General features: G+C 40.7%; 49 protein-coding genes (2 of these 49 cut by a window edge). 20 read left to right on the top strand and 29 right to left on the bottom strand.

Going from position 1 to position 57,671, the window contains the following annotated elements; genetic code table 11:
• The 3 genes from rpiA to QQK06_RS04520 all read right to left on the bottom strand — a co-directional run.
• Nucleotides 1–459 carry the 5' portion of a ribose-5-phosphate isomerase RpiA gene (rpiA, locus tag QQK06_RS04530; protein WP_284243429.1) on the bottom strand. It extends 198 nt beyond the left edge of the window, so only the first 459 of its 657 coding nucleotides appear in the window; the start codon lies at nt 457–459; its stop codon lies off the left edge, out of view.
• A 75-nt stretch (nt 460–534) separates the two neighbouring features.
• On the bottom strand, nt 535–1,146 hold the full coding sequence (locus QQK06_RS04525; protein ID WP_284243428.1) for a 5-formyltetrahydrofolate cyclo-ligase: 612 nt from the start codon (nt 1,144–1,146) through the stop codon (nt 535–537).
• A 45-nt stretch (nt 1,147–1,191) separates the two neighbouring features.
• The gene (locus QQK06_RS04520) at nt 1,192–2,727 is read right to left on the bottom strand and encodes a peptide MFS transporter (RefSeq protein ID WP_284243427.1); all 1,536 of its coding nucleotides are present in this window, start codon (nt 2,725–2,727) and stop codon (nt 1,192–1,194) included.
• A 337-nt stretch (nt 2,728–3,064) separates the two neighbouring features.
• Between QQK06_RS04520 and galU the strand changes: the two genes are divergently transcribed.
• The 8 genes from galU (at nt 3,065) to galE (ending at nt 12,614) form a co-directional block, all read left to right on the top strand.
• On the top strand, nt 3,065–3,958 hold the full coding sequence (gene galU, locus QQK06_RS04515) for a UTP--glucose-1-phosphate uridylyltransferase GalU (protein ID WP_284243426.1): 894 nt from the start codon (nt 3,065–3,067) through the stop codon (nt 3,956–3,958).
• A 54-nt stretch (nt 3,959–4,012) separates the two neighbouring features.
• Nucleotides 4,013–5,641: a glucose-6-phosphate isomerase gene (gene pgi / locus QQK06_RS04510; protein WP_284243425.1), complete on the top strand. Its 1,629-nt coding sequence runs from the start codon at nt 4,013–4,015 to the stop codon at nt 5,639–5,641.
• Nucleotides 5,642–5,772: 131 nt separating this feature from the next.
• A complete protein-coding gene (cysD, locus tag QQK06_RS04505; protein ID WP_284243424.1) occupies nt 5,773–6,672 on the top strand; it encodes a sulfate adenylyltransferase subunit CysD in 900 nt (299 codons plus the stop codon).
• A gap of 75 nt (nt 6,673–6,747) precedes the next feature.
• Entirely contained in the window at nt 6,748–8,157 is a 1,410-nt protein-coding gene (gene cysN, locus QQK06_RS04500) for a sulfate adenylyltransferase subunit CysN (protein WP_284243423.1), read from the top strand.
• Nucleotides 8,158–8,256: 99 nt separating this feature from the next.
• Complete coding sequence (locus QQK06_RS04495) at nt 8,257–9,987, top strand: SLC13 family permease (RefSeq protein WP_284243421.1); 1,731 nt, start codon at nt 8,257–8,259, stop codon at nt 9,985–9,987.
• 17 nt (nt 9,988–10,004) lie between these two features.
• Entirely contained in the window at nt 10,005–10,604 is a 600-nt protein-coding gene (cysC, locus tag QQK06_RS04490) for an adenylyl-sulfate kinase (protein WP_284243420.1), read from the top strand.
• 11 nt (nt 10,605–10,615) lie between these two features.
• Nucleotides 10,616–11,572: a DHHA1 domain-containing protein gene (locus QQK06_RS04485; protein ID WP_284243419.1), complete on the top strand. Its 957-nt coding sequence runs from the start codon at nt 10,616–10,618 to the stop codon at nt 11,570–11,572.
• A 31-nt stretch (nt 11,573–11,603) separates the two neighbouring features.
• The gene (gene galE / locus QQK06_RS04480) at nt 11,604–12,614 is read left to right on the top strand and encodes a UDP-glucose 4-epimerase GalE (RefSeq protein ID WP_284243418.1); all 1,011 of its coding nucleotides are present in this window, start codon (nt 11,604–11,606) and stop codon (nt 12,612–12,614) included.
• A 192-nt stretch (nt 12,615–12,806) separates the two neighbouring features.
• Here the strand turns inward: galE and QQK06_RS04475 are convergent, their stop codons facing one another.
• Complete coding sequence (locus QQK06_RS04475) at nt 12,807–14,027, bottom strand: EAL and HDOD domain-containing protein (protein ID WP_284243417.1); 1,221 nt, start codon at nt 14,025–14,027, stop codon at nt 12,807–12,809.
• A 254-nt stretch (nt 14,028–14,281) separates the two neighbouring features.
• On the opposite strand from QQK06_RS04475, the gene putP reads away from it, so the two are divergent.
• Nucleotides 14,282–15,766 carry a sodium/proline symporter PutP gene (putP, locus tag QQK06_RS04470; RefSeq protein ID WP_284243416.1) on the top strand — a complete coding sequence of 495 codons (1,485 nt, stop codon included), beginning with the start codon at nt 14,282–14,284 and terminating at the stop codon, nt 15,764–15,766.
• 344 nt (nt 15,767–16,110) lie between these two features.
• Nucleotides 16,111–16,344 (top strand): hypothetical protein, encoded by a 234-nt coding sequence (locus QQK06_RS04465; protein WP_284243415.1) that lies wholly within the window; start codon nt 16,111–16,113, stop codon nt 16,342–16,344.
• Nucleotides 16,345–16,598: 254 nt separating this feature from the next.
• On the opposite strand, the gene QQK06_RS04460 is transcribed toward QQK06_RS04465, so the two are convergent.
• The 8 genes from QQK06_RS04460 to QQK06_RS04425 all read right to left on the bottom strand — a co-directional run bounded on the left by QQK06_RS04460 (nt 16,599) and on the right by QQK06_RS04425 (nt 24,970).
• A complete protein-coding gene (locus tag QQK06_RS04460; protein WP_284243414.1) occupies nt 16,599–17,312 on the bottom strand; it encodes a DUF3379 family protein in 714 nt (237 codons plus the stop codon).
• Nucleotides 17,305–17,874, bottom strand: coding sequence for a sigma-70 family RNA polymerase sigma factor (locus QQK06_RS04455; protein WP_284243413.1), 570 nt, complete (start codon nt 17,872–17,874; stop codon nt 17,305–17,307). Before QQK06_RS04455 ends, QQK06_RS04460 begins: the two co-directional genes overlap by 8 nt.
• Nucleotides 17,875–17,989: 115 nt before the next feature.
• Nucleotides 17,990–19,582 carry a BatD family protein gene (locus tag QQK06_RS04450; RefSeq protein WP_284243411.1) on the bottom strand — a complete coding sequence of 531 codons (1,593 nt, stop codon included), beginning with the start codon at nt 19,580–19,582 and terminating at the stop codon, nt 17,990–17,992.
• Nucleotides 19,583–19,644: 62 nt separating this feature from the next.
• Nucleotides 19,645–21,486, bottom strand: coding sequence for a vWA domain-containing protein (locus tag QQK06_RS04445; RefSeq protein WP_284243410.1), 1,842 nt, complete (start codon nt 21,484–21,486; stop codon nt 19,645–19,647).
• On the bottom strand, nt 21,479–22,501 hold the full coding sequence (locus QQK06_RS04440) for a vWA domain-containing protein (RefSeq protein WP_284243409.1): 1,023 nt from the start codon (nt 22,499–22,501) through the stop codon (nt 21,479–21,481). Before QQK06_RS04440 ends, QQK06_RS04445 begins: the two co-directional genes overlap by 8 nt.
• On the bottom strand, nt 22,498–23,013 hold the full coding sequence (locus QQK06_RS04435) for a DUF4381 domain-containing protein (protein WP_284243408.1): 516 nt from the start codon (nt 23,011–23,013) through the stop codon (nt 22,498–22,500). Before QQK06_RS04435 ends, QQK06_RS04440 begins: the two co-directional genes overlap by 4 nt.
• Nucleotides 23,001–24,005 carry a DUF58 domain-containing protein gene (locus tag QQK06_RS04430; RefSeq protein WP_284243407.1) on the bottom strand — a complete coding sequence of 335 codons (1,005 nt, stop codon included), beginning with the start codon at nt 24,003–24,005 and terminating at the stop codon, nt 23,001–23,003. The genes QQK06_RS04435 and QQK06_RS04430 overlap by 13 nt, the downstream gene beginning before the upstream one ends.
• Before the next feature lie 8 nt (nt 24,006–24,013).
• On the bottom strand, nt 24,014–24,970 hold the full coding sequence (locus QQK06_RS04425) for an AAA family ATPase (RefSeq protein ID WP_284243406.1): 957 nt from the start codon (nt 24,968–24,970) through the stop codon (nt 24,014–24,016).
• 274 nt (nt 24,971–25,244) lie between these two features.
• Here QQK06_RS04425 and fadI point away from each other — a divergent pair, with 274 nt between their 5' ends.
• The 3 genes from fadI to QQK06_RS04410 all read left to right on the top strand — a co-directional run bounded on the left by fadI (nt 25,245) and on the right by QQK06_RS04410 (nt 29,102).
• Nucleotides 25,245–26,549, top strand: a complete 1,305-nt coding sequence (gene fadI, locus QQK06_RS04420) for an acetyl-CoA C-acyltransferase FadI (protein WP_284243404.1) — start codon at nt 25,245–25,247, stop codon at nt 26,547–26,549.
• Nucleotides 26,549–28,693: a fatty acid oxidation complex subunit alpha FadJ gene (fadJ, locus tag QQK06_RS04415; RefSeq protein ID WP_284243402.1), complete on the top strand. Its 2,145-nt coding sequence runs from the start codon at nt 26,549–26,551 to the stop codon at nt 28,691–28,693. The genes fadI and fadJ overlap by 1 nt, the downstream gene beginning before the upstream one ends.
• A gap of 208 nt (nt 28,694–28,901) precedes the next feature.
• Nucleotides 28,902–29,102 (top strand): hypothetical protein, encoded by a 201-nt coding sequence (locus QQK06_RS04410; protein ID WP_284243401.1) that lies wholly within the window; start codon nt 28,902–28,904, stop codon nt 29,100–29,102.
• 201 nt (nt 29,103–29,303) lie between these two features.
• Here the strand turns inward: QQK06_RS04410 and QQK06_RS04405 are convergent, their stop codons facing one another.
• The 3 genes from QQK06_RS04405 to QQK06_RS04395 form a co-directional block, all read right to left on the bottom strand.
• Entirely contained in the window at nt 29,304–29,606 is a 303-nt protein-coding gene (locus tag QQK06_RS04405; protein ID WP_284243400.1) for a hypothetical protein, read from the bottom strand.
• 144 nt (nt 29,607–29,750) lie between these two features.
• Nucleotides 29,751–34,274 (bottom strand): EAL domain-containing protein, encoded by a 4,524-nt coding sequence (locus QQK06_RS04400; RefSeq protein ID WP_284243399.1) that lies wholly within the window; start codon nt 34,272–34,274, stop codon nt 29,751–29,753.
• 140 nt (nt 34,275–34,414) lie between these two features.
• The gene (locus QQK06_RS04395) at nt 34,415–37,204 is read right to left on the bottom strand and encodes an insulinase family protein (protein ID WP_284243398.1); all 2,790 of its coding nucleotides are present in this window, start codon (nt 37,202–37,204) and stop codon (nt 34,415–34,417) included.
• 173 nt (nt 37,205–37,377) lie between these two features.
• Between QQK06_RS04395 and sixA the strand changes: the two genes are divergently transcribed.
• A complete protein-coding gene (gene sixA / locus QQK06_RS04390; protein ID WP_284243397.1) occupies nt 37,378–37,845 on the top strand; it encodes a phosphohistidine phosphatase SixA in 468 nt (155 codons plus the stop codon).
• 18 nt (nt 37,846–37,863) lie between these two features.
• On the opposite strand, the gene smrB is transcribed toward sixA, so the two are convergent.
• Entirely contained in the window at nt 37,864–38,409 is a 546-nt protein-coding gene (smrB, locus tag QQK06_RS04385; protein ID WP_284243396.1) for an endonuclease SmrB, read from the bottom strand.
• A gap of 79 nt (nt 38,410–38,488) precedes the next feature.
• Here smrB and prmB point away from each other — a divergent pair, with 79 nt between their 5' ends.
• The 4 genes from prmB (at nt 38,489) to QQK06_RS04365 (ending at nt 42,567) form a co-directional block, all read left to right on the top strand.
• A complete protein-coding gene (gene prmB / locus QQK06_RS04380; RefSeq protein WP_284243395.1) occupies nt 38,489–39,430 on the top strand; it encodes a 50S ribosomal protein L3 N(5)-glutamine methyltransferase in 942 nt (313 codons plus the stop codon).
• A 2-nt stretch (nt 39,431–39,432) separates the two neighbouring features.
• The gene (aroC, locus tag QQK06_RS04375; protein ID WP_284243394.1) at nt 39,433–40,524 is read left to right on the top strand and encodes a chorismate synthase; all 1,092 of its coding nucleotides are present in this window, start codon (nt 39,433–39,435) and stop codon (nt 40,522–40,524) included.
• A 72-nt stretch (nt 40,525–40,596) separates the two neighbouring features.
• Nucleotides 40,597–41,748: an MFS transporter gene (locus QQK06_RS04370; RefSeq protein WP_284243393.1), complete on the top strand. Its 1,152-nt coding sequence runs from the start codon at nt 40,597–40,599 to the stop codon at nt 41,746–41,748.
• A gap of 69 nt (nt 41,749–41,817) precedes the next feature.
• Complete coding sequence (locus tag QQK06_RS04365; protein ID WP_284243392.1) at nt 41,818–42,567, top strand: substrate-binding periplasmic protein; 750 nt, start codon at nt 41,818–41,820, stop codon at nt 42,565–42,567.
• Nucleotides 42,568–42,579: 12 nt separating this feature from the next.
• Here QQK06_RS04365 and lipA read toward each other — a convergent pair whose 3' ends face one another.
• The 13 genes from lipA to leuS form a co-directional block, all read right to left on the bottom strand.
• Entirely contained in the window at nt 42,580–43,548 is a 969-nt protein-coding gene (gene lipA, locus QQK06_RS04360) for a lipoyl synthase (RefSeq protein ID WP_284243391.1), read from the bottom strand.
• Nucleotides 43,538–44,134, bottom strand: a complete 597-nt coding sequence (gene lipB, locus QQK06_RS04355) for a lipoyl(octanoyl) transferase LipB (RefSeq protein WP_431313654.1) — start codon at nt 44,132–44,134, stop codon at nt 43,538–43,540. The genes lipA and lipB overlap by 11 nt, the downstream gene beginning before the upstream one ends.
• A gap of 124 nt (nt 44,135–44,258) precedes the next feature.
• On the bottom strand, nt 44,259–44,522 hold the full coding sequence (gene ybeD, locus QQK06_RS04350) for a DUF493 family protein YbeD (RefSeq protein ID WP_284243389.1): 264 nt from the start codon (nt 44,520–44,522) through the stop codon (nt 44,259–44,261).
• 196 nt (nt 44,523–44,718) lie between these two features.
• Complete coding sequence (locus QQK06_RS04345) at nt 44,719–45,915, bottom strand: serine hydrolase (RefSeq protein ID WP_284243388.1); 1,197 nt, start codon at nt 45,913–45,915, stop codon at nt 44,719–44,721.
• A 153-nt stretch (nt 45,916–46,068) separates the two neighbouring features.
• Nucleotides 46,069–46,866: a septal ring lytic transglycosylase RlpA family protein gene (locus tag QQK06_RS04340; protein ID WP_284243387.1), complete on the bottom strand. Its 798-nt coding sequence runs from the start codon at nt 46,864–46,866 to the stop codon at nt 46,069–46,071.
• Between the two features lie 27 nt (nt 46,867–46,893).
• Nucleotides 46,894–48,009, bottom strand: a complete 1,116-nt coding sequence (gene rodA, locus QQK06_RS04335) for a rod shape-determining protein RodA (protein WP_284243385.1) — start codon at nt 48,007–48,009, stop codon at nt 46,894–46,896.
• A complete protein-coding gene (gene mrdA / locus QQK06_RS04330; RefSeq protein ID WP_284243384.1) occupies nt 48,009–50,033 on the bottom strand; it encodes a penicillin-binding protein 2 in 2,025 nt (674 codons plus the stop codon). Before mrdA ends, rodA begins: the two co-directional genes overlap by 1 nt.
• Nucleotide 50,034: 1 nt before the next feature.
• Complete coding sequence (gene rlmH / locus QQK06_RS04325) at nt 50,035–50,505, bottom strand: 23S rRNA (pseudouridine(1915)-N(3))-methyltransferase RlmH (RefSeq protein ID WP_284243383.1); 471 nt, start codon at nt 50,503–50,505, stop codon at nt 50,035–50,037.
• A 9-nt stretch (nt 50,506–50,514) separates the two neighbouring features.
• On the bottom strand, nt 50,515–50,832 hold the full coding sequence (gene rsfS, locus QQK06_RS04320; protein ID WP_284243382.1) for a ribosome silencing factor: 318 nt from the start codon (nt 50,830–50,832) through the stop codon (nt 50,515–50,517).
• A gap of 93 nt (nt 50,833–50,925) precedes the next feature.
• Entirely contained in the window at nt 50,926–51,606 is a 681-nt protein-coding gene (nadD, locus tag QQK06_RS04315; RefSeq protein WP_284243381.1) for a nicotinate-nucleotide adenylyltransferase, read from the bottom strand.
• The gene (gene holA / locus QQK06_RS04310; RefSeq protein ID WP_284243380.1) at nt 51,593–52,636 is read right to left on the bottom strand and encodes a DNA polymerase III subunit delta; all 1,044 of its coding nucleotides are present in this window, start codon (nt 52,634–52,636) and stop codon (nt 51,593–51,595) included. The genes nadD and holA overlap by 14 nt, the downstream gene beginning before the upstream one ends.
• A gap of 17 nt (nt 52,637–52,653) precedes the next feature.
• Nucleotides 52,654–53,169 (bottom strand): LPS-assembly lipoprotein LptE, encoded by a 516-nt coding sequence (locus QQK06_RS04305; protein WP_284243379.1) that lies wholly within the window; start codon nt 53,167–53,169, stop codon nt 52,654–52,656.
• Nucleotides 53,170–53,206: 37 nt separating this feature from the next.
• Nucleotides 53,207–55,786: a leucine--tRNA ligase gene (leuS, locus tag QQK06_RS04300; protein WP_284243378.1), complete on the bottom strand. Its 2,580-nt coding sequence runs from the start codon at nt 55,784–55,786 to the stop codon at nt 53,207–53,209.
• Nucleotides 55,787–56,035: 249 nt separating this feature from the next.
• On the opposite strand from leuS, the gene QQK06_RS04295 reads away from it, so the two are divergent.
• Together QQK06_RS04295 and QQK06_RS04290 are read left to right on the top strand one after the other, a co-directional pair.
• A complete protein-coding gene (locus QQK06_RS04295; protein WP_284243377.1) occupies nt 56,036–56,515 on the top strand; it encodes a zinc ribbon-containing protein in 480 nt (159 codons plus the stop codon).
• Between the two features lie 195 nt (nt 56,516–56,710).
• On the top strand, nt 56,711–57,671 hold the 5' end (the start) of the coding sequence (locus tag QQK06_RS04290; RefSeq protein WP_284243376.1) for an ATP-binding protein. The gene runs 1,439 nt beyond the window's last position; 961 of the gene's 2,400 nt are visible here — the first part of the coding sequence; the start codon lies at nt 56,711–56,713; its stop codon lies beyond the right edge, outside the window.

Raw genomic sequence — 57,671 nt, 5'->3', positions numbered from 1 at the left:
ATCGCCACCTAATTTGACTAATTCACGGGCAACATAGCTACGTGCCATAGGGATCACTTCAACTGGTAATGGAAATTTACCGAGGATAGGTACTTGTTTCGTTTCATCACAAATACAGATAAAGGTTTTTGCCACAGCCGCGACAATTTTTTCTCGAGTTAATGCGGCGCCACCACCTTTGATCATCTGCATATGTTCAGTGATTTCATCAGCACCATCAATATAAACATCGATTTCATCGACGCTGTTTAAATCAAATACTTCAATGCCATAGGCTTTTAGGCGCTTAGTTGACTCTTCAGAACTTGAAACCGCACCCACAATTTTGTGCTTAATGGTCGCTAAGGCATCGATAAAGTGATTAACCGTCGAGCCGGTGCCGACACCAACTATTGTGTCTTCTTTTACAAATTCCAGCGCTTTACAGGCGGCGGCTTTTTTCATTTCGTCTTGAGTCATAAGGGATCCTAGGTGAGGTTTTGGGCTTTATTATAGCAGCCAAGTTTTCGCCTGTGTTACTAGATTTTTAATTAATCACAATTGAGGTTTATCAAACTGATAATGGTGTGTAGGGGTGACTATGTGCGGCACTGGCATGTCCCAGGCTTCTGTCGGTATTTCGTTAAGTTGTTGGCAATCGTGTGCAAGACCAATCACAATTGGTTTATCGCTTGATAAGTTCGCTAAAGTTCTGTCGTAGTAACCACCGCCCATCCCTAAACGGGCTCCGGTGTTATCGAAGGCAACTAATGGCGTAAAGATAATATCTAGCGCATCCGCGGGGCATACAGTATTAACATTTAATATTGGCTCTAGTATGCCATATTTATTTTCTTTCATGTGGCTTTGAGCATGATAGTGTAAAAATAATAAATGGCCGGGATTAAACGGGTGAAGCACCGGAATATAAGTAGCTATTGCGTGTTGCCAACACCAGTTAATAAATGGACTGGTATCTAGCTCGCCGTCGTTCGCAAGATAAATCGCAACTTTTTTGGCTGATGTTAACCATTTGAGCGTGGTTAATTGCTTAATTAATGATTGGGCGGATACTTGTTGAAAGTGAGCAGATAAGGCTTGGCGTTTTTCTCTGACTTCTTGCCGTAATGCTTGTCTTAATTGTTGCTGAGAGTTAGATGTTTTCATAAAAAAAAAGCGGTGGCATCTGCCACCGCTTATCATGTTATTTAATTATGCTGTAGTGGCCGCAGCCTTGTCGACAGCAGCAACTTCTTCTGTGTCATTTGATAGGTTTTCCCAAATGCGAGACTTAAAGCTCAACAATAAGATAACAATACCAATACCAATACTAAATAAACTAATCTGAATATATAAATTCGGTAGTTGGTCTACTCTATTTGGATCAAAGTTACCGGCTAGTAAACCGGAAATAATGTTACCAATAGAATAAGTTAGTACGAATACACCCATCATTTGACCGGCAAAGCGACGTGGTGATAACTTGCTGATCGCACTTAATGCTACCGGGCTTAAGCATAATTCACCGACTGTGTGAAGAAAGTAAGTAGCTACCAACCAATACGGCGCCACTTTTAATCCTGATGCTGCATATTGTGCTGCAAAGAACATCACGATAAAGCCACTGGCCATAACCATCAGGCCGATAGCGCATTTGATGCCGTAACCTGGGCTGACAAAACGCTTACCTAAGTTAATCCATAGGGCGGCAAAAAATGGAGATAGTAAAACGATAAACATTGCGTTTAATGATTGGAACCAGCCTGTTGGTATTTCAAAACTACCCACTAAACGATCGGTATAATCTCGGGCGAATAGGTTCATTGAAGAGCCTGCTTGTTCAAAACCAGACCAGAAACAGGCGGAGGCAATACAGACTAATAATAGTGCGCCCAAACGCTTCATTTCGTTAGGGGTTAGATTACCAAACATATAAATAGCAGCGTAATAGAGAACAAACATCACGGTAAAGCTGATAGCAACATATTCTGCAACAGAGACAGGGTCGATAATCAGTGCGCCATTTAGGGCAAGTGCTGTTATCGTTGCCAGAATGATTAACATCGCCCCAATTGCGGTCCAGCTCATTTGCTTACCTTTAGCGCTTAATGGTGCCGCAGGTTGTGCACCTACACCTTGTAACTTACCTAGCGTTTTACGGTATTGCAGTAAACCAACCGCCATACCAATGGCCGCTGCGCCGAATGCCCAGTGCCAGCCGAAGTTATCTTGATCTTCCATCAGGTAACCACAAATGGTGTAACCTAACACAGAGCCTAGGTTAATCCCCATATAATAGATGGCATAACCTGAATCGCGACGTTTATCTTCGTCTGAATACAACTGACCAACCATGGCGCCAATGTTAGGTTTTAATAGACCGGTACCTAAAATAACGACGATAAGGCCGATAAAGAAAGTTTTGTCGTTTGGTATCGCTAGAATGATGTGGCCACACATAATAATAAGTCCACCGTACCAAACTGCTTTTTGGCCACCAAGTAGTCTGTCTGAAATCCAGCCGCCGGGTAATCCCATAAAATAGACACTACCTGTGTATAAGCCGTATATGGCTGCCGCTGAAGCAACTGTTAAGCCAAGGCCGTTCTCTTGTAAGGTTGCGGTCATAAAAAGTACTAACAGCATGCGCATGCCGTAGTAACTCATGCGTTCCCACATTTCAGTGAAAAACAGAGTTTTAAGACCTTCTGGTTGACCAAAAAAGGTCTTAGTATTTTGCGTTGTCATAAATAATTTATCCTTCCTAAGCTGTGCCATTAGCTGTATGGGTATTTTTATTGTTATTGAATATTACATCAGGATATCGATGTATTATCGTGGCACAATTTACATTTTCAGCGCCCATTTATACCTGTGATACCGGGTGAGCGCAAGCAAAGAAGTATTTTAGCCAAATTAGGAGTGTAAAGTTGTAGGATAAATATTCTTTATTTGGCAATTGCGTAATGGCGAAAATATTCTCTTATTATGGTCTATTTAAATGTGACTCCTGCTGGTGTCTAACTGCTGTTTAATAGTATGATCTGCACTATTAATGATTATTAGTATTGGTGTGAACATAAAAATGACAAAGAAAATAACGAAAGCAGTGATCCCTGTTGCCGGATTAGGGACTCGTATGTTACCTGCAACTAAGGCAATACCAAAAGAAATGCTGCCTATTGTCGATAAACCTTTGATCCAGTATATCGTAAATGAATGTATTGATGCTGGCATTAAAGAGATTGTTTTAGTGACACATTCATCCAAAAATGCCATTGAAAACCATTTTGACAAATCGTTTGAATTAGAAACAACGCTAGAAAAGCGTGTTAAGCGCCAACTGTTGGATGAAGTGCAGGCGATATGCCCGAAAGGGGTCACTATCATGCATGTTCGTCAGGGGGAAGCCAAAGGTTTAGGCCATGCAGTATTAAAGGCGCGACCAATTGTGGGTAATGAACCGTTCGTTGTTGTTTTACCTGATGTGATATTAGATGAAGCAAGTGCTAACCCGAGAACGGAAAACCTTGCTGCCATGCTGCGTCGTTACGATGAAGTCGGTTATAGTCAAATCATGGTAGAGCCGGTACCGATGGAAAAAGTGAGTAGTTATGGCGTTGCTGATTGTGAAGGTCATCAATTAGCTGCTGGTGAGTCGAAAACCATGACCGCTGTGGTTGAAAAGCCAGCACTAGAAGAGGCACCTTCAAATTTAGCGGTAGTTGGCCGTTATGTTTTATCCGGTGCTATTTGGGATTTGCTAGAGTTTACCCCGCCTGGTGCTGGTGATGAAATTCAACTAACAGATGCTATTGCCAGCTTGATGAAAATGGAACCTGTGGAAGCGTTTCATATGACTGGTAAATCTCATGATTGTGGTTCAAAACTCGGTTATATGAAAGCTAATGTTGAATACGGATTACGTCACCCAGAGCTTGCTACTGAATTTAAACAGTATTTAGCTGAACTGATTTAAGCACTGAGCTTAGATACACAGTAATGTTAGACAGTTTAATCAGATAGTAAAAGGATGACGGTGGGTAATAGTATGACAGCGCTTTGTGCGTTAGCAAAAGATGCTAAAGCGCGAACAATTGAAACCCTGTTTGATGATAGCAAACGGGCTGTAAACTTTTCTGTCGATGCGGCAGGTATTTTCCTAGATTATGCAAAACAAAATCTAGTTCAAAGTGAACGGGATGATTTATGTCATTGGGCTAAGACTCAAGGGCTAGATCAATATATAGAAAAGATGTTTAGCGGTGAAAGAATAAACCAGACGGAAAATCGTGCTGTTTTGCATCCGCTATTAAGGGCTCCGGAAAAGGAGAAAAAAGCGGTTTTGGGAACACAAGCTGCTGAGGTTATTGCGACTGAGCAAAAGATGTCGCAATTGGTTAATGATATTAGTCATGGTCAATACTGTACTGTCAATGGGCAAAAGTTTACTGATGTGCTGGCAATCGGCATCGGGGGCTCCTATTATGGCATTAAACTTGGTATATCGGCGCTAAAGCCTTATCACACTACCGGGTTGAATGTACATGTATTAGCCAATGTTGATGGCGATGCAGTTGCTGAAAAACTGGCATTATTATCAGCTGAAACAACCTTAGTAGTTGTTATTTCGAAAACCTTTACTACACAAGAAACCATGCTAAATGCTGTAGCGGTAAAACAGTGGATGTTAACCCATGTAGCCCAGCCGAATATCATTGCCCGTCACTGGTTTGCTGTCAGTACTAATATTACAGCAGTGACTCAATTTGGTATCACCAAAGACAATATTCTGCCAATGTGGGATTGGGTGGGAGGCCGTTTTTCTTTATGGTCAGCTGTTGGTTTTCCATTAGCATTAGCGATTGGCGAGCAGGGATTTGCTCAATTAAAACGTGGTGCTTATTTGATGGATCAACATTTTAGACAAGCACCATTTGACCAGAATATGCCAATCGTTATGGCGTTAACAGGCCTATGGAATCGCAATGCACTTGGTTACTCCAGTCTGGCTATTCTACCATATAATCATGCTTTACGTGCTTTGCCGGGGTATTTACAGCAAACAGATATGGAAAGTAACGGTAAGTCGGTTTCGTTGCAAGGCGAAAAACTGGGCTGGCACACAGCACCTATTGTTTTTGGTCAGGAAGGTACTAACAGTCAGCATGCGTTCATGCAGTTAATGCATCAAAGTGAAGAGATCATCCCGACTGATTTTATTGTTTGTGCCCAAGGGCACCATGATTATTCAAAGCACCAACAAGTGTTAGTAGCAAACTGCTTAGCACAGAGCGAAGCGTTAATGCGAGGGAAAACTTTTGCACAAGCAAAAGCAGAGCTTATGGCTAATGGAAAGTCAGAGCAGCAGGCTGAAGCATTGGCTTTGCATAAAGTTATGAAAGGTAACACTCCCAGTAATACCTTAGTGCTGAAACAGTTAACGCCGAAAACGTTAGGGGCTTTACTGGCGTTATATGAACATAAAATTTTTGTACAAGGGGTCTTGTGGCAACTTAACTCTTTCGATCAATGGGGGGTTGAGCTAGGGAAAGAGCTGGGAGCACAAATATTGCGTGCGATGAATGACAATCTAAGTGATGACCTTTCAAGTTCCACTTTATCGTTAATAAAGCGTATCAAGCAGTTAAGTGATAAATAAGAAAAACTTTATTAGATAATATTTTTATATTCCATATAGGTCTATAAAAGTGTTTTCTTATATGGATGCTTTAGTGCCAATGTGGCAAAATGTTCTTATATATTTAGTATGGATTAAATTATAAGACAGCAATGAACTTAACTCATCTACAAAAGTTAGAAGCCGAATCTATTCACATTATGCGTGAAGTGGCTGCGGAATTTGATAAACCTGTGATGCTTTACTCAGTAGGTAAAGACTCTGCGGTGTTATTGCATTTAGCTCGTAAAGCTTTTGCGCCAGGAAAAATTCCATTTCCTTTATTGCATGTCGATACTACATGGAAGTTTAAAGAAATGATCGCCTTTCGTGATCAAATGGCAAAAGAATATGGCTTTGAGTTATTAGTGCACCAAAACCCAGAAGGCTTAAAAATGGGGATTAGTCCTTTTGTGCACGGTAGCGCAAAACATACCGATATCATGAAAACTCAAGGCTTAAAACAGGCGTTGGACCATTACGGTTTTGATGCAGCCTTTGGTGGTGCCAGACGTGATGAAGAAAAATCTCGCGCTAAAGAGCGTGTTTATTCTTTCCGTGATAAAAATCATCGTTGGGATCCAAAAAGTCAGCGTCCGGAATTATGGAATATCTATAATAGTAAAGTAGATAAAGGCGAAAGTATTCGTGTTTTTCCACTCTCTAACTGGACTGAATTAGATATCTGGCAATATATTTATTTAGAAAATATTAAGATAGTGCCTTTATATCTGGCAAAAGAACGTCCGGTTATTGAGCGTGACGGTACGTTGATCATGGTAGATGATGATCGTATGCCAATCGCAGATGATGAACAGGTGATGATGAAAAATGTTCGTTTTAGAACCTTAGGCTGTTATCCATTAACTGGGGCGGTTGAATCAAATGCCACTACCTTGCCTGAGATTATCCAAGAAATGTTATTAACAAAGACTTCAGAACGCCAGGGACGAGTGATTGACCATGATTCGGCTGGTTCGATGGAGAAAAAGAAAATGGAAGGCTACTTTTAGTCAGCACATTCAATTTGTAAACGTTAATAACCGCTGGCTCAGCTGGCACTGTAGACCCTATTTCAAGGAAATACTATGAGTCCGAATTCTGACTTACTTGCAACAGATATTGAAGCTTATTTAAAGCAGCATGAAAACAAAGAAATGCTACGTTTTTTCACTTGTGGTAGCGTTGATGATGGCAAAAGCACGCTTATTGGCCGCTTATTACATGACTCAAAAATGATCTTTGAAGATCAGTTAGCAGCAATTGAAAGTGACAGTAAAAAATCAGGCACCACAGGTGAAGCGGTTGATCTGGCACTGTTAGTTGATGGCTTACAGTCTGAGCGTGAACAAGGTATCACTATTGATGTTGCTTATCGTTATTTTGCTACTGATAAGCGTAAGTTTATTATTGCTGACACCCCGGGACATGAACAGTATACCCGTAATATGGCAACAGGGGCTTCAACTTGTGATTTAGCCGTAATATTAATTGATGCCCGCCATGGAGTGCAGGTACAAACTCGCCGCCATTCTTTTATCTGTTCATTGCTTGGTATTAAGCATGTTCTAGTCGCGGTTAATAAAATGGACCTGGTGGATTACAGTCAGGAGCGTTATCAGGAAATTAAGAAAGAATACCGAGACTTTGCTGACCAGTTAAGCTTTGATGATGTTCGTTTTGTGCCTATTTCGGCGTTAAAAGGTGACAATGTCGTTGACGAAAGTGCCAATATGCCTTGGTACCCTGGTGCGACCATGATGAAGTTGCTTAACACCATTAAAGTGGAAGGCAGCTCAGAATTTACCGAATTTCGCTTTCAAGTGCAGTATGTTAATCGTCCACATCTAAATTTCAGGGGCTTTGCCGGTACAGTCGGTTCTGGTCACATTCGGGTTGGGGATGAAATTGTCGCATTACCATCGGGTAAAGAAAGCATTGTTAAATCTATTGTTACCTTTGATGGAGAACTTGATCGTGCTGATAAAGGGCAGGCGGTAACTATCACTCTGGAAGATGAAATTGATATCAGCCGTGGTGAGATGATAGTGAAAAAAGGTGCGTTGCCGACATCTTCAAAAGAACTCAATGCTAATGTCGTCTGGATGCATGAAGATGAATTAGAAAGTGGTCGCGAATACTACATCAAACATGGCACTAAAATCACTACAGGTCATGTGTCGTCGATTGAATATAAAGTCAATGTCAATACCATGGAGCAGTCTGAAACTTCACAATTAGCATTGAATGAAATTGGCTCGGTTAATTTTGATCTGGCAGAGCCGTTACATTTTGACCCGTATCAAAATAATAAAGCTACCGGTGCTTTTATTATCATTGATCGCTTAAGCAACATTACCGTCGGCGCAGGGATGATTAATCGGGCGATTCAAAAAGGCGAGGAGCATGAGTTCAGTGCCTTTGAATTAGAATACAATGCGTTGATCCGCAAACATTTTCCTCACTGGGGTGCTCGAGACATCACAAAAATGAGCTAGTGAACTCAAGCGTTTGCTTATCGCTGACTGGCAGTTGTATTCTGCCAATTCAGCTGTTACAACATATCAGTAAATATTGCTGCTAAAAGGATAAGAATAGTGGTAGCAACTCAGTGGTGTTTAATTGCCATATTTTTTGTGACATTTATCGGACTGGTGAAGTTCCAGCGGGTGCCTGAAAGGGTGTTTGCTGGTGCTATGCTGGCCTGTTTAGCGGCTTCCTATGTTAGCACACAAGATGTGCTGAATAATGCGGTAAATCCTGGATTAGTGACACTGATTCTATTGGTGCTTGCCTCTTTTTCTTTTGAACGTACGTCCATTTTGCGCCGAATGTCCTCGGTGATGATCAATGGTTCGGCATTTTTTTCCACCGTTCGTACCTTAGTATATACTGCACTAGCATCTGCCTTTATGAATAATACTGCGGTTGTCGCAGCTTTGATCTCTACGGTACAAAGTAATAGGGTAATTAACCCTGGTAAGTTACTGCTACCGTTGTCATTCGCTGCGATTTTAGGCGGTACTTTAACCTTGGTAGGAACCTCGACTAACTTAATTGTCAATACCATGCTAATTGAGCGTGGTAATGACAGTTTAGGTTTTTTTGATTTTACTCCTATTGGTATTGTCGCGTTAGTGGCCTGTTTAGTTGTTGTGCTGGTCAGGCAATACAGCTTGCCAGAGCTAGACAAGGAAGTATTAACTAATCAAGACTATTTGCTTGAAGCCAGGGTCAGTAGCGATTCAAAAATGATCGGCTTAACGGTAGAAGAAAATGGCCTACGAAATTTGGATGCGTTGTTTTTGGTGGAAGTGATCCGTCAAGGGCGGCTAATTTCACCGGTTGCTCCTGATGAAGTGATCATGGCAGATGATAAATTGATTTTTTCTGGTGATGTTTCCAAAGTACTGGTATTACAGCAGTTTGACGGCTTAACCCTGTTTGCTGAACAAGATGGCCTGCTAAGGGATAATTTAACGGAAGTACTTATTAAACCAGATTCCTCTGTGGTTGGAAAAACCTTAAAACAAGCGGGTTTTCGCGCTCGTTTTGATGCCGCCGTAGTTGCTGTACGCCGAGAAGGGGCTGCACTTTCGGGTAAACTTGGAGCATTGATTATTCAGCCGGGAGATTTTCTGGTGTTAGCGGTTGGTAATGACTTTAGTACTCGGACTAACTTAACGAAAAACTTTTATATTCTGTCCGGCCATCAACCGGATAATATGCTTTATGGCTGGCGGGATAATATTACCCTATTTGGTTTTATTGCTGCGATTGCTGTATCGGTGCTGACCAGTGTATCTCTGTTAAAGTGTATGATCTTCTATCTGGCAATATTAATTTTTAGCGGTTGTTTAACCATTAATGAAATTAAACGCCGTTTTCCTTTAGAAATTTGGATGATAGTTTTGGGAGCATTGACTTTAGCACGAGCGTTAGAATCCAGCGGTGTTGCTGAGTTAATCGCTGTGAATATCGAGTCCGTGCTATCAGGTCAGAGTGCTTATTTTACCTTGGTTGCAATTTTTGTTCTAACCTTAGTGATCACTGAACTGATCACCAATAGTGCGGCGGCAGCACTTCTTTTTCCTATCGCCTATAGTATTGCGCTGGGGTTAGGAGTTAGCCCTATTCCTTATGTGATGGCAGTGGCGTTTGCTGCGAGTGGCAGCTTTATTAGCCCATTTGGTTATCAAACCAATGTTATGGTATATAACGCAGGTAATTACTGCTTAAAAGATGTGATTAAGTTTGGTTTACCAGTATCTGTTACCTATAGTGCTGTTGTCCTTATTTTGCTCCCTATTGTTTTTCCTTTTACTTGATAAAGGTGATCAACCAGATGAAAACTGAAAATACCGTATGGCATGCTCAGCATGTCGATAAGAAACAGCGTGCTGACTTAAAACAGCAAAAACCTTGTTTACTGTGGTACACCGGGTTAAGTGGCTCTGGTAAGTCTACTATTGCCAATGCAGTAGACGCATTATTATTTGAGCGTGGCTGTCATAGCTATTTGCTTGATGGTGATAATGTTCGTCATGGCCTAAATGGTGATCTATCTTTTAGTGATCAAGACAGAATTGAAAATATTCGCCGCATCAGTGAAGTAGCGAAATTATTTCTTGATGCCGGATTAATTGTCTCAACTGCATTTATTTCTCCTTTTTCCGCCGATCGCGCGATGGCAAAAAACATGCTTGAGATTGGAGAGTTTATCGAAGTATATATCGATACTCCGATTGATGTGTGTGAACAGCGCGATCCTAAGGGCTTATATAAAAAAGCCAGAGCAGGTGAGATCAAAGACTTTACTGGGATAGATTCTGAATACGATGTGCCAGAAAGTCCTACGTTACATATTAAAACAGCAGAATATGATATTGCTCAATGTGCTGAGCAAATTGTCAGTTATTTACAAATGCATCAATATATTAAGTAAAAGGAATCGTTATGCATTTTGATGTTTTTAATGGCGATGCCGATGGCATTATCGCTTTATTGCAGTTACGTCTGGCTGAACCAAAAGACGGACAATTAATTACTGGTGTAAAACGCGATATTAAACTGCTAAAACAGGTATCAAAGGCCGCTACTTCTGTGACAGCATTAGACATCTCGATGGAGACGAATAAGCAAGCCTTGTTAGAATTGCTAGCGCAAAAAGTGAGTGTCTTTTATGTTGATCACCACCGCAGTGGAGATATTCCAGATAGCCAGTTACTTAACGCTATTATTGATACTGATGCGAATACCTGTACTAGCTTACTGGTTAATCAATATTTAAATGGGCGCTATGCACGCTGGGCGGTAGCGGCAGCTTATGGCGATAATATGATCGTTTCTGCAGACGCTTTAGCTAAGCAACTAGGATTAACCGAAACCGAACGTCAGCAGTTAAAAAATCTCGGTATTTACATCAATTACAATGGTTATGGCCGCACGTTGGACGATTTACATTTTGCTCCTGAGGAATTATTTAAACAGTTATTGGCGTATTCTGATCCACTGATGTTAATTGCTAAGCAGGGATCGGTTTATTATCAGTTAGCACAGGCATATCAAAGCGATATGCAGCTAGCTAATAGCGCTAAAGTGTTAGTAAATAATCCTGTCTGCAAAATGGTAGAGCTGCCGGATGAAAAATGGGCGCGGCGGGTCAGTGGCGTCTTCGGCAACGAATTGGCAAATCAGTCGCCGGAAAAGGCCCATGGGGTCTTCACTATTAACGATGATGGCTCCTATACCGTGAGTTTACGGGCGCCATTAGCGAATAAGCAAGGAGCGGGCGATATATGTGCACAGTTTGCTACTGGCGGCGGCAGGGCAGCGGCGGCAGGTATTAACCAATTACCGGCACAAAGCATTGAACAATTTATAGAAAGCGTGTCACAATATTATGGCGAATAACATATAAAGTTTAATAGGGAATGGCAAACAGATGAAACTTTTGATCACAGGTGGAACGGGTTATATTGGTAGTCATACCGTTGTTGAATTACTTAACTTAGGTTATGAGATTGTCATTGTGGATAATTTAGCTAATTCATCCACTCAGGTATTATCTCGAATAGAGCGCATTACCGGCAAGCAGCCAGTGTTTATTAAAGCAGATATTTGTGATCGTCAGGCGATGTCTGAACTTTTTAGTCGCCATAATATTGATGCTGTCATTCATTTTGCCGGCTTAAAGGCGGTTGGTGAGTCTAATACTATTCCGCTCAGTTATTACCATAATAATGTCAGTGGTTCGGTTACCTTGTTTGAGGTGATGGCTGAATATAATGTGAAGAATTTGGTATTTAGCTCGTCTGCAACCGTTTATGGTGAGAATAATGTTTCTCCATTAGATGAGTCTATGCCGACTTCGGCCACTAATCCTTATGGGCAAACTAAACTAATGATCGAACATATTTTGTTTGATTTGGCAAAGAGTGATCCACAGTGGTCAATTGCTTGCCTACGCTACTTTAATCCGATTGGTGCGCATCATTCTGGGTTAATCGGTGAAAACCCTAACGGTATTCCTAATAATTTATTGCCTTATGTTGCACAGGTTGCGGTTGGTCGCTTACCTAAGTTGCAGGTCTTTGGTGATGATTATGACACTGAAGACGGTACTGGAGTTCGGGATTATATTCATGTGGTTGATCTCGCATTAGGGCATGTTAAAGCATTGGAAAGTTTAGATAAAATTAATGGTTGTCAGCCGATCAACTTAGGTACAGGTAATGGTACCTCAGTTTTGGATATCGTTAATACCTTCCAGTCGATTAGTGGTCAGAATATACCTTATGAAATAGTACCAAGACGCGAGGGAGATATTGCTACGGTTTTTGCTGATGCGGGGGTTGCGCAAAAACTATTGAATTGGCAGGCAGAGCGGGATTTATCGACCATGATTGAAGATACTTGGCGTTGGCAATCAAATAACCCGAATGGTTTTGAATGATTTTATACCAAACTGCATAATATTTGCTTAATGTAGAACAACTCTATTTTCACCAATCTTATTTGTTCTAATGGTGCTACTGGAATCCTACATGATTAAATATTTATGCAGATTGATATTATTTAGGACGAGTCAATATTAAGTAACTAAAAAAGCGCCATTTGGCGCTTTTTTTGTGGCAGCAGCTAATGATTAGCCTTGCAGTTGTGCCTGTTCATCGGCCCAGGCAATTGCTTCTTTGTAATCCTTAACTACTTTGTCTTTCGTCAGGCCGAGTTTTTCCATAACGACTGACGTTTTATCCCAATGAGCTTGTTCTATTTGCTCAACCAGAATAATTAACGCGGCTAACACGCCTTTTCGTGTAGTTAGTGCTTCTTTGATTTCTTGAGCCAGCGGCAATTTCTCTAAAATGCTGTCGAGTGATTCATCTAAAATGGCATCGATTAGAGATAACAGGCCTGTTAAAAATGCTATCGATGTGTCGAGCGGTGTTTTTAAATCTTCAGCGATTAATTCACAGAATTTAGCTCGGGTCATAGCAGCGTTAATCAGTTCTGATGGTTTATCTGGATTAACATTTGTGGCAAACATTAAGCCAAGAAAGCGTTTTAGTTCACCCGAGCCTAAGGTAACCAAGGCCTGCTTAATGGTTGAAATTTCGCTACGACGTCTGAAAATTGCGGAATTGGCATACCGTAATAATTTATAAGACAGTGAAACATCCCGTTCAAACACTGAGGTGATACTATTCAAGTCTAACTCAGGTTTGGACGTTTCATATAACAGCTCTGCCATTGCCATTTGTGAAGGTGATAAGGACTTTGTTTTCACCATCTCTGGCTTAGCAAAAAAGAACCCTTGGAATAAATCAAAGCCTAATTCTAATGCTTGATTATATTCTTCATAGGTTTCGACTTTTTCTGCCAGTAACTGAATTTGGGGGAACTTGCTAATGGCTTGTTTAATTTCCTGAATCTGTTCTATGCTGGTTTCTTGCCAGTCAATCTTGATGATTTTGATATAAGGATAAAAATGTGCCCATACTTTTTGATGAACATAATCATCCAGGGCCAGGATATAGCCTTCACTACAAAGCTCTTTACATAGATTAAGTAAGGTTTTTCCCGGTTTAACTGTTTCCAGAATTTCAATCACCACTTCATCTGTGGTTAACATTCTTGGGTAATCTTTAGTTAGTGTATCTAGCGTGAAATTGATAAACGCCGGTTTATTGCCGGTAAATTCACTGATCCCTAAGTGAAATTGGCTCGCTTCCACCATTTTGCTGGTGGCTTCATCACCATCGATATCGGGGAAAATATTTTCAATACTATCGCGAAACAACAATTCGTAAGCAAAAAGATTCTTATTTTTATCTAGAATTGGCTGCCTGGCTGCATAGAAGTACATAGAAATTCCTGTTTACTACTGTAGGTTATAGAATATATGAAAATTAACGGGATATTTCATTACTTTTTTCACAAAATAATTATTAATTCAGTAAATGGATAATTGCGCCACTAAAATGACAAAATTTAGGGTAAAGCATAGTAATAATACAGAATATCAGCATAATAGCATGAGTTAATTTAATGTGTTTGCTATTTATCTAGAACGAAAACGAAAAAATTAATAAACAGCAACATTCAACAATGGAGATTATTTTGGCATTTGCGACCTTTGTTTCTTTGGGGATTTATTTTATTGTGATGTTGGCGATAGGCTTTTATGCCTATCGAAAGTCAACTAGTGATGTATCCGGTTATATGTTGGGGGGCAGAAGTTTAAGTCCTTCGGTGACGGCACTTTCTGCCGGGGCATCTGATATGAGTGGCTGGATGTTAATGGGGCTGCCGGGCGCCATGTATGTCTCAGGTCTCAGCAGTATGTGGATCGCATTGGGGTTAACGCTAGGGGCTTATTTAAATTACCTTATCGTGGCTCCGAGGCTACGCACTTACACCGAAGTGGCGAATGATTCGATTACCTTGCCAGATTTTTTTGAAAACCGTTTTGCCGACAAATCACATCTGTTGAGGTTGATTTCATCTGTAGTGATCATTGTGTTTTTCACTTTATATACCTCTTCTGGCGTCGTTGCAGGTGGCAAACTATTTGAAAGCTCTTTTGGTCTAAACTATGAGGTTGGTTTGTATATTACCGCTGGCGTGGTTGTTGTTTATACCTTATTCGGTGGCTTTTTAGCGGTGAGTCTGACCGACTTTGTTCAAGGCTGTATTATGTTTGTTGCCTTAGTGTTAGTACCAACTGTGGTGTTAACCGATATTGGCGGTATTGCTGTAGTTAAAGACAGTATCACCGCGATTAACCCAGAGTTAGTTGATCTTTTTGGTGGTATGAGCGCAATAAGTATAATCTCTGCAATGGCCTGGGGCTTGGGTTATTTTGGTCAGCCGCATATTATTGTCCGTTTTATGGCGATCCGATCGATTGCTGATTTACCTGTTGCAAGGCGTATCGGCATGATCTGGATGATAGTGTCAATTTGTGGCGCTATGGCGACGGGCTTTGTTGGCATTGCTTATGTTGCGAAAACGGGGAATTCGTTACAAGATCCTGAAACGATTTTTATTTTATTATCACAAGTGTTGTTTCATCCGCTTATTGCAGGCTTTCTATTAGCGGCGATTCTTGCGGCAATCATGAGTACAATTTCGTCGCAATTATTAGTCACTTCCAGTTCTCTTACCGGTGATTTTTATCAAATGTTTCTTAATAAAAATGCCAGTGAGCGTCAGCTCGTGTTTGTTGGTCGTTTGTCAGTATTAGCGGTGGCGTTAGTGGCAGTATTACTTGCTTATGACAGAGAAAGTTCGATCTTAAGCCTGGTGAGTAATGCCTGGGCTGGTTTTGGCGCGGCATTTGGCCCTGTGGTGATCTTAAGCTTGTATTGGAAGAAGATGAATCGTAATGGCGCACTGGCGGGGATGGTCGTCGGTGCGGTGACGGTACTGTTTTGGATTTATGCGCCAGTAACGGTTAATGGCCAGTCGTTGAGTAGTTTAGTTTATGAGATAGTGCCGGGCTTTATTTTAGCCAGTGTGACTATTGTTATCGTTAGTCGCTTAACCCATCAAGCGAATGATGAAGTGGAACAAACATTTGCACGTATGTTAGAACATCATTAATTAGCAACATTTCTGTTTATAGTAAAGGCCAAACATTGTTTGGCCTTTTTTATTGTCACTGACACGGTTAACTATTTTTATTACGGTTAACTCTACAAATACATGCTATTTTCATGCGCGCTTTCTCTTTGATATTAGTGAGGTGTGCAGATTCAAACGAGCTGAAAAAGCACTTAACTCATGATGCCAGTGGTCATTTGTTAATACCTTAGCGCATTCAGTCGATTTTTATCTAGCTAGACCAAATATTAACACCGGTTATAGTGGTTTTTGATAGCGGCAATATGGTTGCTCCAGATGTATTAAGCCACTCAGTAAGTGAAACATATTAATACAGCAATAATATGGTTCATATTGGGCTTAATGAGGGCGGGAATAAAGAGAAAACCTATGAGACTCTTAGCGATGGTGAGAAGCTTTGGGTACTTTCCTGGCATCAAGGTAATGAAAACTATATTTCAGTGTTTAAAAAGAAACGGTATCACCAAATGGATGCTATTAGCGTTAGAATCGTTGCTAATGATAGCTATGATGTCTTACGCGCAGGGAGTAAGAAAATGGCGATGGAAAAGGGCTAGGCAACGGCGTTCATTGAAGTAAATAATTGTGTCGATGGACTCGAAATTGACGACAACATGATAGATCTTTGTGTCGGAGATTATGGAAAATCCTATTTGTTAGTAGTAGATGAAAATGGTCAAAAAATGATAATCGTTGAATAGTCAGCTCGGATACCTTTGAGTTAGGTTGTTCTTTTGTAACAATTAAAAGTAAAGTACATGGAGTCTATAACACTAAATGTACTTTATTGTCATTTTTTGCACTGCGTTTGTTATGTTGACCACTGCACTGTTTGAGAAATTTTATTTTGCCATTGTTCTAATGGTTCTTGTTTATCTCCAACCACAATAATATTACTGTGTTTAAACTGGTTAACAACACCGTTTAAATTATTATCAGTAAACCGTTTAGTGACTGTTAAGTACTCGTTGTCAGGCACGATAAAAATATTGACTGGACTTGTTTGTCCACGAAAGACTAAGTGTAAGCTCTTAGTGCCATCAAAACGGCAAAATTCTGCCATTAACAACTCGCCCAGCTGTTCGCTAAAACTGCCGTTAAACGATGCCATTTTTTTATTCAAAGATGTCAGGCTGACTCTCACTTCATCTTGATTACTAAAGTATTGGGCTTCATGATTAGTATGGGCAATCGCATAATCACTGATAGAACTATAAGCATGTGAAAACTGTAATTGATGGACAATTAAGCCGATAGCAAAAGTTACTGATGCGGCAAGTGCGAGCTTAATACGAGATGCTTTTTTCTGCTGTTGATGACTCGCTAATGACTGACGTAAGATCAATTTCTCACTTAAGCCCTGCGGAACATCAATATGTAGTGCTTGAGCTATCTGTTGATCCAGTTGTTCAATTTCCTCGGCAAATTTACGTTTTGCCGGATCTGAGTGCTTAGCAGCTCTTACTTCTTCATCTGAAGTATTGGGATCTGCATAAATACTGCGTCTAAATTGCAAATCATCCATTGTGTTGACCTCTTAACTTAGGCTGTTCATCAAGCGCATCTTTTAACTGGTTTCTCGCTCTAAATAATCTTGTCATCACAGTGTTCTTATTTAGTGATAACAGTTGAGAAATTTCCTCGCCACTAAAGCCACCTATTACTTGTAAAATCAAGGGCTCTCGGTATTCTTCTGGCATTTGGGCAATTTTTTCTCTCAGCCATTGATGCTCTATTGTCTGTTCGCTACTGGTTGCCTGAGTATCACAAATATTCGCCTCTTCATATTCGCTCATCTCAAAGCGCTTACGTTCAAAACGACGAGCGTTCTCTCTTCGTAAAATAGTGATCAGCCAAGACTTAGCCGCTTTTTCATCTTTTAACGAGTCTAATGCACGCCATGCTCGTAAAAACGTTTCCTGTACTAAGTCTTCTGCCACTTGTTTATCATGGCATAGCCAATAAGCATAACGGTATAAGTCGCTATGCAGGGCCTTGACTAATGCTTCATATCTGGTTTGTTTTGTCGCCATATCTGAAGAGACCTGAGCTGTTGATTTTTTATTTCTAATTATTTTATTCAGCATAAAAAAATCTTCTGTGTGGCAGTTTCAGTTGATCGAGCTGCAAAATTTAGTGCTATTATCTTAGCGCTGGATAGCAAATTAATCTATTTATTTACTATCCAGCGAGAGGAAACGATTAGGGGTTTAAGGCAAAGTGAGTAGGTGTTTGAGTGGCAGCCTGATGTTTATTGAGCTCAATAATAGCATTAAGTAATGCTTTACCTTGCCAGTTGCCAGATTGCAGGCCATAACAACTTTGTTGCAATTCCTGTATCGCCTGACTTAATGCTGGTGACTGACTATGCTCAATCACCTGGTCTAAAGTAGAAATATTTCGGTCACTGATGCTGTTAAACCAGGGCACCAACAGCTTTAATACCTCTGTCTGATCGCTTTGTTTACAGGCGGCTAACAACGCTAGATAACTATCATTTACCCTAGTGGTTTTATGTTGTTTTTTATTCGCTGCTTGCTTGCTCAGTAAACTAGTGATTAACCAGGCGAAAGCTGTTAATAGCCACAAAGCTAAAAACAACCACTGTAACCATGAGTTTTTCTCAATGATGACGGTTTTGCTCTCACTATTACTTGTGGTGGCTTGCTCAGGGGGACTAATGACAGCTTGTTGATTAGCTTGCTCACTATTGGCTTGCACAATAATGTTTTGTGCTGGTAGCTTGGCATATTCCAGTTTGTTACTGATGGTATTCCACCAGGGGATGGAAATTTCTGGTAGTTGATAACTGCCAGGTTTATTAGCAACGATAGCGAAGTTTCTGATTTTTTGGCTAACCAAACGGCCGCTATTGATACCGGTATGGAGTTCAGCCTGATCTGGATAAACTTTTAAACCTTCCGGCATTGGCATCGCAATTTCAGGTAACTGCTCTTCTGATAAACCGGCAGCAGTCAGGGTAATGATCCGAGTAATAGGTTCTCCCACTTTAAATTCCTGCGCGGATGGTTGCCATTCCTGATGAATGGAAAGTAGCTCACTTGGTAACCACACTCCCTGATAATTTGCCGGAATAGGGCGGATATTAAGGGATATTTCATCACCGATAACGCTAACCGGCTTAGTTTCACCAAAGCTTAAAAAGCTGTTGCGGCGTGTTGATGGCATCATGATTTCGCCGGAAAATACTGGCGATTTTAAGGTGTATTGGCCACTTTGTTGTGGGCTGATGGCATAGGTTCTTTCGATCACCCGATAACGACGACCATTAATGATAGTTTCATTTTCTTTGTCTTTGCCAATTTGAATGATGTTAGCACCTTCTAGCTCCGGCTCTGTTAAACTGCCACGTTTTAATTCCGCAGCAAAATGCAGTTTAACGGTTAAGGTAATTTGTTGTTGAACATAGACCTCTTTTGCCGATACTTCTGAGCTGATAAAGATATCTTGCTGGCTATTGGCTTTCGGGTCTCCTGCCGCTAATACCGTTAATGCTATTGGTTGGGTTTGTTGGTTATCAACCAGAAGAGGTGGAATGACCAATTTACCGGTTTTTCTGGCAATTAATACCGTGGTCCAGGTGGTAGTTCTGGTGGTTTTAAAATTGATCATGCTGGTTTGTGAGCTGACAGAGGTACGGCCCACAATAAAGTTTTGCATTAATGGGCTAGTATCTAGTGCATTGGTGTTGACATCATCATCAGCTACGACAGTTAAGACAAATGATTCATTAGCGATCACCGGGTTTTTATCAATCGAGGCGGTAACCGTCATATAGGCGAAACTTTCGGCTGAAAAACTCAAGCTAAAAAGAGCGAGCATACAATAAATAAATCTTACCACTTTTTCTTAACTCCTACGCTACTTCTACTTTGGCGACGTTTTTGATATTCCAGTTGCATTTTATTGCGTAATAATAAATAGGGATCATCAGTAACTTTATTGAGCAATTGCTGATGTTTTTGTTGTGTTTCTTTATCTTGTTGAGCTTGCACTGCCTGTGCTTGACGCTGTTGTTCCGATTCTTGCTCGGACTCTTTTGGCTCAGCTGTTTGTTGTTCTTTTGCTTGCTGTTCTTGCTCCCTTGAACTTTGCTGCTGTTCGGCCTGTTGCTGCTCAGAGTTTTGTTGTTCTGATTGTTGCTCTTTCTCGTCTTGTTGCTGGCTTTGCTGCTGATCTGAATTTTGCTGGGCGTTGTCTTGCTGTTGTTCAGAGTTTTGTTGGTCGCTATTTTGCTGCGATTTGTCTTGCTGTTGCTCGTTATTTTGTTGTTGCTGTTCGTTATCTTGTTGCTGATCTGAATTTTGCTGTTGATCTTGTTGTTGCTTAAGCTGTTCTAATATCGTCTTATTAGCTTTAGCATCTTGATGATCAGGGTTGAGTTCGAGGGCTTTTTCATAAGCACTAATCGCTTGCTCTAATTGTTGAAGTTTTGCTAATGCGTTACCTTGATTATAAAGAGCATCGGCGTCATTACCTTGTTGGAAAGCTTTTAACGCTTGTTCATAATTTCCTGCTTGATAATGCGCGCTGCCTTGCCACAATGGATTTTCAAAGGTTTTAGCAGCTTGGTCATACTCTTGCTGATTATAATGTTGCTGGCCTTGTTGATCTTTGGTTTTCCATAAGTCCGTCCAAAAATTGGCGTAAACCGGTTGGCTTGGATTGATAATAACTAACAATAGCAATACGCTTAATAAGTTACCGCGACGAAAATAACTTAATACTAAAGGTAATACCACGAGTAATAAGTAAGGGCCAAACTCTTGCCATTGATCGCCAGTTTGATCGCTTTGCGATTTTTTGTCTTCATCCTGAATAACCGGTTGGCTGACCATGTACTCAATATCTGCGCCTGAATTGATGATTCTGACGTAATTGCCATTTCCACGCTTTGCAACGCCTTGTAAACTCGCTTCGGTTAATTTAGGGATGATAATTGCGCCATTATCATCTTTCATTAATTCACCATTGCTTAGTTTGATCGGCGCGCCTGAAAGTGTTCCTATGCCCATAATATTCAGGCGGTAACTATGTTCTCTCGACCACTGAGTTAGATCTTGGATATCTTCATTATCAATGCCATCGGTAAACCAGTAGACATCTCCTTCAATATGGCCGGCATTTTTGAGCATGTTGGCGGCTAAAGTGAGTGCTGATAGCGGGTTACTACCGAGTTCTGGCATCAAGTCTGGGCTCAGAGAAGGCAGCAACAGCTTAATGTTATTGATATCTTCTGTTAACGGGCTAATAGTAAAAGCATCACCAGCGTAGGCGACTAAGCCAATTTCCCCTTCATTTAGACTATCGAGTAAATCGATGGCTTTATAGCGAGCACGGGTTAGGCGATTGGGGGAAAGATCGGTTGAGTACATCGAGTACGACATATCCATCACTAATACTGAGCCTCGGGCTAATTGATAGACTGGCTGAGGTAGTTTTTTCCAGGTTGGTCCGGCAAGGGCGATAATAGTTAATGTGCCAATAATTAAAGGTAATACTAACGAGACTGGTTTTGTCACGCTATTGCCTGCAACCAATACCTTGGCTAAGTGATGAGGTAATAGTTGCTGCCAACCTGATTGGCTGATCCTAAGTTGTTTTATGAGATAAAGGGCAAATGCTAACGCTAAAAATGCTAATAGCCATAATGGACGAATAAAATGAAAATCAGCCATGCTTACCACCTAATGAATGATTTTGATTTTTTGCTGGCAATAAATAAGGCAGGCTTTTGAGCACTAAAAATGAAAATGCCAGCACTAATGCCAGTGCTAAAGGATAATAGAACAATGCGGTTAACGGTCGCATTTGTTGCTGTTCTTGCTCCACTGGTTCTAAGTTGTCTAATAATTGATAAATTTCGCTCATGTCTTCACTGCTGCGGGCGCGAAAATATTGACCGCCAGTTTGTTCTGCCAGACGGGTTAAGGATGCTTCATCCAGTTCACTGGATGGGTTGACCCGGCGTTTACCAAATAGCGATTGCTGGATCATGACATCGGCACCGATGCCGATCGAGTAGATGGTAACATCTTTAGCCACAGCTAATTCTAGCGCTTGATCCGGAGTTATTTTACCTGCGGTATTTTGTCCGTCGGTTAGCAGTAATAATACCCGGTTAGATTCTTTCTTTTCATCAAAACGTTTAACTGCAAGTGCGATGGCATCGCCTATTGCCGTTTGTTTACCAACTAAGCCTAATACGGTTTCATCAAGCATTTGTTTCACGGTTTTACGATCAAACGTCATTGGTGTTTGCATATAGGCATCGTCACCAAATAAGATCAAGCCGAGACGGTCACCGACTCGGCGTTCAATAAATTCACCGAGCAATACCTTTAGCATTTCTAAACGGTTGACGCTTGAGCCGTTTAGGCTCATATCTTCTACTTGCATACTGCCGGATAAATCAACGGCGAGCATCATTTCTCGGCCTTGAGTAGGGATATTGACGGCATCACCAAGCCATTGGGGTTGACTGGCGGCAATTACTAATAGGAGCCAGATGCCGGCGAGTAAAGATTTAGGTGTTTTCTGAGCAGCGTTACCAACTTCTTTGCTATGTAAACCTTGTACTAGCGTTGGCATTTTTAATGGCGCGGCTTCATTGTTAGCCTTTGCTGGTAGCCAATAAACAAGAATCGGTAATGGCAAGGCGATTAATATCCAAGGTAAAGCAAGTTCTATCATTGCTTAACCTCCTGCTGATGGTAGTTATCATTAATCACTGAACGTTGTTTTTTATTTGGCGCAAGCGCTAATGTCAACCATTGTCTGGCTGCATTTTTTAACTTTTCTACATCACAAGTATCTTCAGGTGATGGTGCCTGATACTGGTGTAAAATCGCTTGCCTTAATACCTGAGTAAATGTCGCTTGTTGTGATTTTTCCGGCAACTGCTGTATGAAGAATGTGATTAACTTATCACTATGTAATGCAGCTACCTGCTGACGCGGAAAATATTGCAGACATGCCCATTTCAGTATCGCGATTATTTGCTGTGGCTGAAGTTGTTCTGAAGCTAAATAGGCTAATGCTTGCTTTTTTGCTTTGTTTAATTTTCGTTTTATTAGCCAAAGACGCACTAATAATATCGATATAACTACAATAACTAGTGCCAGCATCCACCAACCGTAAGCGAGTGGATAGTTATTAATTTGTTCGGGTAAATGAATATCTTTTAATTGGCTTAACGGATCCATGGGGCAACTCCGTTTTTAATTTGTTCTTCGAGTAATTCACCGGCACTAAAATGCAACAAGCGAGCTCCAGCTTTCTCCAACAATTGTTCTTTTTGATTGATAAAGGCAAGCGCCTGTTGATGATAATGTCGTGCGGTTTTTTCATCACCTAAGGTCAGCTGCTGCTTTTGCCGGCCGTCGGTGATACTGACATTGATTTTTTGGCTACATTGGGGCAGCTCAGTTTCTAAAGGATCTGAAATTAAGCATACCACTAATTCACAATGACGAGTGATATAGGTTAAATGTCGTATCGCCTCGCTACTTATATGATGGCCATCAGTGAGCAAATAAACCAGACTGCCAGGGCGTGAAAGTTGGCGTAAGCGCAGACAATTTTGTTCAAATGCCAGTTGATTAGCTGCTTCATCCAGCTGAGTTTGCATATTGCTTTCGCTGACCTGATGACAAGTTTGCAAGGCGTGCAGGTAATGTAATACCCCTTGTTTTCGGCTTCTCGGTTTTAACTCGGCATGCTGAAACTGATTAAAGACAATACCGCCAATGCGATCGCCTCGTCCTTTAGCATGCCAGGCAACTAATGCTGCCAGATGAGCGGCCTGCACTGACTTAAATAATAGCTGACTACCGAACAGCATATTGGTGCTGAGATCGGTTGCGATCAGTACTGGGCGCTCAACTTCTTCGCGAAACAACTTAGTGTGAGTTTTACCGGTGCGAGCAGTAACTCGCCAGTCAATCGCCCTAATATCATCACCATTTTGATAATGGCGTACCTCATCAAACTCCATACCTCTGCCTTTTGTACGTGCCAGATAGTTTCCGCTCATCTGGCCTTTGAGGTTTTTGGCAGCAGTTAGGTTGATCAAAGACGCTTTGTTTTGATATTGGATCAACTCATTTATCGATAAGCTGATACCAGTTGATGCGACTTTTTCAAGTAACTTAACTGGAGAAGTTTGTTGTTTTTCTGTCGTTTGTTTTAACCACATAACTAAAGTTAAGAAACAGCAACTAAACTTAATAAATGATCAAGCAATTGATTGGTAGTGATACCTTCAGCTTCTGCTTGATACGTTAATAATATACGGTGACGAAGCACGTTATGAAATACCGCTTGTACATCTTCAGGGCCAACAAAATCTCTGCCATGTAACCAGGCACGGGCACGGGCACAGCGATCTAAGGCAATGGTTGCACGAGGGCTTGCACCATAAGCTAACCATAGCTTGAGTTTATCATCGTATTTTTCCGGCTGACGGGTTGCCATAATAAGGTCGACAATATAATTTTCAATGGCTGGTGCCATATGAATGTTCATCACTTTTTCGCGTGCGGCGAAAATATCTGCTTGAGATATTTCACTGATGTTTGGTTTTTCCTGATGGAGTGCTTCACCACGATTTAATTTTAAAATTTCCAGTTCACTGGCGGCATCCGGGTAGTCAATTTCAACATGCATTAAAAAGCGGTCAAGCTGTGCTTCTGGTAGTGGATAAGTACCTTCTTGCTCAATAGGGTTTTGCGTTGCCATCACTAAAAATAGTTCAGGTAAAGGATAAGTTTTGCGACCAACCGTGATTTGACCTTCAGCCATTGCCTCTAAGAGAGCGGATTGTACCTTTGCCGGTGCACGGTTAATTTCATCGGCTAACACCAAGTTTCTAAATAATGGTCCTGACTGAAAGACGAAACTGCCGTCTTCTGGGCGATAAATATCCGTACCGGTTAAATCTGCCGGTAACAAATCAGGGGTAAACTGAATACGATGAAAATCGGCTTCTAGTCCATCGGCTAAGGCATTAACTGCCCGAGTTTTTGCTAATCCTGGAGGCCCTTCTACAATTAAATGACCATTAGCTAACAAGGCTATTAATAAGTTTTCAACTAATGCGGTTTGACCAATGATTTGATTTGATAAGTGCTCTTTAAGCGAAGAAAAAGATTCAATTGCCATAATTAGATACGTTCTTATTGTTAATAGTTTGTTATTTACAGGGTTTCGACCTATGCATTTATATATGGTTCAAGTTTTTAAATGCAAGGGCTAAAGATTATTTGTAGTAAAGTTTAACGATTGCTTGCGAAATAATGCCGTTACTAATAACACAAAGCGGACAGAGAAACTGTCGATTAAGTTGAATTATCTGTTTTACACGGTAGAATGAGGAAAAAAACAAAGAGGTCTGACCTCTTTGTTGGGTAATTATAATGACCAATAAGGATAAGTAATGACCAATAAATTACACACAGCAAGTGGCGAACGTATTGCTATTGTTGCTGGCCTGCGTACGCCTTTTGCGAAACAGGCTACGGCGTTTCATGGGGTACCGGCGGTCGATTTAGGCAAGCTAGTGGTTAACGAGTTGCTGAAAAAGCATGATGTTGATCCAGCAATTGTTCAGCAACTGGTTTTTGGTCAGGTGGTGCAAATGCCAGAAGCGCCCAATATAGCCCGTGAAATTGTGCTTGGCACAGGTATGAATGTTCATACCGATGCGTATAGTGTATCGCGTGCTTGTGCAACCAGTTTTCAATCGACTGTAAATATTGCAGAGTCGATTATGGCAGGCTTTATCGATGTTGGTGTTGCTGGTGGTGCCGACTCTTCTTCCGTGGCGCCAATAGGGGTGTCGAAAAAGTTTGCCCGCACTTTATTGGATTTAAGTAAAGCGAAAACATTCGGTCAAAAACTGTCGCTGATAAAAGGCTTAAAGTTTAAAGATATATTACCAGTACCTCCTGCGGTTGCTGAATATTCTACGGGCTTATCTATGGGACAAACGGCTGAGCAGATGGCAAAAACTCATGGCATTAGTCGTCAGGCACAGGATGAGCTAGCGCACCGCTCTCATACTTTAGCTACTCAGTCGTGGCAGCAAGGAAAATTAGCTGACGAGGTGATGGCAGCACATGTTGAACCTTATAAGTCATTTATCGATAAAGATAACTGTATTCGTGAAAATTCAGAATTAGCGGGCTATGAGAAACTGCGCCCGGTATTTGATCGCAAACACGGCACAGTGACTGCAGCCAATAGTACCGCGTTAACCGATGGTGCGTCAGCGGTATTGATTATGCGGGAAGGTCGAGCGAAAGAATTAGGTTATCAACCATTAGGTTATATTCGTAGTTATGGCTTTGCCGCTATCGACGTTTGGCAAGATATGTTAATGGGGCCAAGTTACGCGACACCATTAGCATTAAAACGCGCGGGTTTAGAATTGAAAGACTTGGATTTAATTGAAATGCATGAAGCATTTGCTGCTCAGGCATTAGCGAATATGAAGATGTTTGCGAGTGATAAGTTTGCCAAAGAAAACTTAGGTCGCGATAAGGCAATTGGTGAAATCGATATGGATAAATTTAATGTCATGGGCGGTTCGTTGGCTTATGGCCATCCATTTGCAGCGACTGGCACACGATTAATTGTGCAAACACTTAATGAATTAAAACGCCGTGGCGGTGGTATTGGTTTAACAACTGCCTGTGCAGCTGGTGGATTAGGCGCAGCAATGATAGTGGAGACTGACTAATGGCTAATGTTCAATCACAAAATACATTTACCTTAGTGCGTCAGGAAAATGACATAGCACACTTAATTATGGATGTTGCTGGCGAAACTATGAACACCTTAAAAGCTGAGTTTGCTGAGGAAATTGCTCAGGTACTTAGTGATATTAAGCAAGATAGCAGTTTACGTGGCGTAGTTTTAATCAGTGGTAAAAAAGACTCTTTTGTCGCCGGTGCTGACATTAATATGCTGGCAAGTTGCCAAAGTGCTGAAGAAGCAACAGCATTATCTAGGCAAGGGCAAATGATTTTTGCTCAGCTGGAAAATTTAGCAATTCCTGTGGTTGCTGCGATTAATGGGGCTTGTTTAGGAGGCGGACTGGAGCTGGCTATGGCTTGTCATGCGCGGGTTTGTAGTGACAATGCTAAAACCGCATTAGGCTTACCCGAAGTTCAGCTTGGCTTGTTACCTGGTAGTGGTGGTACGCAGCGATTACCAAAATTAGTAGGAATTCAAAAAGCACTAGATATGATGCTTACCGGTAAACAGCTTCGCGCCAAACAAGCGCTTAAGGCAGGTTTAGTACATGAGGTTGTGCCTGAAAGTGTATTAATTGAGGTCGCGGAAAAACTTATTCTATCGGGTAAGGTAACAGGCGGAACCCCTCGTTATCCAAAAGTGAAATTAAATTTGTTAGGTAAGCTATTAGAAAATAATAGTTTTGGTCGTAAGTTGGTATTTACTCAGGCGTGTAAAACCGTACTTTCGAAAACTAAGGGAAATTATCCCGCGCCGCTAAAAATTATTGACTGTGTCAGAACAGGTGTTGAGCAATCGCCAGCTAAAGGTTATCAGTTAGAAGCGGATCATTTTGGTCATTTGGTGATGACACCTGTGTCAAAAGAATTACGCCAGATATTTTTTGCCACCACGGATATGAAGAAAGAGCAGGGCATTGAAGGTGTTGAACCGGCGCCAGTGAATAATGTTGCTGTGCTTGGTGGTGGCTTGATGGGGGGCGGTATTGCTTTTGTTAGTGCTACTAAAGCTGGTGTTTCAGTGCGAATCAAAGATATTGCTCATCAAGGTATTCATCACGCATTAAAATACAGTTTTGATTTACTCAATAAAAAAGTGAAACGTCGCTTTATCAAAAAAAGTGAAATGCAAAAGCAAATGTCGATGATCACAGGAACGCTGGATTATTCCGGCTTTAAAAATACAGATGTTGTTATTGAGGCAGTATTTGAAGATTTAGCACTAAAACAGCAAATGGTGGCGGATATTGAAGAAAATTGCAGCGAGCAAACAATATTTGCCAGTAATACTTCCAGTTTACCAATTGGTAAAATAGCGGAAAAGGCTCAGCGGCCTGAAAATGTTATTGGTCTGCATTATTTTTCTCCGGTAGATAAAATGCCGCTTGCTGAGATCATTGCTCACGAAAAAACATCAGATCAGACGATATCGACAACGGTTGCTTTAGCGAAGAAACAAGGAAAAACGCCGATTGTTGTTAAAGATAAAGCGGGCTTTTATGTTAATCGTATTCTAGCGCCTTATATGAATGAAGCTGCTGTATTACTGTTATCGGGTGAGCCAGTTGAGAAAATAGATAAAACCTTAGTCAAGTTTGGCTTTCCTGTCGGGCCAATGCAATTACTTGATGAAGTGGGTATTGATATTGGCGCAAAGATAGGCCCTATTTTACAAGCAGAGTTAGGAGAGCGCTTTGCACCACCGGCGGCATTTAATAAACTTATTGATGATGGTCGGTTAGGTAAAAAAGCGAAAAAAGGCTTTTATTTGTATAACACTAAGAAAAAGCAGGTGGATGAAACAGTTTATCAGCTGCTTGGTATTTCTAAGGCAGAAAAGTTATCGGCTGAAGATATTAGCTTACGCTGTGTATACATGATGCTAAATGAAGCAGTGCGATGTTTAGATGAAGGCATTATTCGTAATGCTAGGGATGGGGATATTGGCGCTATCTTTGGCATTGGCTTCCCGCCGTTTTTAGGTGGACCATTTAGGTATATTGACCAAGTTGGCGCTGAGCATATTGTCGCGAGATTAAATCAATGGAAACATGAAGTTGATGAACGATTTGCTCCGTGCCAGAAATTAATTGATATGGCAGAGCAAGGCCAGCGCTTTTATGATTAAACCGGGTTAATTTATTAGTGATAGTAAGGCAAATGCTGGCCTTACCAGTGGCAAGTTGATGAGAAAAAAGAGGCAATAGTTTGCCTCTTTTTTTATCTGCTAATATCAAGTTAAATGATGTTGAATATTTACTCTAAAACTGTTGAATAAAAGCTCTAATTCATTTATATTGCGCGCCATTAAATTTATTCTGTCTGGTTTAAGTATTATGCTGTTGCTTGTACTGTTGTTAGCGTGTCTTTGCTCGTTGTTTTTTTATTGTCAGGCGTTATCTAATGGTTTAGGTCGTAAGCGCTGGGCATTTGCGGGATTATGCTTTGGTCCGTTAGTGTGGCCGATGTTTTGTATGAAGAAGCGAATGAAGGTTAATCAATTGTTTGGTTTTGATTATTTAATGTTTCGCGCTTGATTGATACATTAAATTATTCTTTGATAATATAGCCGCTAACATCCATGTAGCGATTAATTGTTAAATTTTATTAGCGAGCACCTGTGCTTATGACCACAAAGATTTCGCAGGCATTTCTTTAATTTCAATTTTAGCGGCAATTTCATTTTCTTTCGGTGCAGTTCTAAAAATAGATTTTAATAATTTGATCATCATTAGCTCCTAGATTCTTAGACCACGTTTTGATGCTTTTTCTAATTCAACACCTTGGCTGATTCTAAGACCACGTTTCGATGCTTTTTCTAATTCAACACCTTGGCTGATTCTTAGACCACGTTTTGATGCTTTTTCTAATTCAACACCTTGGCTGATTCTAAGACCACGTTTTGATGTTTTTTCTAATTCAACACCTTGGCTGATTCTAAGGCCACGCTTTGATGCTTGTTCAATATCTAAACTAGTTACCTCAGCGTTTGCAGCTGGTGAAACATTCATGACTAAAGATAAAATAAGTGAGCTAAGCATTGTTTTTCCTTTTGTTGTTATTGGTTAATTAGAGCAACCAATACTTAGCTATATTTGTGCCAAAACTACAGCCCTTAAAATTTAAGGGCTGTAGTTAATTTTTTTACAGTGTCAAATACTTGTCAGGAAGAGGGGTTTGGTTAATTAGTTAAACGACGTAGATTTGTCGGTGATCTGGTGAGACAGTAGATAACGTCTGAAATCCTCTTGTGGTAACGGCTTACTATAGAGGTAGCCTTGCAGTTGTTCACAGCGTAAACCAGAAAGAAAACTCAGTTGCTGGTTGCTTTCTACCCCTTCGGCAACGACTTGTAAACCAAGGTTATGAGCAATGGTCACTATGGTGGCGACCATGTTTCGACCTTGTTCAGAGGTTTCAATATCATCAACAAACGCTTTATCAATTTTTAAGGTGTTAAGTGGGAATTTCTTTAAATAGGCTAATGATGAATAGCCGGTGCCAAAATCATCTAAAGATAAATGAATCCCTAACGCACGAATCTGTAACATGGTTTCGATTGCTTTTTGCGGTGAGTCCATCACTGTACCTTCGGTAATTTCCAATTCCAAATGTTGGGCAGGTAGCTTGGTCTCTGTGAGAATATCTTTGATCATGCCAACCAAGTTCGGTTGAGTAAATTGTATTGCCGATAAATTGACCGCGATACGACCATCAAATAGTCCGGCGTCGATCCATTCTTTAGTGGCATAACAGGCTTTACGCAGGACAATTTCTCCTATATCGATAATTTGTCCGGTTTCTTCAGATACCGGAATAAAAACTACCGGGCTGATAATACCTTTTGACGGTGTTTCAAAGCGAACTAATGCTTCCATACCGGCAATTTTACCGGTTGATATTTCAATTTTGGGTTGGTAGAACACGGAAAAATAATCTTCTTTTAATCCGTGGCGGATCAAGCTTTCAATTTGTAAGCGTTTCACCGCTTGTTTATTCATCGAACCATTAAAGAATTGATACTGGTTTCCGCCTGCATGTTTAGCATGATACATAGCAGTATCGGCATTTTTTAGTAGGTCGTGCGGAGTAATGCCATCTTCTGGGTATAAAACAATGCCAATACTGGAATAAAGTACAATTTCCTGACTTTTTAACTTTAACGGTTGGGCGATCGTTTTTAGCACGGTTTTCGCGATAGTGGTTATGGTGTGAATATCATTAGTCTCTTCGACGATTAAACTGAATTCATCTCCGCCAAGGCGATAAATGGTATCGTGCTTTCTGCCGACTGAGCGTAAGCGCTCTGCCACTTTACATAATAAAATATCGCCTACTTCGTGACCCATAGAGTCATTGACCTTTTTAAAGTTATCAAGGTCAAATACCAATAGGGCATGAGGGATTTTTTTATTAACCAGCCGAGTTTGATGCGCCTGGAAATAGGAGCGGTTAGGTAAGCCGGTTAAGGTATCGGTATTGGCCAGTTTTCTCAACTCTGCTTCAGTTTCTTTACGTTTAGTAATATCTGAAAAAACACCGACAAAATGTGAAATGCTTTTGTTATCGTCCCGGATAATATCGATATTTAAATCTGTCAGATAAACTTCACCGTTTTCCCGTTTACTCTCAATCTCACCATGCCAACTACCTTTGGTTAGCAGGTGTTTTTTAACATCTACGGTGAAAGCGTCTGGGTAGCGGCTAAAGTTAAGTACTGTGCCGAGCATTTGTTGTTTGTTTTTACCCGTAATACGTTGGAATGACTGGTTAACGTCTACTATGTTAAAGCCTCGGTCATATATCACGACCGCATCAGAGATGTTTTCGATACATTTGGCAAATAGTTTCAGTCGTTCATCGGCTTTTTTGATCTGACTAATATCTTTTAGTGTGCCTGTCATGCGCACAGGCTTGTTACGGTCATCACGTTCAACTACTTTGCCGCGATCTAAGATCCAGATCCATTGATTATTCTTATCTTTTACCCGGTAAGTTATTTCAAAATGTTCGGTTTTTTCGTCAAAATGCTCTTTTAATGCTTGGGTGATTCGGCGGATATCCGCTTTATTGACATTGGTCTCATTATCTCCGCTGTTACCGAGATTACGTTGACCATCTTGTGGAAACTCCAAAATACCCCAAATATTAGAGCGGTAGATTTTATTTTGTTTAATGTTCCAGTCCCACATCTCATCACCGCTGCCCCAAAGGGAAAGCTTGAGTCTTTCTTCACTAGCTTTTATTTGCAAATGATATAAGCGCTTATGACGAAACTGTTGTAGTAGATAGGCTAGTATCAGTAGTCCAGCTAAGGCGTAAATTAAAATTGCGCTGTTAGATAGCCACCAGGGGGGCAAGATTTTGATGTTAATTGACTTGGATTTAGTGATGCTTGGGGTAAAAAGATCATAGGCTTGTACTTCAAATTGATAATTACCTGAGCTTAAATTGGTATAAGTCGCCCGTAAGTTATGTTGATCGGTTTCTATCCAGTTGGCATCTAGGCCCTTAAGTTTATAGCGATAGCCCACTTGACTCGGCAGTTTGGCATTAGGAGAAACAAATTCTAGGCTAAATGGTGAATGGAAATAGCTAAGCGTAATTTCGTCAATACTGTTGATTTGTTCGCTTAAGGTTAGCTGCTGCGGACGATTTTCAGAAGAAATTTTGACTTCTTTATTGGCAACTAATAATGCGGTTAACAACGGTTTTTGTAATTGTTGTTTTGATGATAGTAGTGTATCTGGTGAGAAATAGTGAAAACCATCAATGTTGCCTAAGTAGATGGTATTATTAGCTATAGTCGAACTTTGAAATAAAAACTCATTGTTTTCTAGAAAAAAATTATGGTAAAAATTTCTGATTTGACTGCCATTTTTATAAATAACGCTAATACCTTTGTTGGTGCTAAGCCAAAAATTCTCTTCATTATCAATAACAATATCGCTGATAAAATTATTCGCGAGTAAATTGCTTTCATTGAATAGCTGGGCACTTTTACCGTGCCTATTGATTAATAATAGCCCTTGAGAGTCTGAACCTAAGGCAAAAAATTTCTTTGATAGCTTTATTGTGGTGGCATTACTAATCTGAAAATTGGTGTGGTTATTAGTATAAAGAGTCAAAAAACTCTTACGGTCAATGTCATATGAAACTATGGTGTTTTCTGTCGAAGTTAAAAATACCTGATTGTTGGTTAGGTAAAGGCTCGAGTATTGGTATTTACTAGTAATTGGCTGCAGTGTTTCACTCGTTAAATCGTAAGAGCTCAGTTGTTTGTTATTGTTGATAAACCATAGCGTGTCTTTGGTTAAATATATTCGTTTCGAAGTATGCAAGATAGAACTCTGATCCCAGTTCTTATATTCAGACAGTACCTTGCTTACAGGATTATAAGAGTGCAGTTTATTATCATCTGAAAATAATAACAGAGAGTTTTGGTAGGGGATTATATAAAAAATATTGTGCTCAAGTTGTAGGTGACTTTCGCTCACCTGCTCATTGCTATCAACAGCGATTAACCGTGAATCACTGGCTAACCATAATTTTTGATTAAAAAATGTTAATGAGTTGACATATTCTAATGGGGTATTTGTAATTTCTTTGCTGTGATGGATTAAGTTAGAGGTTGGCTCATAAGTAAATAAACCATTACTGGTACCGATCCACAGTTTATTAACCGAGTCTTGCAACAATGAAAAAGTCAGTTGGCTATCATCATCCGAGACTATATTGGCGTAGTTATGGGCTTGGTTTTTGTTTTCTAATGGGTTAACAGACCTTAACCCTTTATCTGTGGCAACCCATACATGAGCGTTATTCGATACGGCCAATCCACGGCTTTCAATAGGCTGCTGTTGATCAACAAAATAACTGTTAACTAACAGATAATTTTCATCGAGAACATACACGCCATTGTTTGTCGCTAACCAGTAATGTTTATCTTGGTATTGAACTTGATTTATTTTAGTGGTGTCTGCACCAATCTGTTGTTGAATTTTTTGTTGAGTATTAAGGTCCAGTAATAAATCCTGATTGACGATAATAAAACCTTGCTCAAAACTGGCGAGCCAGTATTTATTATTATTGTCTTGGAAAATAGTGTTAACTTCTTTAAGTTTGATGATGGAGTTGCTGCTGAGCTTGCGAATTTTGACTCGGTTAAAATGATTGTTTTCTGGAACAAAGGTATGCAGGCCCTTTTCTGTGCTGATCCATAGCTGATTATTTTTGTCTTCGTAGATGTCCCAGATAACATTGTCGGCCAGAGAATTGTCATCATTGGCGTCAAAGTAATAGTTAATAAAGTTATCCAGTTTACTATTGTATTTACTCAGACCGTTTTGAGTGCCGACCCATATATTATGCTTGCTGTCGATATAAAGCTTTCTGACGATATTATCGGCTAGTGAATTAGCGTCATTTATATTATTACGATAATGCTTAAAATCTTTGCCATTATAGATATTAAGACCATCCTGAGTGGCAATCCAAATCAAGCCTTCTGGATCTTCGATCATGTCATAGACAAAGCTTTGAGATAGGCCATCGCTATTAGTTAAGTGTTTGACTTTAATATCCTTCGCAATATTTATCGGCACAGCGTTTATCGAAGTGCTAAATACAATAAGGCCTAATAGTAATAATGGAAAGTTGACCAACTTAGATAATAGTGAAAACAAAACTCTGATTAAAAAAGGCTGCACAAATACGACCTGCATGAAAAGGAATATTATTGTTGTTAGTTACCATTACAAAGGATGCGCGTGCTTAAGTCAACTTATCCCTTATGTGAGCGGTAACTAGTTGAAATTTAAATAGCTCTTGTTAGTACTTATCGGCAGCTTTACACTTTTATTGAGCAAGTTTGTCGGAAATTTGCCAAATTTTTATTATTGACTTGTGTTGCCGCCTTGGTCGAACCTTGTTTTGGATGTTTAATCGACATTAATTCGAAACGATCTTGCACGGTATTTAGATTGGTCAATGACTCTAGGATAAAGTTGCTGATATCATCTTTAGATAGCGCCAGTATGCAATCTATTAGTCGTTGTTTTTGTTTGAAATCTTTTTCCTGATTACAGATAGCGGCCCAAAATCTTTGGCTGCGGATCCTCAGGCTGGTATCATTTTCCTGTAACTGACTGGTGAGTCCATGCTGTAAATGTTGCCAGTCTTCTTCTGACATTTGTTCCAATGCGTTATGACAACTATTAATGAATTCATCCATAGCTGCTACTAGCTGGTCAGCTTGATACTTAGGTGATTGAATATAAAAAGCCAGTCCGGGGTAGCGGTTAATCGGCACATAGCCGACGCCCACCAGGTAGCCATATTGTTGTTCTGTGCGCATAATTTGAAAAAATAATGGCGACAAAATTTGACTGGTGATCATGGTTTTGGCAATCATTGCTAATGATCGCTCTGTCATCGGGTAGTATAAGACAGCAGCATAATCGTGTTCTGGTAAATGTAGAGGAACACTGATATTTCCCTTACCCTCTATTGTAATAGATTCAGTGATAACTTTATTATCCTGATGATATTGCTGTTTAAATGCCTGTTTAATAATGGCTTCTATTTGACGAGCATCCTGTGGTCGCCAGTTACCGTGCAGTAATACTTCTAGTGATATAGCCTGAAATATTTGTTGGCAAAAGTTAGCAAACTCGGCATAACTAACTTGTGTTAAGGCGTTTGCTAAGTGTTCAGTGCTAGGCGCTTTCGGTTGCATGATGGCACTTAATGATGAAAATAGTTGCGAGATTGACTTGCTATTATTGGCATTTTTCCAGTGATTAATTAACTGGTATTTTAATAAAGTAAATTTATTTTCAGCAAACTCAAAATTTTGTAACTCTGTCAGTAATTGTGTTAACAGCATATCTTGTTTACTGCTGACGCCAGAAAGCTGTAATGTTAATCCTCCTTGATGGGCATAGAGGTGATAATGAATGCCGGCAAGTTCCGCATCATAATGCTGCTCAATTACAGCATCAGTATAAAGATCGACAAATAACCTGGTCATGGCAATATGCTTAGTCGACTTTAATGTTTCCTGACTGTCAATTCCGATATAGATATAGCCTTTTGGAATTTTAAAGGTGATGTCTTGCTTAAACCATATCGTTAAGCCGCTTTCCTCGGTGATACAATGTGGGATAGTTTGTTGAGTACTGGTATCGATATTGGCTGAATGTACGGAAGGCTTAGCGTCGATATAATCGTTCACTGGCGGTAATGCCAGAGACGTTATCTTTTTAATTTTTTGCCAGCGTTTAATTTTTTCCGGAGGAATTGCGCTAACCTTATACGGTACTTGATACCAGCGACTAACCTTATTGGTTTCAACTTTTTGACTGACGACAACATAGCGCATGTTTTCAACAGTAAATTTACTAAGTAATTGGCTGATAATACTTGGATCACAGCCATCCATCGCATAATCACCAAAAATATAATCTTCAGGTGGATAATGCTGCATATTGATCACCAACTGACACACTGAGTCTAGCGGTTTCATTTTTTCATGATATTGAAATGATAGTTGGGCTAATGCTTTTTTCTCTTGATAATAATGGCAGGGGAGTGGCTGTTGTTTGAGTAATGAAATATATGCGAACACGATATCGATAATATCGTCAACATGTTGCTCGCCGATGTCAGTTAATCGTATGCTGATGTTGAAATCTTTAAAGTTATAACCGTTGACACCTGCACCTGCGGTTAAGCCAAGTGCCCAATGTTTGCTTTTTAGCAACGATAAAATGCTGTTTGGTCCTTCATGACCAAGCAAATAAGAAATCAGCGACTCAGGTTTTTCACGATAATATTGATCTATGCTCGGCAAGGCAAAACTGATGATCAGCTGATGATCATTTATTACCGGTTTTACCTGCAACGATACTTTTTGATGCTGTGGTTGATATAAGGGGACTTCCGGCAAAGTATCTTGGATCTCTTTTGCGGACAATGCTGAAAAATATATAATCGCTAAACTTTCTAACTCTTTTATCGATTGTGGTCCTTCAATCACTAAAGTCATGGCTTTAGCGACATAGTGTAGAGTAAAAAAGTTCGCAACTTCATCGCGCAGACAGCGATCGGCTTTATCACATAAGGTTTCAGTATTGCCGACAGAAAATTTGGCAAATGGGTGGGCCGGATTAATAGTTTCCTTATGAACATCATATAAACGACGAATGTCATCTTTGAGTTTTAGCTTAAATTCAGCGTCAATATTTTTACGTTCTTTATTTACAAATTCTTCGGATAATAAAGGTGCGATGAAAAACTGGCTGAAACGGTCGAGCGCTTCAGCAAAATGTAAATGATGAATATCAAAAAAGAAGCAGGTATGCTCAGTGGCGGTCCACGCATTGTTAGTACCACCGTATTGACTGATAAACTGTTGATATTCACTGCCATCAGGATACTTTTCTGTGCCAAGAAAGAGCATGTGTTCAAGAAAGTGTGCCAACCCTTGTCGATCAATCGGGTCACTAAAGTGTCCGACATTGACAGCCAGTGCAGCTGCAGACTTATTTGATTCCTGATTGTGGACCAGTAAAACCCGTAAACCATTATCTAAGGTTAATGGTTGATATTGCTTGAAATCATTTGGGCTTTGTTTCAACGCTGGCTCCAAGTTTATCGTAGATACAATCAGACGTATTCAATCTTTAAATTACCCTATGGAATAAGAAGAGTCCATTTTATTCTTAACAGATGTTATAACAATCTTCTAGTTTCCTTTACTATAGCGGCAAATATCAAATGTTCTTAATTTTTTGCCACTGCGATAACTATATGCAACTTTATGTCATGCGCCACGGAAATGCCGTTCCTAGTGGTCAGTCAGACGCCAAGCGGCCCCTTACTCAGCTTGGTGAGCAAGAAGCGGCATTAATGGCGAATTGGCTGCATCAACAAGATATTTGTTTTGAGCATATATTTGTTAGTCCGTTTTGCCGAGCGCAACAAACTGCAAATATCGTCGCACAACACTTTCACGAAACGATTGTTAGTGAAACGCTGAGTTTTATTACCCCATCAGGCAATGCCAAAGGTTTTCATGATTATCTTGATGGCACTCAGCTCAGTGGTAATGTTTTAGTGGTTTCTCATATGCCGTTTGTCAGCTACTTAGTGTCAGAGTTAACGGCTGGGCAGGCATCACCAATATTTCAAACTGCAGCAATTGCTCATATTCATTATGACAGAGACAAGATGTCTGGTGATTTAGTGCGTTTGGTTTCACCTTACGATTTGTTATAAATCGCTATAGCTATTGGCTTATTCTTTTAAATTAAACTTATCGTGTAGATCTACAAGTACTAATAATGCGCCATCTCCGCCCCATTCCAGCGGTGCCTGATGAAATGCAATAACATCTGGGTGTTGCACCAACCAGTGGGGAACCTTGTTTTTAAGAATGCGATTACCTAATCCATGGACAATGCAAACACACTGGGCATGTTCTTTCTGGCAAGCATACAGCAGTGCCGCAATTTCATCTTTTGCTTTTATTTGGTCTAAACCATGTAGATCTAATATTAGATCTGGAGCGTAAATGCCCCGGCGCAGATTTTTGGCGGCATAACTATCGGCCCCCTCACGGACGTACTTCATCGGGCCTTGTTGAGTTAACAGTGGCTCATATTGATCGGAAAAATGAAAATAGGCTTGTTGTTTTTTACTTTTTTGCCCTGTGGCCGCTGATTTAGGCTTGATGCTTTGTTTTACTGGGTGTATGGTGTCGAGCACCATAGGTTTGACCTTACCGATGGCGTCTTTAAACAGCTGTTTTTCATGCTCTGAAAGTGTGTCTTTAATTTTCATCGATAAAGTCTAAAAACATCGAGCAAGAATAACAAGCAAAACCCTAAAACTGTTGTTTAAAATATCTGGAGTGCTGTGCGTGTCAACAGAACAAAATCAAGATAATTATCAAGAATTACAAACAGTAGGCGATTTTATTCGTTTTGCTGCCAGTGAATTTAACCGGGCAGATTTATTTTATGGTCATGGTCATGACAACGCTTGGGATGAAGCCATTACATTAGTGTTATTTGTTTTAGCGCTACCAACACAGCTGACAGAGCAGATCATGGCGTGCCGGATCACTCAAGATGAAAAGCAGCAAATAATCGATATTATTAGGCGTCGAATAGAGCAACAGTTACCCGCCGCTTATATTACGAATCAGGCATATTTTGCCGGCTTGCCGTTTTATGTTGATGAACGCACTTTAGTGCCTCGTTCACCGATTGGAGAATGGATTGAAAAACGTTTCGCGCCAATCATAGCGGAAAACAAAGAGGTAGACCGAATACTTGATCTATGTACCGGCAGTGGCTGTATTGCTATTGCCTGTGCGCATTATTTCCCTGAAGCTGAAGTGGATGCGGTTGACTTATCCGTTGATGCTCTCAATGTTGCGCAAATAAATATTGAACAACATGGACTTAGTGAACAAGTTATTCCAATTCAATCTGATATATTTTCTGGGGTTTCAGGACAAAAATATGATTTAATTGTCACCAATCCACCTTATGTCGATCAGGAAGATGTTGACAGCCTGCCAGAAGAATATCGGCATGAACCGGAAATGGGCTTAGGAAGTGGCAGTGACGGCCTAGATATTACTCGTCAGATTCTGGCACAAAGTAATGAGCATCTTACGGAGAATGGTATCTTAATTTGTGAAGTGGGTAATTCAATGGTGCACCTGGAAGCGGCATATCCGGAAGTCGATTTTAACTGGCTCATCTTTGAGCGTGGTGGGCATGGTGTGTTTATGCTAACGAAGCAACAATTAGTGCAATATCAAACAATTTTTAATCAGCGAGTGAAAGGTTAACAATGTCGGGCAATACATTCGGTAAATTATTTACAGTCACTACTTTTGGTGAGAGTCATGGTTTAGGCTTAGGAGCGATTATAGACGGTTGTCCTCCAGGACTGGAATTATCAGAAGCTGATTTACAAATCGATCTCGATCGAAGACGCCCAGGCACTTCTCGTTATACTACGGCACGGCGTGAAGCGGATCAGGTTAAAATTCTTTCTGGTGTTTTTGAAGGTAAAACTACTGGTACTCCGATTGGTTTAATGATTGAGAATACTGATCAGCGCTCAAAAGATTACGGTAATATTGCGCAAAGTTTTCGTCCAGGACATGCAGATTATACCTATTGGCAAAAGTACGGTATTAGAGACTATCGTGGTGGTGGACGCTCATCGGCGCGGGAAACTGCAATGCGAGTTGCTGCCGGCGCTATTGCAAAAAAATATTTACAAGCACAGTGCGGTATTACTATCCGGGCATGTGTGACTCAAATTGGTGATGTTCAGGCAGGGCAATATAACTGGGATGCCGTTGAGCAAAACGCTTTCTTTTTTCCTGATGAAACTAAGCTTGAACAGTTAGATGAATTATTGCGCGGCATTATTAAGCAAAAAGATTCCATTGGCGCTCGAGTAACTGTTGTGGCTGACAATGTGCCAGTGGGCTTAGGTGAACCGATTTTTGATCGCTTAGACGCTGATATTGCTCATGGTTTAATGAGTATTAATGCGGTTAAAGGGGTTGAAGTTGGCGATGGTTTCGCAGTGGTTAACCAAAAGGGCTCTGAGCATAGAGATGAATTAACTCCCGATGGTTTCAAATCAAATCATGCCGGTGGTGTCTTAGGGGGAATTTCCTCAGGTCAGTCAATTGTTGCTCATATGGCGTTAAAACCAACGTCTAGTATCGGCGTTAGTGGGCAGACGGTAGATATTGAAGGTAAGCCAACAGATTTGATCACTAAAGGTCGCCATGACCCTTGTGTAGGTATTCGTGCAGTACCTATTGCTGAGGCCATGCTGGCACTTACGTTAGTCGATCACTACCTGCGTCATCGAGCGCAAAATGCAGATGTCCAATGCATTACCCCGGATATTTGTCGTTAGGGTGATTAATTGACCTAAGGCGTGTTAAACTTTGATGCTGTAAAAACATGTTATCAAGAGCCACACGCCTTAATGAGTTCTCCGCTTTTTCAAAAACTTTCCATTAGTTATTTCTGTTATTTTAGTCTGCTAGGATTAGTCACGCCTTTTTTGCCGGTTTTTCTCGATGGCCGAGGCTTTAACTCGCTGCAAATAGGTGAAATTTTGGCAATGTTTACCGCAACAAAAATTATCGGTCCAACTTTATGGGCCATGGTTGCCGATAAGTCAGGTAAGCAACTGTCTATTATCCAGCTTGGTTCTACGTTGGCATTGTTATTTTTTACCTTGTTGTTTTGGGTTGATGGCTATTGGCCAATCACGTTTGTACTGGCAATTTTTAGTCTGTTTTGGACGGCGATATTACCGCAGTTTGAAGTGATGACCATGTTGTCGATTCGTCGTAATGCGAAAATTTATGCCCGTATTCGTCTTTGGGGCAGTGTTGGCTTTATTGTCTTGGCCGTTTTAGCAGGCGAAGTGATAGGGCGTTTTAGCAGTGAAGCATTTACCTATTTGGGCTGGTTGATGTTGTTGATGCTGGCCGGTTCCAGTTATTTACTTAAGCAGCCAAGAGAAAGAAAGCTTAGGGTGGGTGAAGCGAGTTCTATTCTATCAAAAATTTTAGCTGTTAACTTTGTGATATTCTTTATTGCTGGTTTGTTACTACAAATCAGTTTTGGTCCATATTATAGTTTTTTTGCTTTATATTTGCGGGATCTTGCTTATCCTGATTATGCGGTTGGTTTACTGATCAGCTTGGGAGTCATTGCGGAAATAGCGGTATTTTTTATTGCAGGCAACCTTTATAGCTTGTTTGGTGCCCGATTACTGATTGTTTTTAGCTTATTAATTACTGCACTACGTTGGTATCTCACCGGGTATTTTGCAGATAACTTAACACTGTTATTAATTGCTCAGCTGATCCATGCGGCGAGTTTCGGCTTATACCATAGCGCATCTATTCAGTTCCTGCAGCAGCACTTTCAGGTGAATCAGCAAAATCGCGGCCAGGCAATATATGTTGCAGGTGTCTATGGCATTGGCGGTGCGTTAGGAGCCTATTGTTCAGGCGTTGTTTGGCAAGATGGCTCTGGGGCGCAAATGGCATTTGAGTATGCCGCGATTGCTTGTTTTATTGCCGGTTGTTTCGCTTGTTTTATTAAGCCACCGATAGCAAAGTAGGGCTTGCTTAGTAAACGCTTGCTGCATATAGTTAGGATAGTTACCCCTTGTTTTTATTCATGGTGACCAATGAAGTGGTTATTAGTTATTGGCTTTTTGTTTACTGCGTTTTGTGGCAAGTGTGCTACCAGAGCTATAACTATCGCTTTTGAACCTTTCCCGCCGTTTATTACAGAACAAGGTGATGGTTTAACGGTTGATATGCTGCATGCCATCGAAGAAATTTCTAATTTTGAGTTTGATGTGCAGGTTATGACCTATGCCCGCGCTAAACATGAGCTAAAGTATGGTCGTATCGATATTGCAGGTCATACTCCTAAAAACTTGGAAACCCCTTCTTTTTATCAATATGCATTAGAGCTTGACTGGCAAATTCAGACGACGTCAGATCTGTTTGCATTACAGCCTCAGTTTTTAAGTATCGAGCAGATAAAAGAAAAGCGAATTGGTACAACGTCAGGAAACGCTGTTTTTTTGGCTCAACAATTAGGTATTGACGCATCGATGTTTGTCGAGGTGAGAGCCTTAGAACAATTGGTTGATATGTTGATCAAAGGTAGGATCGATGTTTTGCTGTTTGAACGAGCATCTGTGATGACGTTACTTGCAGAGAAAGGAGTCTATGGGGTGTATTATCAATCAATAGCTCAAGTTCCTGCCAGTATTGCGGTGAGCAATAATGAACAAGGTAAAGCGTTAAAACAATCGTTAGATAGTGCAATAAAACGGTTGGATTTGGATAGTATTTTTTCTGGGTATTTAAAGTATATTTATTTACCGTCAAGTGGCATGACATCAATTACGACCGAACGTAATTGATGTCACTTAACGCTATTTAACTTCTTCACCTGCAGCTTGTTTATCCGCATGGTAAGAAGATCGTACCAGTGGACCGCAAGCGGCGTGTTCAAAGCCCATTTTCATTGCTTCATCATGGAACATTTGGAACTCATCTGGATGGACATAACGCTCAACGGGTAAGTGGTCTTTACTTGGCTGTAAGTATTGACCGATAGTGAGCATAGTGACGCCATGGGCGCGTAAATCACGCATCACTTCTAGTATTTCGTCATTGGTTTCACCTAAGCCAACCATTAAGCCGGATTTGGTCGGAACCTCAGGGTTTGCTTGACCAAATTTTTTCAATAGGTCAAGTGACCATTGATAATTAGCGCCAGGTCTAGCTTTAGTATAAAGACGAGGTGCCGTTTCTAAATTATGGTTAAATACATGCGGAGGATGCTGATTAAGAATTTCAAGCGCTCTGTCCATACGACCACGAAAATCCGGTACTAACACTTCAACCTTAGTGTGAGGCGCTAGTTCGGCAATTTCTTTAATACATTCAGCAAATTGTTGAGCACCGCCGTCGCGTAAGTCATCCCGGTCAACGGAGGTGATAACGACATATTTTAACGCCATATCTTTTAGCGTTAATGCTAATTTTCTTGGTTCTTCGGTATCTGGTGCTAATGGACGGCCATGACCAACATCACAGAACGGACAACGTCTGGTACAGATATCCCCTAAGATCATAAAGGTAGCGGTGCCGTGATTAAAACATTCAGATAAATTCGGGCATGACGCTTCTTCACAAACAGAATGTAAGTTGTGCTTACGTAATGCGGATTTAATATTATCAATTCGCTCTGAACTACGAGGGAGTTTGATCCTGAGCCATTCGGGCTTTCTTAACATAGTTTCCCGTTCAGACGGAACAACTTTAATCGGAATATGTGCTAATTTGTCGGCATCACGTAGTTTAGTGCCTGGAGCAATGCGAGATGATTTAATGGTCATGTAATGACTCCAATCCTGTTTGGTAACGAATGTCATCAACGTTAAGTAATGACGACATATGTTTAACTAATGTCACACCCGCTTGTTCGACAGTGTTAAGTTCACTGATAGCCGATGTTTGTATCATTTCTAACCCTGCGTAACCGCAAGGGTTAATGCGTAAAAAAGGTGATAAATCCATATCGATATTAAGCGCCAGGCCGTGAAATGAGCAGCCTTTTCTTACTCTGAGTCCTAACGAAGCAACTTTTTTATTATCCACATAAACGCCAGGTGCGTCTGACTTGGCGTAGGCGTCGATGTCAAAATCTGCCAGTGTGGCAATAATGCCGTTTTCGATTAAGGTAACTAACTCTCTGACTCCCATTTTACGACGGCGCAAGTTGATCATAAAGTACATCACTTGTTGACCCGGGCCATGATAAGTCACTTGGCCACCACGGTCGACTTTAACTACCGGAATATCTCCCGGCATCAATAAATGCTCTTCTTTACCTGCTTGTCCTTGAGTAAAAACCGCCGGGTGCTCTACCAGCCATAATTCATCGAGGGTGCTGTCGTCTCGGCCATCAGTAAAGCGCTGCATTGCTTGCCACACTGAGGTGTAGTCCAGCTGATTGAGCTGTCGCACAATTAGTGAGTGATTCAAAGTACTGCCTTAGATATTTACTGGAGCGCTGATGTTCAACTAAGATCTTTGTCAGCGAGCGTTATAATACGTATCTGACTTCTTCAATAGCAGATAATGACTGATAAATAAGCTCGATATGCTCTTTACTAGTCACTGTTACGGCAATCGCTACCGAGTGATAATTGCCTTTAGAGCTTGGCTTAATGGTAGGAGAGTAATCTCCTGGGGTATGTTTTTGCAGCTCAGCAATGATTAAATCCGGTAGTTCGTCACAGGCGATCCCCATTACTTTGAAATTCAAAACAGTTGGGAAATCAAGTAGTTCATCAAATTTGGTGTTCATTTTGGCTCTCATACTTACCAATAAAGCGTTTGGTAAAACTAGTTAATCGAGTTATTTTATCATTAAATGATGGTAAGCAAAATGGTGACGTATTAACTTAAATCAAGTGTTGATAAGACGATGGCAGATTTATTTGCAGATTTGATAAAAAAGCCCGGTAAAACCGGGCTTTTTTGGCGTTTGTATTTGAGGGGAATTAGTTGGCAAATTGCAGTTTTACATAGTCCATCAGGCGATCAAAAATGCCACCTTCATTAACTTCTTGTAACGTTACCAATGGATATTCACCAATGTCTTCGCCATCTAATTGTAAAAATACTTTACCGACAATCGCTCCTTTGGCTAACGGCGCAATCAGTTGTTTATTGAGTTCAAAATTTGCTTGCAAATTTTTACGCTGCCCACGTGGAATTGTGATAGGAGTGTCTTGCAAAATGCCTAATTCCACTTCTTTTTTATCGCCCATCCATACACGGTTGGAAACAAATTTTTCTCCAGCTTTATAGGGAGTATAAGTTTCGAAAAAGCGGAAACCGTAATTTAATAGTTTTTTACTTTCTACTTTACGGGCGCGTTCGCTTTCAGTGCCCATAACCACTGTTACTAAGCGCATGTCGCCTTTAGTTGCTGAAGTTACCAGACTATAGCCTGCTTGTGAGGTATGACCGGTTTTTAAACCGTCAACATTCATGCTTTTATCCCACAATAATCCGTTACGGTTATATTGTTTGATATTGTTAAAAGTAAATGATTTTTGGCTATAGACTTTATATTCTTCAGGAACATCTCTGATCAAGGCTATTGCCAGAGTTGCCATGTCACGTGGCGTTGTTTTATGTTCCTGACTGTCCAGGCCATGACTGTTTTCGAAATAACTACTGCTCATACCGAGTTGTTCAGCGTGGGCATTCATTAAATCAGCAAAAGCATCTTCACTACCGGCAATATGTTCTGCCATCGCAATACAAGCGTCGTTTCCTGAGGCGACGATAATGCCTTGATTAAGTAAGTCGACTTCGACTTCTTTACCTACCTCTAAAAACATTAATGAAGAACCACTAAGTACAGGGTTGCCGGTTGCCCAGGCGTTTTCGCTGATTTTAACTTTATCATGCTTACTGATATTGCCTGATTGTAGCTCTTTACCAATAATATAGCTGGTCATCATCTTGGTTAAACTTGCCGGCGCTAATAAAGTATCAGCATTGCCTTCAGCGATAATTTTACCTGTGGTGTAGTCGAGAAGAATATGACCTTTAGCGTTTATCTGAGGAGGAGACGGAATTATGTTTGCCGCATGAGTAAAAGAGGCAAAAGATAACGCAACAGAGGCAAATAAGTTAATGAGTTTTTGAGGTTTTTTCGTGAATGTTTTGGCCAAATGAGAAGGCATAGTTATCCTGTGAAAATTGTATTGATAGTTGAGTTAATTAAATTTTAATCGTAAACAAACGAAAAAGTTCTCAGCAGTATACCAGTTTTAACTATGATTTCTATGGGGAAAAGCCAGTCTATTTGTATCTTTTCGTGTTTTTAGTAAATTTTACTAAGGTGCAATTTTAAAGGCATTAGGGTAACCATTGTTTTGCAGTTGCAATAGTACATTATTCAAGGTGCTTGTATTATCTATTGGCCCAACATGCACCTTAAATAGGTTATCCTTATTAATACTTTTGACGGGTAACTGAAATAATGACGCGATAGCATTCGCTGTTTTTGTCGCTAACTGCATATTTTGCGTAGCAAATACCTGGACATACTTAGCCTGAGTTTGTTCTGCAGGTGTTTTTTGTACTATGTTAGGAGTGTTAACGTTAAAATCTGTGATAGCTTCTAAGGTGACATTTGCCGTGCCGGTTTTTAACATATCTAGCTTATAAGCGGCACTGTATGAAAGGTCGATAATGCGGTCACTATGAAATGGTCCACGGTCATTAACCCGGACAATCACGCTTTTATTGTTACTGTTGTTCGTAACTTTGACATAAGTAGGCAAAGGTAAATTTTTATGGGCGGCGCTCATGCCGTACATATTGTAGATTTCACCATTAGAGGTGAGATGACCATGAAATTTTTTACCATACCAGGAGGCTATACCTTGTTCGGTAAAATTTTTTGCTGAGTTTAGCACTTGGTAGTGTTTTCCTCTGACCTGATAATTGCGATTACCACCTTTACTTAATGGCTCAGCTCTAGGAGTGGCGTCTTGCAGTTCAATTGTCGTCGGTTTACGGGTAGGGTGGCTGTCGTGTTTTTGCTGGTAACGACCATATTGCGCACTACATCCAGAGAATAGCAAAGCTAGTATAATCGTTATTTTGATGCTAAATATCTGTTTTTTCATTAATTGCATCTTCCCTTATCTCAGGCGCTAAACGTTAAATCTGCGATGAGTACTGATTGCCATCAGTATGCCAAAGCCGGCCATCAAGGTCACCATTGACGTGCCACCGTAGCTGACTAGTGGCAGTGGTACTCCAACTACAGGTAATAATCCGGAAACCATGCCAATATTGACAAAAACATAAACAAAAAAAGTTAATGTCAGGCTGCCTGCTAACAATTTAGTAAATGCCTGCTGGGCGTTTACTGCTATCCATAGACCACGCATGACAATGCTGAGATAGACTAATAATAATAAGGTGACACCTAATAAGCCAAACTCTTCGCTAAAAACGGCAAAAATAAAGTCGGTATGACGCTCGGGTAAAAATTCTAATTGTGACTGAGTACCCTGAAGCCAACCTTTACCCTGTAAGCCGCCTGAACCTATGGCAATTTTTGATTGGATAATATGATAGCCAGAGCCAAGTGGATCTTGTTCTGGGTTGAGAAATGTTAGTACCCGCTGCTTTTGGTAATCTTTCATTAGAAACAACCATAATATTGGTGCAAAAGCAGATGCTAATATGCCGCAGGAGCCAATTAATTTCCAACTGGCGCCAGCAAGAAATATGACAAAAATTCCTGAGCTGGCAATCAAAAGCGAAGTGCCGAGATCTGGTTGCTTAGCTATCAGTAATGTAGGGATCAACAACAAGATAAAAGCAGTAATAATATTTATCAGCTTAGTGGGAAGATCGTATTGGCTGACATACCATGCAACGGCTATAGGCACGATAAGTTTCATCACCTCTGAGGGTTGAAACATAGCGACACCTAAGTTAAGCCAGCGACGACTACCATTGATGACTTGACCAAAAAACATCACACTGATCAACAATAAAATGCCGACAATAAATACAGGTACTGCCCATTTTTGATAAACCAGTGGTGGTATTTGTGCGATAATAAACATGACCAGCAAAGCAATGCCCATATTCCTCGCTTGTTTTATCGCCATATCAATGTTTTGACCACTGGCGCTATATACAATAAATAAACCAAGTATCATCAAGGTAAGAATTGCAGTCAGTAGCGGTACATCAATATGGAGCTTTTGCCAAAAAGTGCGTTTTTTCTGTTGATCTTGTCCGGTCGAACGCATTAATTTTTTCTCACGTTATTTTTTTCTGCTAAATATTGCTCACCGTAAACTACATCATGGTGCGGGTGCTTGTTTTTACTGACTATGATACGATCACCAAAGTACTGATCTAATATTTGTCGTGCAACCGGGGCAGCATTAGCTCCTCCACCACCTTTGGCAACGTTTTCTATTGCGACTGCGACTACTATTTCCGGATTTTCATAAGGCGCAAAAGCAACAAACATTGCATTATCACGCTGGTTTTCCTGAACTAACTCAGCGTTGTATTCTTCTCCCTGGGCAATATTGGCGGTTTGTGCTGAACCGGTTTTACCGGCAGCATCGTACTTGCTGCCTTTAAATGCTTTATAGCCGGTAGCGCCTTTTTTCTGCACCGTGTTATGCATACCGTCTAACACAAATTCCCAGTTTTTGTCATTTTTTAAAATAATCGGTGGCTTTTCATCAACTGGCATTTCTGTGGTCATCAAATTGCGCTTTTTACTAGTTTGACTCAATTTAGAGTTAGTGCTTTCTGTTTTCGAATGCTCTGGATCAGAGTTTTCTATTACTTCTGAGGTGGCTTTTAATAAATGCGGTACCTTGATATGGCCTTTATTGACTAAAATTGACATTGCCTGTGCCAGTTGTAGTGGCGTGACTGTCCAGTAACTTTGACCTATACCAACCGACAGAGTTTCACCGGCATACCAGGGCTTATTGTAACGGGCACGCTTCCATTCGACGCTGGGCATGATTGCACGGTTTTCTTCTAAAATATCGATGCCGGTATATTCGCCAAAGCCAAACTTTTCCATCATTCGGGCAATACGGGTGATCCCCAGTTTATAAGCGAGATCATAGTAGTAAACGTTGCAAGATTGCTCCATAGATTTACTGAGGTTAACTTTACCATGTCCCCATTTTTTCCAGTCACGACGCTTGTTTTCAACGCCTTTTAACTGATAAAAGCCGGGATCATAAATTTCAGTATCTTTAGTGATCACCCCCTCGTTTAGACCGGTTAATGCTAATAGCGGCTTAATGGTGGATGCGGGCGGGTATCCTTGCACAGTACGATTAACTAATGGTCGGTTTTTCGAACTCAGTAACTTGTTATAGTTAGTGTTGCTGATACCATGAACGAATAAGTTGCCGTTGTAACTTGGATTAGAATACATGGCTAATACGCCACCATCGCGTGGATCGATAGCAACAATAGCGCCGCGTTTACCTGATAACGCACGTTTCGCTACCATTTGTAGTTCGATGTCTAGTGTTAAGGTGAGATCCTTACCAGGCACAGGGGGGGTAAAATCTAAGGTACGAATAATTCGTCCCTGATTATTAATCTCAACCTCTTGATGACCGATAGTGCCATGTAATACTTCTTGATAATATTTTTCCAGTCCAAGCTTACCAATGTTACGGGTAGCCGCGTAATTTTCTGTTTTTCCTTGCTCTTCTAATCGAATGGCGTCGCGACGATTAATGCGGGCTACATAGCCGAGAGAGTGGGTAGTTAAGTCGGCGAATGGGTAATAACGCTTTAGTCTAGCATCAATAAAAAAACCGGGGAATTTATGCTGATTCACTGAAAATAAGGCCACTTGTTGTTCGCTGAGTCGAGATTGTAATTCAATCGGTTTAAAGCGGCGTTTACTGCGTAGTTTTTTAAATAGTTTTTGCTGTTTTTCGCTTGAAATTTCTAACAGTTCACTGACATCATGGACTGCTTTTTTGAGATCTTTAACTTGTTCCGGGATCAGTTCAATACTGTAGATGGGTTTGTTTTCTGCTAATAGTACGCCGTTACGGTCGTATATCAGTCCGCGATTTGGCGCTACTGGTAATAGTTTAATGCGATTAGAGTTTGACCGAGTTTGATATTTTTTAAAGGAACTGACTTCCAGTTCATAGACATTAGAAAATAAGATCAGCAATAACACTACCACGCCTAGCAAAGCAATAAAGGCGCGACGAGCAAAAAGATTTGCTTCAGCTGTATGGTTTCTGATCACCTCCCGTTTATTGACGGCCATTTTATTCCCTGTGGTAAGGATGGTTGTTGTTAATACTCCATGCACGATAAAGGCTTTCAGCAAGAATAACGCGTACCATAGGGTGGGGTAAGGTTAGTGGTGATAATGACCATTTTTGCTCTGATGCCCGAATACATGCGGGAGCTAAGCCTTCAGGGCCACCCACTAATAATGCGATGTCTCTACCGTCTAGCTGCCATTTTTCCAGCTGACTCGCTAACTGTGGAGTGGTCCACGGCTTACCTTCAACTTCTAAAGTAACAATGCGGCTTCCTTTGGGAATAGCGGCGAGCATTTGCTCTCCTTCTTTTTCCAGAATACGCGCGATGTCGGCATTTTTTCTTCGTTTCCCTGGCGAGATTTCCACTAAGTTAAAGGACATATCTCGCGGAAATCGACGACAGTATTCGTTAAATCCTTGAGTGATCCACGCTGGCATTTTATTACCAACTGCGTAGAGGGTGATACGCATCGCTTGGTATTATTCCCAAAGTTGTTCGAGTTGATATTTATCGCGGGTTTCATCTGTCATCAGGTGAATAACAACATCGCCAAAATCTACTAACGCCCATTCACCAATATCATTGCCTTCAACTCCTAAAGGTTCTACCCCTTCGGCGCGACAATCGGTTATTAAGGATTGAGCTATGGATTTCACATGACGACTGGAATTTCCTGATGCGACGATCATATAATCGGCAAAATCGGATTTTTCTGCGATGTCTAACGTGATGATATCACGCCCTTTCATATCTTCTATTTTTTCAATAACAAAAGCGGTGAGTGCTTTATTTTGCAAAGTTGTTTCTCTTTCTGTGAAATAAATGAATTTGGTAATATAAGATAATACCACTAATTTTTTATCAGGTTAACCGTCTCAGCTTTAAGAAATTTAATCTTGCTGTTGGTAAAGCTGCTGCTGTTGAATATATTCAATAACTGCACGGGGGATCTTATCGGGATTAAAGCTGCTATTTGCTATTTCAGCTCTGAGTTCTGTAGAGGAAATATCCAGCGCCAACTGTTGATGAATAATGATTTTTCCTGCTTCTAGTGAAGCTAATTCAGTTATGGATTCAACCAGGTGCTGAGTTAAACTTGGCGATATTGTCGATAGGTGTTGTGATGACTGATAGCCAGGGCGGATATTAACCACTAGATGGCATAGCGTTAAAATTTCCTGCCATTGATGCCAGCGAGTAAAATTGAGTAATGAATCCATCCCCATAACGAAGAATAGTTGGCTATTTTTATGTTCTTGTTTTAACTCTTGTAGGGTATCAACAGTATAAGAAGGTTTATTTCTTAATAGTTCACGGTTATCCATTGCTAGCAGCGGGTGGTGCTGACAGGCAATTTTTACCATCTGCATTCGTTGTTCGGGTGACGCTATGGTGCTGGCTTTATGAGGGGGAATATGCGCTGGCATTAAGTGTAGGCTATCGAGGGTTAACCATTTAGCAGTTTCGATTGCCGGCAGAATATGACCATAATGAATAGGATCAAAAGTACCGCCTAAGATACCGATACGTTGTAATGGCTGAGCATTAGAAAGCTTGTTAGGCGTATTCATAATCAAGAGGCAAAGCGGATAACTCATCGCCATGATATAAGCTGATAATAACATCAGCTAATAAGACAAAAGGGTTAAAGTCACTGGCACTTTTTGCGAGTAAATCAACTTCTGCCAAGCGTGATTGTGCCTGAGCAATATTTTTTGCTGTGATAGTTTTTAGTGCATGTTGATACAGTGGTTTACGCTTGTCCCAAATCCGGTATTCATTGCAAAGTTGATTGAAATTTTCGCCTTGGGTCAATGCTTCCTGCATCATTGCCAGTTGTTTGATTTCTTTATGAACAAACCAAATCAGCTGGCCGATGGCCGTGCCGTCCTGTTGTAGCTGATCCAGCATGGATATCGCTTTATTAATTTTACCCGTTAACAGGGCATCGATTAACTGAAACGGATTGAATTTCGCCTGTTTAATTAAAAGCTGCTCAGCGTCTTCACTGGTGATCAGTTGCTGACCAAATAAGATGGCAAGCTTTTGTAGCTCCTGATCCAGTGCGTTTAAGTTACCTTCAAATAACTCGGTTAACTGCAATACTACATCTGGTAACAGGTTGAGTTGATAGTGTCGCGCTTGTCTTTGAACCCACTGGTGCAGTTGTTTGCCTTCGATATCATAAAGTGGTAGAAAACAGCCCTGATTGGCTAACAAGCTAAACCATTTTCTTTTTTGTGTACCAGCGTCAAGCTTGCCACCATGAATGAGCAACACAATATCTTGATGTAACTGCTGACTTAAGTCGGTTAGTAGCTTAGCACCTTTGTCACCTATTTTATTGCTGGTCAGTTCGAGTTCAATAATTCGCTGGCTCGAAAATAAACTCATCGCCTGATATTCTTGCTGTAGCAATGACCAGTCAAATTTATCATCAAAGGTCAGTCGAATATGTTCACTATAGCCCTGTTGCTGGGCGTGTTCTTTAATTGCAAATAGGCTGTTATTTTTCTGCCAAGGTTCATCACCAAAGATTAACCACACGGGTTTAACGCCCTGATTGAGTGTGCTGGTTAATTGGTTGTGATAAATCCGCATCGGTTTGCTCTGTTTAATTAGCTCGGATGGATACTGGCCATACTTCTTAGAATACGATCAGCGGCTTCTTTACGCATTTCACTGAGCATTAATGCCAATTCCCGGCTTTTGGCTAAAGCCAGATTTGGGTCATCCTGATAATTTCGGTTAATTTCAAACTTAAAATGTTGAGTATCTTGATCGGTAACAATCAATTGATAACGTACGGTATATATCAGTTCATATTCCGCAACCTGTCCGTTAGGGAATACCGATAGGGTACGACGATCTAACTTATCTTTTAGAATACGCATCTGTGGCAGTTTGTCAGAAAACTGCTGGGCCAGTGTTACCTGATTGTGTTGCAAATGCCGCTTAACTATCTGAGTCAGTTCGCCGTACTGGTCTACTGAACTCAGATAAATATGTTGTAGCTCTGGCGCTAACAGGTAGTCGCCTCTGAGACGAAAGCCGCAGGCACAGAGTGCTAAAGTGGCTAGTACTAGACTATACACTTTGATTTTTGTCAGTAAGTGACTACCTACACTCTTCATGGTTAATACCTTTGGCTATTCTTAAATCAACGGCTAATTAATTGGCAACAATATTCAATAATTTACCTGGAACATAAATCACTTTACGTACGGTTTTATCATCAATAAATTTAGCAACATTTTCTTCTGCTAAGCCTAAGGCTTCTACTTGCTCTTTGCTAGCGTCGGCTGCAACAGTAATTTTGGCTCTCAGTTTACCATTAACCTGTACTATGATTAATTTTTCATCTTCAACTAATGCTGATTCGTCAACTTGCGGCCATAGTGTGTCTTCAACAAGTTCACCATTACCTATGATCTCCCATAAGTGGTGAGCCAGATGTGGCACAATTGGCGCTAGCATTAATACTAATGCCTGAATGGCTTCCTGCATTACTGCGCGATCTTCTGTGCTCGCTATTTTAGCTTTAGACAGATGATTCATTAACTCCATAATGGCAGCGATGGCGGTGTTAAAGGTATTTCTTCGGCCAATATCATCACTGACTTTTTTAATGGTTTTATGTAACTCGCGGCGTAGTGCTTTTTGTTCGCTGTTCAGGCTTAAAGCGCTTAGGGCTACAGCTTGCTCACCCTGTGAAAAATCATAAGCTAGTTTCCAGACACGTTTTAAGAATCTGTGAGCACCTTCAACGCCTGAATCTGACCACTCCAGGGTTTGTTCAGGTGGTGAAGTGAACATGATAAATAAACGCACAGTATCGGCGCCATATTGTTCGATAACTTGTTGTGGATCGATACCATTATTTTTAGATTTCGACATTTTACTCATGCCGGCCGAAATCACTGGCTGACCATCTATTTTACTAATTGCTGAAGTAACTTGGCCTTTTTCATTACGCTCAACCGTGACATCTGCTGGTGAAATCCATTGCTGACCGCCATTAGCGCCTTCACGGTAGTATGTGTCAGCTAACACCATACCCTGGCATAACAAGCTTTTGAATGGTTCGTCACTGTTTACTAAACCGACATCACGTAATAATTTATGGAAAAAACGAGCGTATAACAGATGTAAAATCGCATGTTCGATACCACCGATATATTGATCCACTGGCAGCCAGTAGTTGGCTTTTTCTGGGTCAAGCATCTGACCATCTTCCGTTGGTGAACAATAACGCGCGTAATACCAAGACGACTCCATAAAGGTATCAAAGGTGTCGGTTTCACGAAATGCGACCTCACCGTTATAAGTGGTTTTCGCCCATTCTTTATCGTCTTTGATGGGAGAAGTCACACCATTCATCACGACATCTTCCGGCAGTTCTACCGGTAGCTGATCTTCTGGTACTGGTACCGACTCGCCATTGGCCAAGTTGATCATCGGAATAGGTGCGCCCCAGTAACGTTGACGCGAAACACCCCAGTCACGCAGGCGGTAATTGACCGTGATCTTACCCTTGCCTAATGAAACTAGCTTATCGGCAATCGCTTGAAAGGCCTGTTCAAAACTTAAGCCATCAAATTCACCAGAGTTAATTAATGTGTTTTTATCGACGATGGCAGCGGCGCTGATATCATCTCCTTCACTGGCAGCGATCACTTGTTTAATGGCTAAGCCGTATTTAGTGGCGAATTCCCAGTCTCGTTGATCGTGCCCAGGAACGGACATTACTGCGCCTGAACCATAATCCATTAAGACAAAGTTAGCGGCCCATACCGGTACTAATTCACCAGTTAATGGATGAATTGCTTTTAAACCGGTATCAACGCCTTTTTTCTCTATCGTGGCAACATCGGCTTCAGTCGCGTTTGCCGCTTTACATTCTGCAATAAAATTAGCCAACTCAGGGTTATTTTCCGCAGCAGCTAAGGCTAACGGATGTTGGGCAGCTAATGCGACGTAAGTAACGCCCATTAAAGTATCTGGGCGTGTGGTATAGATATCAAAGCTTTGCTCACTATCGGCAAGCTGGAAGGTCATTTCTACCCCTTCAGAACGTCCGATCCAGTTTTTTTGCATGGTTTTTACCTGTTCAGGCCAGCCATCAAGCTGATCTAAATCATTAAGTAATTCCTCTGCATAATCAGTGATTTTGATAAACCATTGTGGGATTTCTTTTTTCTCAACAATGGCACCGGAACGCCAGCCGCGGCCATCGATTACCTGCTCGTTAGCTAATACGGTTTGATCGACCGGATCCCAGTTAACAGTAGCATTCTTTTTATATACTAAGCCTTTTTCAAATAACTTAGTGAAGAACCATTGCTCCCAACGATAGTAATCTTTTTTGCAGGTCGCCAGCTCACGATCCCAGTCATAGCCAAAACCTAACAGTTTTAATTGATTCTTCATATAATCAATATTTTGGTAGGTCCATTTAGCGGGCGCTGAGTTGTTGTTAATGGCGGCATTTTCCGCAGGTAAACCAAATGAATCCCACCCCATAGGTTGCATGACATTTTTGCCTTGCATGCGCTGGTAGCGAGAAATCACATCACCCAGGCTGTAGTTGCGCACATGTCCCATATGTAATTTACCACTGGGGTACGGGAACATAGAGAGACAGTAAAATTTTTCTTTTCCGGGTTGTTCAACCGCTTTAAAGGTTTTGTTTTCCGCCCAAAAAGACTGCACTTTAGCTTCAATTGCCTGTGGATTATAGATGGATTCCATTAATGATTTTCTCAAAAAATTTGGGGTGATGCCTACCCATGCTTTGTGATGTAAAAGCAATGGATTTCGACGTATAAAATAATCACCATAGAATACATGAAAGCGCGGCTATTCGACAAGTTTAATCCACTCTGGTGGCTAGTAAATGTACAATTTTGCTTTAATTCATCGTTAGCGGGGAATAGATTAGGTTTTCTTGGCTAATTTATACTATATAAACTGGTAGGGCATAACAGTTGTGAGTGGATAGTGAAGAAAGAGCAAGAGCAGGATTTTTATAGTCGTTTATCACAATGGGTGCTTGATGTTAAGCAGCATGAAGTTACGCAAATTGTTGAGTTAGTAGAACATGCGAAATTGTTGTTGAAAGCCGCGGAAATGATCCCAGAAGAAAAAATAAAACAGTTCATTGATAATTTTAAATATGATCTGCATGAGTTTTATCAGCAACATCAGGAGCAGGCCAAGCATTCACTATATTTAGCGATAATGAACGAATCGTTTTGGGCTGTAATGGCAAATATCACTGATAAATCTCAGGTAGAATGGGCGGAATTATGTGATGATTTTGACCATAATGGAGATTACCGCTCCGGGGATTATATTGGTTTTGGCGTATTGGAGTGCCAAAATTGTCACCATAGCCTGCAAATCACCCATCTTTGTCAAATAAAAGACTGTTTACATTGTGGGCACCAGCATTTTGTCCGGCAAAGTTTAACCCCTTAATCTATGTTGGGAAACTAAATTGGGGATAACAAGTTTTTGCTTATTTTAGCTATTCCAGAGTACAATCTTAGCTGGCGTATTGATTTAACTCGTTAATATTTTTTAACTTTTTCCAGTAGAGCGTAAAGCAATTTAACAATCAACGCTAATAATCTAATTTTACAGCTGCAAAATAAGCAGTGATGGTGATAGTGCATGACCCAAATAATAAATAATAGACGATTATCCCCCGAACAATTGACCGCTCCGATAGATGAAAAGCTATTAAGTGTTCCCGAAGGTCATGAAGATAGCGAGCAAATATTTCTCGGTCATCACAGAGCAAAAGAAGCATTGGATTTTGCTTTGGCCATGGAGGCTCGTGGATTTAATGTCTATGCCATGGGAGAGCCAGGTACAGGAAGGCAAACGTTAATTACTCAAATGTTGGCGGCAAAAGCGGCGAATCAAGTAACACCGGCTGAGTGGTGTTATATTAATAATTTTGACGATGTTCATGCTCCTTATAAACTATACGTGAGCCCTGGTGATGGTAAGCAGTTACTTACCCGTATTAACACTTTTATTGATGAGCTGTTAGATTTATTCCCGGAAATTTTTGATAACCCTGGCTATCAGCGACAAAAAGCAGCGATCGATCGTGAGTTTAATCAAAAGTATGATGAAGCGATAACTATTGTTGAAACAACTGCATTAACTAATGACGTAGTATTATATGAAGAAGGCGGTGAGATCGGTTTTTCACCATTAGTGGATGGTCGGCCGCTAAATGATAAAGAGTTTGCTAATCTGGATGAAACGAAACGCAATGAGTTTTATCTGTTGTTGGAAAAGTTAGAAAATTTATTGTCTGAGCAATTAATTGAATTACCGCTATGGAAGCGTACCTCTTCTGATAAATTGCGTAAGTTAAAACATGAAACTGCCGAGCAAAGCATTCGTCCGTTTATTAAGGAACTGGAACACGAGTTTGCCAGTAATCTTGGAGTGTTAAAATATTTATCTAATGTTAAAGCTCATGTTGTTGATGCGGTGTTAGAAATATTAGTGGACGAAAATGCCGAGAAGCAGCAAAGTGATAAAGATGCGCGTAAATTAATGCAAGAGCGTTTCTTACCAAACCTGTTAGTAGCCCGAATCCCGGAAGAAGGCGCGC

Origin of the sequence: Thalassotalea insulae, assembly GCF_030161395.1 — a bacterium.
GTDB classification, from domain to species: Bacteria; Pseudomonadota; Gammaproteobacteria; order Enterobacterales; family Alteromonadaceae; genus Thalassotalea_E; species Thalassotalea_E insulae.
The sequence above is the reverse complement of the archived record's forward strand: the minus strand, read 5'-3'. Positions and strand labels throughout refer to the sequence as shown.

Bases quoted from the DNA above. Each gene is read 5' to 3' on its own strand.
- nadD (WP_284243381.1), bottom strand. From the start codon at position 51,606: ATGAATACGCCTAACAAGCTTTCTAATGCTCAGCCATTACAACGTATC.
- QQK06_RS04370 (WP_284243393.1), top strand. From the start codon at position 40,597: ATGAGTTCTCCGCTTTTTCAAAAACTTTCCATTAGTTATTTCTGTTAT.
- rodA (WP_284243385.1), bottom strand. From the start codon at position 48,009: ATGCGTTCGACCGGACAAGATCAACAGAAAAAACGCACTTTTTGGCAA.
- galU (WP_284243426.1), top strand. From the start codon at position 3,065: ATGACAAAGAAAATAACGAAAGCAGTGATCCCTGTTGCCGGATTAGGG.
- rlmH (WP_284243383.1), bottom strand. From the start codon at position 50,505: ATGCGTATCACCCTCTACGCAGTTGGTAATAAAATGCCAGCGTGGATC.
- ybeD (WP_284243389.1), bottom strand. From the start codon at position 44,522: ATGAACACCAAATTTGATGAACTACTTGATTTCCCAACTGTTTTGAAT.
- QQK06_RS04485 (WP_284243419.1), top strand. From the start codon at position 10,616: ATGCATTTTGATGTTTTTAATGGCGATGCCGATGGCATTATCGCTTTA.
- QQK06_RS04410 (WP_284243401.1), top strand. From the start codon at position 28,902: ATGCTGTTGCTTGTACTGTTGTTAGCGTGTCTTTGCTCGTTGTTTTTT.
- QQK06_RS04450 (WP_284243411.1), bottom strand. From the start codon at position 19,582: ATGACGGTTACCGCCTCGATTGATAAAAACCCGGTGATCGCTAATGAA.
- QQK06_RS04525 (WP_284243428.1), bottom strand. From the start codon at position 1,146: ATGAAAACATCTAACTCTCAGCAACAATTAAGACAAGCATTACGGCAA.
- QQK06_RS04340 (WP_284243387.1), bottom strand. From the start codon at position 46,866: ATGAAAAAACAGATATTTAGCATCAAAATAACGATTATACTAGCTTTG.
- leuS (WP_284243378.1), bottom strand. From the start codon at position 55,786: ATGGAATCCATCTATAATCCACAGGCAATTGAAGCTAAAGTGCAGTCT.
- QQK06_RS04435 (WP_284243408.1), bottom strand. From the start codon at position 23,013: ATGGATCCGTTAAGCCAATTAAAAGATATTCATTTACCCGAACAAATT.
- sixA (WP_284243397.1), top strand. From the start codon at position 37,378: ATGCAACTTTATGTCATGCGCCACGGAAATGCCGTTCCTAGTGGTCAG.
- galE (WP_284243418.1), top strand. From the start codon at position 11,604: ATGAAACTTTTGATCACAGGTGGAACGGGTTATATTGGTAGTCATACC.
- QQK06_RS04440 (WP_284243409.1), bottom strand. From the start codon at position 22,501: ATGATAGAACTTGCTTTACCTTGGATATTAATCGCCTTGCCATTACCG.
- QQK06_RS04405 (WP_284243400.1), bottom strand. From the start codon at position 29,606: ATGCTTAGCTCACTTATTTTATCTTTAGTCATGAATGTTTCACCAGCT.
- holA (WP_284243380.1), bottom strand. From the start codon at position 52,636: ATGCGGATTTATCACAACCAATTAACCAGCACACTCAATCAGGGCGTT.
- QQK06_RS04305 (WP_284243379.1), bottom strand. From the start codon at position 53,169: ATGAAGAGTGTAGGTAGTCACTTACTGACAAAAATCAAAGTGTATAGT.
- QQK06_RS04460 (WP_284243414.1), bottom strand. From the start codon at position 17,312: ATGGATGATTTGCAATTTAGACGCAGTATTTATGCAGATCCCAATACT.
- QQK06_RS04430 (WP_284243407.1), bottom strand. From the start codon at position 24,005: ATGTGGTTAAAACAAACGACAGAAAAACAACAAACTTCTCCAGTTAAG.
- QQK06_RS04475 (WP_284243417.1), bottom strand. From the start codon at position 14,027: ATGTACTTCTATGCAGCCAGGCAGCCAATTCTAGATAAAAATAAGAAT.
- QQK06_RS04465 (WP_284243415.1), top strand. From the start codon at position 16,111: ATGGTTCATATTGGGCTTAATGAGGGCGGGAATAAAGAGAAAACCTAT.
- aroC (WP_284243394.1), top strand. From the start codon at position 39,433: ATGTCGGGCAATACATTCGGTAAATTATTTACAGTCACTACTTTTGGT.
- smrB (WP_284243396.1), bottom strand. From the start codon at position 38,409: ATGAAAATTAAAGACACACTTTCAGAGCATGAAAAACAGCTGTTTAAA.
- cysD (WP_284243424.1), top strand. From the start codon at position 5,773: ATGAACTTAACTCATCTACAAAAGTTAGAAGCCGAATCTATTCACATT.
- lipA (WP_284243391.1), bottom strand. From the start codon at position 43,548: ATGACCATTAAATCATCTCGCATTGCTCCAGGCACTAAACTACGTGAT.
- QQK06_RS04520 (WP_284243427.1), bottom strand. From the start codon at position 2,727: ATGACAACGCAAAATACTAAGACCTTTTTTGGTCAACCAGAAGGTCTT.
- fadJ (WP_284243402.1), top strand. From the start codon at position 26,549: ATGGCTAATGTTCAATCACAAAATACATTTACCTTAGTGCGTCAGGAA.
- cysC (WP_284243420.1), top strand. From the start codon at position 10,005: ATGAAAACTGAAAATACCGTATGGCATGCTCAGCATGTCGATAAGAAA.
- QQK06_RS04365 (WP_284243392.1), top strand. From the start codon at position 41,818: ATGAAGTGGTTATTAGTTATTGGCTTTTTGTTTACTGCGTTTTGTGGC.
- pgi (WP_284243425.1), top strand. From the start codon at position 4,013: ATGACGGTGGGTAATAGTATGACAGCGCTTTGTGCGTTAGCAAAAGAT.
- mrdA (WP_284243384.1), bottom strand. From the start codon at position 50,033: ATGGCCGTCAATAAACGGGAGGTGATCAGAAACCATACAGCTGAAGCA.
- QQK06_RS04445 (WP_284243410.1), bottom strand. From the start codon at position 21,486: ATGGCTGATTTTCATTTTATTCGTCCATTATGGCTATTAGCATTTTTA.
- fadI (WP_284243404.1), top strand. From the start codon at position 25,245: ATGACCAATAAATTACACACAGCAAGTGGCGAACGTATTGCTATTGTT.
- QQK06_RS04425 (WP_284243406.1), bottom strand. From the start codon at position 24,970: ATGGCAATTGAATCTTTTTCTTCGCTTAAAGAGCACTTATCAAATCAA.
- QQK06_RS04345 (WP_284243388.1), bottom strand. From the start codon at position 45,915: ATGCCTTCTCATTTGGCCAAAACATTCACGAAAAAACCTCAAAAACTC.
- lipB (WP_431313654.1), bottom strand. From the start codon at position 44,134: ATGCAGCGCTTTACTGATGGCCGAGACGACAGCACCCTCGATGAATTA.
- cysN (WP_284243423.1), top strand. From the start codon at position 6,748: ATGAGTCCGAATTCTGACTTACTTGCAACAGATATTGAAGCTTATTTA.
- QQK06_RS04455 (WP_284243413.1), bottom strand. From the start codon at position 17,874: ATGCTGAATAAAATAATTAGAAATAAAAAATCAACAGCTCAGGTCTCT.